This window comes from Flavobacterium sp. N3904 (genome assembly GCF_025947305.1).
In the GTDB taxonomy this organism is placed as follows: domain Bacteria; phylum Bacteroidota; class Bacteroidia; order Flavobacteriales; family Flavobacteriaceae; genus Flavobacterium.
Window position 1 is genome coordinate 2,354,049 of the sequence record NZ_CP110009.1, and the last position, 57,671, is coordinate 2,411,719.

Here is a 57,671-nt window from a genome sequence, read left to right on the forward strand (position 1 = left end):
TCTCGAATACCCACAAAGTACAATCCCTTTTTTGTTGGGTAAAGCAGTTGCGCCAGTAATTAACCCTTCTACATTTAGTGTTTGTTTATGTCGTGCAATATGGTTTCCAGGGTTTTTTGGCATGCAATACACACTGCTTTTTTTCGCTGTCCACTCTTTGGTAAACAAATAAATACTGTCTTGCAAAACCACAAATGCTTCGCAGTCAAAATCAGTAGTATTGGCTTTTTGAAGGGTAAGATCGGTTTGATCTGCGTACGAGAAAGCAATAGTATCTACAATGGGTTTGTTTAATAAAAATGACTTTTTTTCGATTCTCAAAACCCGTAAATCTGCCCTGTTTCCTTTGTAGTTATTGCCAAAATCGCCAATGTAGATATACGAATCGTCTTGCGAAATCTCTTCCCAGTCGTTGTTTTTTAATCCTTTAAGGTTAATTTTTTTCTGAATCTTTCCGTTCAAGTCGATTCCGTAAATAGTCGTATCATGATCATCATTGTGCGTCCATAACAAATGTTCAAAAGCAATCAGACCAGACATTTCTGAAATGCTATAACTCAATTTTTTCGAAAATATGGCTTTTATTTTTGCCGATGCATAGCTGCAGCTTCCATTATTTATTGTTGCTTTTGGATTATAGTTTTTTGAAAGCCGGTCTGTGCAACCCGAAATTTGCGAATACGAGACTGTCGTAAAGAGCAAGAAAAGTAAAAATGCTTTTTTCATTATTTGGAAAGATTGGTAACCAAAAGTAAGGTAGAAAACAAATCATTACCATCCTAGTCCATTAAAATAAAACGAAGCAGGAGCGAATGATTGGGGATTTGTTTGTAGGCATGGATTCCCGCTCTCATCCCAATCCCCGCCCAAAAGCGGGGGATTTTCCTTTCGATCGGGGCTAAAGAGGTTTTATTTTGTATATTTGGTTTCTAATTTTTTTGTCATGAGCAACAATAAAAAACAGATACCCAGCGATAAAAAAGAAAATGAAGTTCAGGAACCATCAGTAAAATATGGAGCTGAAAACAATTCAGTTTTAAACGATTCGGAAGAAATGCATCCCGTTTTGAAGCAATTAATTTTGAAAAGTATTCAAGATGCTAAAGAAGGTAAAGGAATTTCTCATGAAGAAATGATGAGAAGGGTAAAACTAAAATACCCATTTTTAAAATGAAATACATTTTTAAATGGCAGCCAAATTCAGGATACACCTATTTTGAAGAAGCTGATTTTATTTTACTGAAGTGGAATGCTGCTGAAGTTCAAAAATTTAAGGATTTAGTCGAAGAAAATCTATTGCGATTGTCTAAGAATCCGACACTAGGAATCTATAATGTTGAATTAAAAATATACTCCATTGTTATTTCAAAACAAACCACTTTGTATTATAATTTTAACGAAACAACTAAAATTATAGATTTGTATGTTTTTTGGAACAACTCAAAAAATCCGGCTGACTTAATTAAGTTGCTGTAATTATCTAAAAATGCAACTATCCGTCATCATTCTCAATTATAATGTGCGCTATTTTTTGGAACTCTGTGTGCTAAGTGTCGAAAGCGCTTTGCAAAACATAGATTCCGAAATAATTGTCGTTGACAATGATTCTTCGGATGGCAGTTGCCAAATGTTACAATCTCGTTTTCCAAACGTTAAACTCATTCAGAACAAGGAGAATTTGGGTTTTCCAAAAGGTAATAATATAGGAGTATCTCAAGCACAAGGAGAATACATTTGCATCCTAAATCCAGATACCGTTGTTGCCGAAGATACTTTTGAAAAAGTGTTGACTTTCGCTAAAAATCAAAAAGACTTAGGGATTATTGGAGTAAAACTTATTGACGGAACCGGTAATTTCCTGCCCGAAAGTAAAAGAGGAGTACCGACGCCCTGGGTGGCTTTCACAAAAGTTTCAGGTTTATACAAATTATTTCCAAAAACAAATAGTTTCAATAAATATTACGCCCAGCATTTAGCCGATAACGAGAATGGTAAAGTTGACATTCTCGTTGGAGCCTTTATGTTTCTTAAACGCGAATTGTACCAGGAGGCTGGCGGTTTTGACGAAAATTGTTTTATGTATTCAGATGATATTGATTTGTCATATAGAATACTGCAAAAAGGGAAATCGAATTATTATTTTCACCAAACCACAGTAATACATTATAAAGGGGAAAGTACCGTCAAGGATGGAACTTACATGAAACGATTTCAGGATGCAATGGAGTTTTTCTATAAAAAACACTTTAAGGTCTCTGTTTTCTTTTCTGCTTTTATGAAAATCGGAATTGTATTTTTTTCTTTAGCAAAAACAGTACAAGGAAAGTCCATGGTTAAAAGTATTTCGAAATCGTATTTGTTACTTTCTGCAACCTATGAATTAGCAAAAATAATAGCGCTTGTTGTACAAAAAAAGGTAGATTTTCTCGAGTGGAAAACAGAAAAAACGGTAAATTTGTCTTCGATTTCAATAGAAAAAAATACGCAGGTTATTTTGGATAATGAGTTTGTTTCGTTCAAAGATTGCATTTTTATTCTGGAAGTATATAGAAACAAGGGAATTACCTTTAGAATAATACCAAAAAATTCTGGTTTTATAATTGGAAGCGATTCTAATAGTGATAGGGGAGAAGTGGTAAAAATGATGTAAAAATTACATTTAGTGTAATTTATATTGAGAATATTTAGTAATTTCGCAAACAGAAAATCAAAATCACCTTTTAGATTAACAATATGGCAAGATTTGAATTAAAGCTTCCTAAGATGGGAGAAAGTGTTGCAGAAGCAACCATCACAAATTGGTTAAAAGAAGTTGGCGACAAAATAGAAGCGGATGAAGCGGTGCTGGAAATCGCTACTGATAAGGTAGATTCGGAAGTTCCATCGGAAGTTTCGGGTGTTCTTGTCGAAAAACGATTTGGTAAAGACGATTTGGTTCAAGTAGGACAAACTATTGCAATCATTGAGACGGAAGGTGAAAACAATGAAGCGCCAAGTATGGAAGTTACTCAGGCAGTTGCTGCTGAAATTGAGAAAACAATAGAAGTTGCCAAAGAAACAGTTTCAACTCCTGTCGATTTTTCTGAAAGTGATAAATTCTTTTCACCATTGGTAAAAAATATTGCCAAGGAAGAAGGAATTTCTTTGGGCGAATTAGTGAGCATCAAAGGATCAGGAAAAGAAGGACGTGTTACCAAAGAAGATATATTAAATTATGTAAAAAATAGAGGGAATCAACCTGCTGCTGTAACTGTTGAAACACCAGCAAAAAGTATTGAAACTCCAAAAGCTTCGGTAAGTATTCCATCACAAAAAGTTTCGCCAGTTTCCATAAGTGGGGGTGATGAGATTGTAGAAATGGATAGAATGACCAAGCTGATTGCTGGTTATATGGTAGCTTCTGTACAAACTTCGGCTCACGTACAGTCGTTTGTTGAAGTGGATGTGACAAATATTGTAAAATGGAGAGAGAAAAACAAAAATGCTTTTGAGAAACGTGAGGGAGAGAAATTGACTTACACGCCAATTTTTATGGAGGCAGTTGCCAAAGCATTGAAGGATTATCCAGACATGAATGTCTCTGTGGATGGAGAATTTATTATAAAAAAGAAAAATATTAATCTAGGAATGGCAGCTTCATTGCCAAATGGAAATCTAATTGTTCCGGTTATAAAAAATGCGGACCAGTTGAATTTGGTAGGAATGGCAAAAGCTGTAAATGACTTAGGAGGTCGTGCCAAAGCAGGAAAATTAAAACCAGATGATACTCAAGGAGGAACTTATACGGTTACAAATGTGGGTACTTTTGGAAGTGTTTTTGGAACGCCAATTTTGAACCAACCTCAAGTAGGAATTTTGGCACTAGGGGCGATACGCAAAATGCCTGCGGTTATCGAAACTCCAGAGGGAGATTTTATAGGGATTCGTCAAAAAATGTTCTTGTCGCATAGCTACGATCACAGAGTAGTTAATGGAGCACTCGGTGGGAACTTTGTGAAACGCGTAGCGGAATATCTTGAAGCATTTGATGTAGATAGAGATTTTTAATTTTATATGAATTATAGCAGTAGCCCTTTCAGACTTCAAAACTCTGAAAGGGTTTTGTTATTTAATGGAACTTTAAACGAAATTGAACGCAAATCTTTATATTTGTACCAATTCAAAAATAAAAAATGGAACTCAAACTCAATAAACCAATTTGCTTTTTCGACCTTGAAACTACTGGAATCGATATTGGAAAAGACAGAATTGTAGAAATATCAATATTTAAAGTTTTTCCAAACGGAAATAAAGAAAGTAAGACGTGGTTGGTCAATCCAACGATTCCAATTCCGCCACAATCTACCGCAATTCATGGTATCAGTGATGAAAAAGTAGCCAATGAGCCTACGTTTAATCAGCTGGCTTCTCAAGTGTATAATATGATTAAGGATAGCGATTTGGCTGGATTTAATTCAGACCGTTTTGATATTCCGTTATTGGCCGAAGAGTTATTGCGTGCCGGAGTCGATTTTGATATGAAGGGAAGAGTTTCAGTGGATGTGCAAACCGTTTTTCATAAAATGGAAGAACGAACGTTGAGTGCTGCTTTGAAATTTTATTGTGATAAAGGATTGGAAAATGCACATTCTGCAGAAGCGGATACCATGGCAACCTATGAAATCCTAAAAGCGCAATTAGATCGTTACCCAGAGTTGGAAAACGATATGAAGTTCCTTTCTGAATTTACTACCCGAAAAAAGATTGCAGACTTTGCTGGAATGATTGCTTTTGATGCCGATAACGAAGAAATTTTTACTTTCGGAAAGCACAAAGGTGCTAAAGTGGATAAAATTTTAGAAACGGAGCCCGGTTATTTTAGTTGGATTCAAAATGCTGATTTCCCTCTTTATACAAAAAAAGTTTTGACGGCAATAAAATTAAGGAAATTAAATACTAAATAAGAGTGTTCAGTGTTCAGCTTTTTAGTATTCAGTTGGAAAACGGCTCTGAAAATGAACTATTAATAATCTGAACACTGATCACTTTTTTTAAAACTGATCACTAGAAAAAACTGAACACTGAACACTTAAAAAGTATGAAGATCATTTGCATCGGTAGAAATTACGCCAACCATATTGAAGAATTAAAAAACGAAAGGCCTTCGGAACCTGTAGTTTTTATGAAACCGGATTCGGCTATTTTATTAAAACAACATCCTTTCGTGATTCCTGAATTTTCTGAGGACATTCATCATGAAATTGAGCTGATAGTTAAAATAAGTAAAGTTGGGAAATATATTGAACCTAAGTTTGCTCATAAATACTATGACGAAATAAGTGTTGGAATTGATTTTACGGCCAGAGATTTGCAAGAAAAGTTGAAACAAAAAGGTTTGCCTTGGGAAAAAGCCAAAGCATTTGATGGTTCTGCGGTTATTGGAGAATTTTTGAATAAAAGTCAGTTTGTTTCATTAGAAAATATTACATTTGAATTAACGAATAATAATATTACAGTGCAAAAAGGAAATTCCAATTGCATGTTATGGAATATTGATGAGCTTATTTCATTTGTTTCTCAATATTTTACATTAAAAATTGGTGATATTATTTTTACGGGAACACCAGCAGGAGTTGCGGCAGTAAAACCAGATGATGTTTTGGAAGGATTTTTAGAAGGACATAAACTATTTAGAATACAAATAAAATAATGGCTTTAAAATACAACTTAGCAAAAGTGTACGCACTTTCGGATAATGACCCAGAATTTGTAAACGAAATTCTGAATCTGTTTGTAACCGAAGTTCCAACTGATTTAATGGAAATAGGGGAAGGTATCAAAAACAAAGATCATAAACATACTTATGCATTTGCCCACAAATTGAAACCAACACTTGATTTATTAGGTTTAAATGTGGCATTTGAAGAAATTCTGCAAATTGAAGCCTGGACAAAAGTAGAAGGGAAAAAGAAAGAAATAATTGAAACCTACAAAAGTGTAAAAACTCAAGTAAAGGATGCTATTAAAGAATTAAAAAAAGACTTTGATCTATAAATCTTAGTTTTTAAGTTTTTTTAAGCTTCTAATAAATCATAAACAAATTATAAATTTTAATCTTTAGATGCGTTAATGAACGTATTTGAAAGGTTAAAATTTTTTTTATATAAAGGTTTGTGTTTTTAAATTAAGTAGTTAGTGTTTTTTAAAAGGCACATTAATTTTATATCAAAATAAAAAATCATACATGAAAGCAGCTATAATTACTATTGGAGATGAGATTTTAATTGGTCAAATTGTTGACACTAATTCTGCATTTATTGCCAAATCATTGGATAAAATTGGAGTTGAAATTACAGAAATGATCTCTATTAGTGACACCAAAGAGCATATTTTGGAAACTTTTTCCAATTTCCAAAACAAAGTTGATTTAGTAGTTATTACTGGCGGATTAGGTCCGACAAAGGACGATGTAACCAAAAAAACATTCTGTGATTATTTTGAAGATAAATTAGTAGTAAACGAAACTGTTTTGGCTCATGTAACACAGTTAATTGAGGGTTATTTTAAGCGAAAAATTACTCAGATAAACAGAGATCAAGCACTTGTTCCTTCCAAATGTACAGTGCTTCATAACCAGGTAGGAACCGCTCCGGGAATGTGGATGAAGAAAGAAAATACGGTTTTTGTATCACTGCCGGGAGTTCCTTTTGAAATGAAATATTTGGTAGAAAATGAGATTATTCCAAAAATTATTAAAGAATACAAACGACCTTATATTATTCATAAAACAATCCTAACCTACGGACAAGGGGAAAGCTTGGTTGCTGAACGCATAGAAAAGTGGGAAGACAGTTTGCCAGATTTTTTAAAACTTGCCTACTTGCCAAGTCCTGGAAAATTGCGTTTGCGTCTGTCTGCAAGAGGAACAGATAAAGAGAAACTAGAAAAGGCATTAGAAGAATATGTTGCCTCATTGGATGCAATTATTCATGATATAATTGTTGGTTTTGAGGAAGAGGATACGATAGAAGTTGTTTTGGGTAGATTGCTTACCAAACAAAATAGAACACTTTCAACGGCAGAGAGTTGTACGGGAGGCAAAATAGCGCAAATAGTAACTGCAGTTCCGGGTGCTTCCAATTATTTTAAAGGCGGCGTTGTTTCGTATGCGACTGAAGTCAAAATTGAGGTTTTGGGACTCCCTGAAAGCTTGATAAAAGAGCATACTGTGGTGAGTGCAGCTGTTGCAAAAGCGATGGCATTGAGTGTGCAAAAGCTAATGAAAACTGATTATGCAATTGCTACAACCGGTAATGCTGGGCCAAAAAAAGGAGAGACAAATGCAGAAGTAGGTACAGTATTTATTGCATTGGCTACGCCTGATGAAGTTATAGTTGAAGAGTTTAATTTTGGTCAACCCCGTGAAAAAGTGATAGATAGAGCTGTACTAAAGAGCCTTGAAATGTTGCAGAAAGAAATTTTAAAAAAAGAGCAATAATTTTTTTGGTTTATAGGTTTATTTTTCTTTTCTTTGCACCCTGATTTTAGATAACGATAAAAGATAAGTATAATGTCAAGAGTTTGTGACCTTACAGGTAAAAGAGCGATGGTAGGAAATAACGTTTCTCACGCTATGAACAAAACTAAGAGAAAATTTTCTGTGAACTTAGTGAAAAAGCGTTTTTATCTTCCAGAAGAAGATAGATGGATTACTCTTAGAGTAGCAGCATCTACGATAAAAACAATTAATAAAAATGGAATCGCTGCAGTTTTGAAAAAAGCGCAGTCAGAAGGATTTATTAAATAATCTTTTCCAAAATAAACAAATAGCAAGATGGCAAAGAAAGGGAATAGAATCCAGGTAATTTTAGAATGTACTGAACACAAAACATCAGGTGTTGCAGGGACTTCAAGATACATAACAACAAAGAACAAAAAAAATACTCCAGACAGATTAGAGATTAAAAAATTTAATCCAATCTTGAAAAGAGTAACTGTTCACAAAGAAATTAAATAATAATTAGAGATTTTAATAAAATCCCAAATAATTTTATTTGAAGATTTTATTGAATTTCAAATAACATTTGAATCATGGCAAAGAAAACCGTAGCATCGTTACAAACATCTTCTAAGAGATTATCAAAAGCCATCAAAATGGTGAAATCTCCAATAACTGGAGCATATACATTCGTTGAATCTATTATGGCTCCTGAAGCAGTTGATGAGTTCTTGAAAAAGAAATAATTAACTATTACATTTTATAGAAAAGCTACTTTCATTCGGAAGTAGCTTTTTTATTTTCTATATTTACAGCTCGAAAATAAAACTACTTTTTCGAGAATTTCTTTAGAGCCAAATCCTTTTGTTTTTAATTGATTTTTCTTGTTTAAGTTAACAAATGTAAATTACAAATTATAAAACTCCATGAGCTTTTTTAAAAAAATATTCTCTTCTGAGAAAAAAGACTCGAGCCTAAGTGAACAGGCAAAGCAATCATTAGACAAAAGTCTAGAAAAAACAAAAACTACTTTTTTTACGAAGTTAACCAAAGCGGTAGCGGGGAAATCAAAAGTAGATGATGATGTATTGGATAATTTAGAAGAAATCCTTGTTTCATCAGATGTTGGTGTTAATACAACTTTAAAAATAATTACCCGAATTGAAAAAAGGGTAGAAGCCGATAAGTATCTTGGAACAGAAGAACTCAATCTGATTTTAAGAGAGGAAATTGCAGGACTGTTATCTGAAACCAATACCGGTGAAGCAACAGAATTTGTCATTCCAGTAAATACCAAACCGTATGTTTTGATGGTGGTTGGTGTAAACGGTGTTGGAAAAACAACGACAATTGGGAAACTAGCTTATCAATTTAAAAAAGCTGGATATAATGTGGTTCTTGGTGCTGCCGATACTTTTCGTGCCGCTGCTATTGATCAACTGCAAATTTGGGCAGACAGGGTAGGCGTGCCTATCGTTCGTCAAGAAATGGGAAGCGATCCTGCTTCAGTTGCTTTTGATACTTTGCAATCGGCAGTGGCTCAAAATGCTGATATTGTTATTATTGATACTGCAGGTCGTTTGCACAATAAAATTAACCTGATGAACGAACTTTCAAAAGTAAAACGTGTAATGCAAAAGGTGGTTGGAGACGCTCCACACGATGTAATGTTGGTTTTGGACGGTTCTACAGGGCAAAACGCATTTGAACAAGCCAAACAATTTACTGCCGCAACAGAAGTTTCTTGCTTAGCCGTTACCAAATTGGACGGCACTGCCAAAGGTGGTGTTGTTATTGGTATTTCGGATCAATTTCAAATTCCGGTAAAATACATTGGTGTTGGAGAAGGAATTGAAGATTTGCAGGTTTTTAATAAATACGAGTTTGTAGATAGTTTTTTTAAATAATAGATATTCATGAATTTTTCTTCTTTAAAAAATGCTAGCCCTATATATTTTTATTTTATAAGTATTGCGGCTTTTGTGTTGGCAAACATCATTAGGACGACCAGCGCCAGTTTTTATTATGTATTACTGATTGTTGGTTTGGTTTTTTTCTTTTTTGGATTGATGAGAAGGATTAAGAAATAGGTAACTAAATTTCGATAGTTATCAAGAATAAAAAGTTTAGCGGTGTTTCGTAATTTCCTAATTACAAAACACCGCTAATTATTTAAGCACTTTTTTAAAAGTAAATTTTATTGCTATTGATACAAAGCACTTATTTTTGTCCAAAGCATTTCATCAAAATCGGATAGGGCAAGATTTACGTTGTCTGCAGCATCTCCCATTCGGATTACAATCATTTTTTTGCTGGGAATCACATAAATTTTCTGGTCGTTTTTGCCCAAAGCCATAAACATATCGTTTGGAGCTGTTGGGATGATGCTTCCTTGAAAAGTGAGTTGCGATTGTGGTAAATGATAATTGGCTTTACCATTGAGCCACCATAAATAACCGTAACCTAAGTTGATATTTTGTGAGGTGTTTGTCGCTTCGTTGAAGTAGGCTTCGTTTAAAATCACTTCATTTTCCCATTTTCCTTTATTGTACATTAATAATCCAAAACGGGCCATGCTTCTTGTGGTGCTGCTGTAAACAATATTGTTGCCAGAAGTAAACCAAGCGCCATTCATTCCGATTTTGTCTCTTAATTTGGCATTGAAATAGTTGCTCCAGGATTGCCCGCTGGCTTGTGCAATCACATCTTGTAATTTTACATATACGTTGTGGTACGCCCAGCGCGTGCCTGCATCGGCAGTGTAGGTTAGAGCTGAGGGCGAAACATCATCGGTGGTGTCGTCTAGGCCAGAAGTCATCGTCAATAGATTTTTACAGGTGATTAAGTTCTCTTTGACAAGAGGTGCGCTTGTCCAGCCCGTTCCTATATATTGCGATACTTTGTTGTTGATATTGATGAGGTTTTCCTGTTGTGCAATTCCAGTCATGGTTGATGTCAATGTTTTGCCTGCACTTGCCCAATACCAATTGGTTGCAGCATCATGACCATTGAAATAGTTCTCCATTACAATACGACCGTTGACAAGGATGATAAACCCTTTGGAATGTTTGAGCTCCAAATAATCCAACAGCGGTTGAACGGCAGATTGTTTCCAACCGAGGCTTTCTATAGATTTGGTTTCCCAGGTGGTGCCTGTAAGTGGAGGAAAATATAATGTTTCTGTAGGTGTAGGAGTAGGTGTTGGGTCGGTATTGTCGGAAGAGCAATTGATGCAGAAAAATGCAAAGACGAGTAATAATGCTGATTTTGACATAGTTGGTTTGGTTGGTTTTGGGTAAGACCAAAAATATAGAAAATAGTTTAATGAGAATGCGTTTTTTTATTTTCTTTGGTTTTTTAAAGTTTAACTTTGTGGTATATATAAAAGATATTGACAAAATGGATGCCTAGCCCTGATAGCAGTGAAAATCCTTATAAGCCGGGGTTCGGCTTATAAGATTGAAACGAATAGCAGGAATGGCTCCTTAAAAAAATAATTATTCTATGAAAAAAGTATTTGGTGTTTTGCTGGTTGCACTTTTATTTATTGGGTGTAAACAAAAAATAACTTCGGCAGATGTTGCCAAAATCAATGGGTATTGGGAGATTGAAAAAGTGATTTTTGAGGATGGAAAAGAGAAACAATACGGAATGAATGAATCGTTTGATTATTTCCGAATTGATAAGAATAATACGGGAATTCGTAAGAAAGTGATGCCACAATTGGATGGGACTTTTTTAGTAAATGATACGTTTGAAAATGTAAAAGTACGTTTTGCTGATGACCAGGTTTTTTTGGACTACAGCACTCCATATATGAAATGGAGCGAGGAAATATTGGCTTTGACAGCTACCGAATTCGTAGTTTTGAATGCAGAGAAAAAGGAATATCATTATAAAAAAACAGGGCCAATAAAGCTCGATGACTATGGCAAAAAGACTAAATAATCAGAGTTCGATAGCAGATGTTTTGAAGCAAATTATTGAGGTTAATAAATTGCAACCCGGAATGGATCAAATTGACGTGAAGGAAGCATGGCTTACTTTGATGGGAAATGGGGTAAACAGTTATACCAATAATGTGGTTCTGAAAGGTTCTACACTGTATGTCGAATTAACTTCTGCGGTGTTGCGCGAGGAATTAAGTCACGGTAAATCCAAAATCATAAAAATGATTAATGAGGAACTGAAAAGAGATGTGGTCAGAGATGTGGTTCTCAGGTAGCCGAAATTAGATGGCAGATTTCAGAACTCAGGAGGCAGAAGATAGATTACATTGGAAAGAAAGGAAACGAATTAATGTTTTGTCTTATATAAAAAATCCCATTCGCTCGCGAATGGGATTTTTTGTAAGTCTGCAATCTGCAATCTGCAATCTGCAATCTGCAATCTGCAATCTGCAATCTGCAATCTGCAATCTGCAATCTGCAATCTGCAATCTGCAATCTGCAATCTGCAATCTGCAATCTGCAATCTGCAATCTGCAATCTGCAATCTGCAATCTGTATACTAGAACTGCTCTCTTCCTGCAAAATGAAAAGCTCCTTCGATAGCAGCATTTTCGTCGCTATCAGAACCGTGAACTGCATTTTCTCCGATAGAAGTTGCGTATGCTTTACGGATAGTTCCTTCAGCAGCTTCAGCTGGGTTGGTTGCGCCAATTAAAGTTCTGAAATCTTCAACAGCATTGTCTTTTTCTAAAATAGCAGCAACGATCGGTCCTCTTGACATAAATTCTACCAATTCTCCGTAAAAAGGTCTTGCAGCGTGTACAGCATAAAATGCTTGAGCATCTGCAACTGTTAGTTGAGTCAATTTCAAAGAAACGATTTTGAAACCACCGTTTGTAATCATTGCCAATATGTTACCGATGTGTCCGTTTTGAACCGCATCGGGTTTAATCATTGTAAAAGTTCTATTAGTCGCCATTTTTTCTGTGTTTTAAAATTTTGTGCAAAAATATACTTTTTTTATCGAATGATTTTAGCAAATTGTCAATTTAATGGAGGAAATCTGTTATTATTGCTGTTTAAACTTTGAAATACATTTTCTTTTTGTAAAAATACGCCAAGAGAAGAGACCATAAACCCACATAAATAAGTGCAAATATCAATGAAGAAGTCATTGGATTATTGAAAAAGGGTTGTACGCCAAAAGCATACAAATAGTCCAAAAGATTGATTTGATTCGTTGGTATTTTCGGATTTGGAAAAGAAATCATCACCATGGCTTGCGGAATAATTTCGGATAGAAAGAAAACGATCATTGGATTCACTCCCCAAATAAGGAATAATTTGATTCCTTTTTTATAATCGGCAATGTCGATGCAATAGTATAAAATGGCCAAGACCAGTGTTGCTAAACCTGCTGTGTATAAAACATATGAACTGGTCCAAAGCGCTTTGTTTATTGGAAAAATTGTATTCCAAAGTCTTGCTAAGCTGATCAGGATGATTGCTATAATTGCCATTTTTTTTGCATTGTCCTTTTTTAATAATGGGCCATTGAGTAATTGTCCAATCAGTAATCCAATTATTCCTGTAGCAATCGCAGGAATCGTACTTAGAATTCCTTCGGGATCCCAAGTGTTGGTTGCTTCCCACATATGTCCTTTTAACAAAACACCATCCACCCAAGCGGCTAAGTTGGTTTCTTTTTCGAGATTTGTAATTTCAAATCCTGGTGCAGGAATAAGTGTCATGACGGTCCAATACCCAAGTAATATTCCAATAGCAACCAATAATTGTGTTCTTTGGGTGGTTTTTAGATATAAAAGAGAAGCAATGAAATAAACAATCCCAATGCGTTGCAACACGCCTGGAAGTCTCACGATTTTATACGCTTCGATACCGCTATAGGCTAAGATTAAATAAATGGCTAAAATTGAAACGGCTAGATAGGTTTTTAGTTTGGCATTGAAATTACCCATTAGTGCATAGCCTACTGCTGCAGTAATGAGTAAACGACCAATCACTAAGGGAATACCTTCTAATCCGAAGAGTTGTATTTTTCCAAAAAAGTTAAAGAAGATACCCAAACATACCATTCGTAACGAACGGGTGAATATTTTATTAAATGTAGTACTGTCATAAGTTTTGGTTGGCATTGCAAACGAGATTGCTACTCCCATGATGAAAATGAAGAACGGAAAAACCAAGTCGGTAGGAGTGCAACCATGCCATTCGGAGTGTAATAGAGGCGGATATACAGTTGCCCAACTCCCTGGGTTGTTGACAATAGTCATTAATAAAATAGTCAATCCTCTAAAAACATCAAGCGAAATAAGGCGGTCTTTGGTCATTGGTTTTGTGGTTAGTTTTGGGTATTTTATGGTTTTAATCTAAAGTTATTATATTAAAATTTTGCTCCAATGGTTTTAGATGGCTCATTATTTGTGGAATCAAGCGGTCTCCATTTTCTAGATAAAATTCCGAAAAATTAGCTTGGCGTTCCTGTAGACTTTGGTTAGGAAACAATTCATTTTGTAAATCAATGATGCGTTGCAATTCATCGTGAAATTTTCTTTTTTGAGCAATAAGCAACCTCTTTTCAAGCATTTCTAATCCTTTGGTTTGTTTTACTTCTTGTGCTTTTACCGCTCCCAAGAACGATTTGTCTGTATGATTTGTTAATTCTAACAGGGTTTCGAATTGTTTTTTTAGCGCTTCTTTTTGCTCTGTGAAATCAATCGGGAAATCGGATAGTTTTTGGGTTACTCGATTGACCAAAGATGCTTGTTTCGAAAATAAATCAGACCACGTAAGGTTTAATTTGTCTGCTTTTTTGTTTTGCTTTTCGGTTGCCAAAAGCACGGAGTTTCTCAATAGCAATATTGGGAAAGTCACTTTTGCAGAAGCGAAAAATGATTTTAATTCAAGCCAATACGCAATTTCCCCGCCTCCGCCAATGTAGCATAAGTTTGGTAAAATAACTTCTTGGTACAACGGACGCATAATTACATTGGGACTAAATTTCTCGGGATTGCTTTCTAATAATTTCAGGATTTCGGTTTCCGTAAATTCGATTTTGGTGTGATTGACTTTGTAAATTCCATTTTCTAGAATAATTCTCTCGCGTAAATTATCTTCGATATAAAATAAATTGATTTCACGCGGATTTACCTGAACGAAATAATCCTTCATTTTTGCAATAGTTTCGGTAACTGCCTTAAAAGAAGATTGGTGAAGCAATTCGTCTTTTATATATGGAATAAAAGAGCGTTTTAAATCCTGATTATCTGCATCCAGAATGACTAAACCTGCAGAACCAAAAAGTTCGTTGGCCAAATATCTCGTTGCATCAGCTAAGTTATCGTGTTTGATATACGAATCTTCAAACAGTTTTTTGATGGTTTTGGCATTGGTGCTGGAACCTATTTCTAATGAAAAAATTTCCAAAAAATCGGCTAATCCTTCGGTTGATAATCGTCCTACGGGTCCAGTGCTTTCTTTGTTCCATCTGAATTTTTTTCCTTTGAAATTGAAATAATTAATTTCTTCAAAATCATGGTCTTCTGTCGCCATCCAATAGACAGGAACAAAATTGTAGGTTGGGTATTTCGCTTTTAATTCTTTCGTTAAATTAATAGTAGAAATGATTTTATACAAAAAATACAACGGTCCGCTGAATAAATTGAGTTGGTGTCCGGTAGTAATAGTGAAAGTATTTGGATCGTTTAAAAGTTCAATATGGTTTAATGTTTCAGCAGAAACCGTTAATTTGGCATATTGATTTTTTAAAACGTTAACTAATGTTTGTCGTTTTAAATTGCCATTGCCGTTGCCATTGAAATTGTTTTTTTTCTCCTCAATCTGTTTTTCAAAGTTTTCGAGAGTAGGAAAGCGATGGTATAAAGAGTGTAATTCGTTTTTTTGATCTAAATAATCATTCATCAAAGGAGAGAAATACCCGGAATTTTGATAGCTGATACAGTCGGTTGGCATATTGTTTTTATTTGTTGCTAAAATACCAAAAAATAATGGAAGAACTATTTGGTAGATTAAAAAAGTATTTAGACATTTGTCTAAATATATAAATACTTTAAATTATGAACGACATATTTAAAGCATTGAATGATGCCACGAGAAGAGAAATATTAGAACTTTTGAAGACGAAAAATTTGTCAGCTGGTGAAATAGCCGATCAGTTTCATATGTCAAAGCCTAGTATTTCACATCATTTGGATATTTTGAAGCGTGCAGATTTGATTACTTCCGAAAAATCGGGACAATTTATTTTCTATTCCATCAACACCACCATAATGGAAGATGTGTTGCAATGGATTTTAACTTTTAAAAAATAATAACTATGAATTCAACTTTAAAGAAAGAACTTCCTATCATCGGAATTGTGTTAATGCCTTTTGCTTATTTGGCTTTTATTTGGAATACATTGCCTGAAAAAGTCCCAACACATTGGAATTACAAAGGCGAGGTAGATCATTGGGGAGATAAGTTTTCCTTGATTGGATTGCTGTTTATGTTACCTGTTTTAATGTATGTTTTATTGCTCGTTGCTCCAAAAATTGATCCCAAAAAAAGGATTGCCTTAATGGGAGGCAAGTTTTATCAATTGAAATTTTTTCTAGTTTTATGTATGTCTTTGTTGGCATTGTATATTATTTTTATTACCAAAAATCAGTCTTTTTCGAGTCCTAACTTTATCTATATTATAATTGGAATATTATTTTTAGTGTTGGGTAATTATTTCAAGGTTATTCAGCCCAATTATTTCATCGGAATACGCACTCCATGGACATTAGAGAATCAGGAAGTTTGGAAATTAACCCATGCTTTTGCCGGTAAACTTTGGGTAATTGGCGGCTTGGTAATTATGTTGGGCGGCTTGATTTTTGAAAATCATTTTTTCTCTATTATTTTTATTTCCATGGTTGTTATTTTGGCCATAGTTCCGATGGCGTATTCGTATGTAAAGTTTAAGGAACTAGAGAAACGAATGTAATTCTTAAAAGAATTTAATATAAATTTTTAATGGTCAATAAAAATAAAATGAAGAAAACAGTGTTTTTTATAATAGTAATTCTTGCTTCTTTTAGTATGTTCGGACAAGAAATTACAGGTCAATGGAATGGAGTATTGAAAGTTCCTGGAGCACAATTAAGAGTTGTATTTAATATTACTAAAACCGAAAAAGGGTATAGTTCGACGATGGATAGTCCCGATCAGGGAGCTAAAGGAATACCAGTAACGACAACCAGTTTTGAAAATGCTGTTTTGAAGTTGCAAATACCGGCAGCGGCCATTGCGTATGAGGGGATATTAAATAAGGACAACGTAATTGTTGGTAATTTTTCACAAGCAGGCCAATCTTTTGCAATGAATATGTCAAGAGAAACAATAGAAAAAAAGGTTTATCTGAGACCTCAAGAACCACAAAAGCCTTATCCGTATTATACTGAGGAAGTAGTATTTGAAAACAAAATCGATAAAAATGTTTTGGCAGGGACTTTAAGCTTTCCCCAAAAAGAAGGTCACTTTCCCGCAGTAATTTTGATAACCGGAAGCGGTCCAGAAAACAGAGATGAAGAATTATTTGGGCACAAACCTTTTCTGGTTTTAGCTGATTATTTGACTAAAATGGGCATTGCAGTTCTGCGATTTGATGATCGTGGCGTTGCCAAATCGACTGGTGATTTTAAAACGGCAACCACTCAGGATTTTGCTAAAGATGTTGAGGCAGCAGTCGATTATTTGCGAACCCGAAAAGAAGTTGATAAAAACAAGATCGGATTAATGGGACATAGCGAAGGCGGAGTAATTGCGCCTATTGTTGCCGGGAATTCGAAGGATATTGACTTCATTGTATTATTGGCAGGAACAGGAATTCGCGGTGATAAATTAATGCTTTTGCAAAAAGAGAAGATAGAACGTCAAATGGGTGTTCCTGAAAATGAAATTCAAAAAGGACAAGAAATTTTCAAGGGAGCTTATGAAATGATTTTGACTTCCCCAGAAAATGATTCTAATCTTAAATCTAAAATTAACAGCTATTTCAAAATACAATTTGGAGATAAAATGAATGAGCAACATATTAGCGGTTTAACTTTGCAAATTACGAGCCCGTGGATGGTTTATTTCCTGAAATTTGACCCTTCATCGGCTTTAGAAAAAGTGAAATGTCCCGTTTTGGTATTAAATGGCGATAAAGATTTACAAGTTCCCGCTGATGCAAATGTAGATGCGATTCAGAAGACGTTGGTAAAAGGAGGGAATAAAAAAGTAACTACGACAATAATTCCGAATTTGAATCATCTGTTTCAAGAATGCAAAACCGGTTTGCCAAATGAATATGAAACGATTGAGCAAACATTTTCTCCTATTGCATTAGAGGAAATTTCCAAATGGATTTTGGTTCAAGTTAAGTAATAGAGTTTATATTGTATGTAAAAAGCCCATTTTATTGGGCTTTTTACGTTTTACTCAGTTTAGAATTTCAAAGTTGTTAAATATCCTTATTTTTGCACAAAACAATCTCACTCTTGAAACCAAAAGGTTGAGTCATTACGCTCCCGTTTACCCAACTGAATACGCCTTATCCAGAGATGGCTTATATCAAAGGGTTTCTTGATATGAAATTTAATTAGTAAATTCGCTAAAATTACTTTTTTATGAAAATTAAAAATCTTTCTCTTAAAAATATAGGCCCCTTTTTGGATGCTCATCTTGATTTTATTACAGATGAAAATCAAAAACCTCCTGTTATTATCATTACAGGCGAGAATGGAACAGGGAAAACAATTGTTTTGGATGCTATTAGAGGAATTTTGCTAGGAACAAATGATGGACATAGGGGAAGTTTACAAAGGAATATTATTAGAGATGAAAATGATTTTCAAATTAAGTCAAATTTAGATTTCAATAATTTAAATTATACATTAATTAGTGAAGAAATAGATGATTTTAATAAATTTCAAATCAAATCTGATGAAATCAAATCATTTTATAATGTCTCTAATGGTTTTGGAGGGTATGAAGGAAACATTTGGGTAGCTAGTTATTGGACGTCAAAAACTGACAACTCAAAATTTAAATTAGATTCTTTAGTTTCTTGGAATTCTAAAGGTTATTTGAACGCTGCTTTTACTGGTGTTCAATCTAATGTTGAAGTATTGAAGTTGATAACCGCATTTGACTATTATAGATCTAGTGATAATCCAAAGGAAAAAGAAGAAGGAGAGTTTTTATATTCAATTATAAAAAAAATATTTAAACTTGGACTTTTTGATGGCGAGTTGAAATATGTGGAAAGAAAAACCAATATGCCAATTGTTTCTCAAAATGGCTTTGATGTTTCGTTTGATAAATTGAGTAGCGGAAATTTATATTTGATTCAAAGAATGATTTCTCTTTTAGGACAAATGTATTCTGTATATGAATTGAATCATTTAAAATTGGAAGAATTACTTTTGACTCCAGGGTTATTGTTAATTGATGAAGCTGAAAATCATTTGCATCCTAAATGGCAAAAAACGTTTTTAAATTCTATTTTAAATGTTTTTCCAAATCTACAAATTATTATAACCACACATTCTCCATTTATTGTTTCATCGGTTGAAAATTCAAAAGTTTTTGTGTGTAAATCAGAAAAAGACCATTCAATAATTGTTGATGAAACAGATGTTTATTCCAATAAGCCAATAGAAGAAATTTTACAATCGGAGGTCTTTAATACAAATCCTTTTAATGCCGAAATTTCAGAATTAATGAACAAGAGAAAAATTGCTATTGAAAGTAAAGATTTTGTTAAGAAAGAAGAGATAGAAGAAAAATTGAAAGCAATCAATCCTGAATATTTCTCCTATTTTGATATAGATAAACTCATTAAAAGTATTTCAAAATAGTTTTATGAGACATTTAATAAGACTACCAAAACCAGATAAACTTATTCAAAAAGAAAAAGAATGGACTAATACATTTATTGAATCTGGAAAACTACGTCCTGATAATAATAAATATGGTCACAAGGAAATTCTTGCTGATTTGAATTCTATAAGTTTTCATAAATGTTTTTATTCTGAACAAAAGTTAAAAGGAATTCCAAAAGAAATAGACCATCATATTGAAGTTGCTGAAAGAAAAGATTTAGCTTATGATTGGGATAATTTATATTTATCTTCAACAATATGTAATAATAAATTGCCAAATAAAACTATTTCTGTAAATGATGTGCTTAATCCATTTACAAATTCAGATGAAGAAATTGAAGAGCATTTAACTTTTGAAGATGAGTGTATAACTGCAAAAGATGGTTCTAAGTTAGGTTTTGACACTATTAAAAAATACCGTTTAAATTCTGAATTATTAGATAGTTTGAGAGGTAAACAACTTATTATGTTTTATAAGGTTTTAGACATTGTCAGACAAAATCAAGTTAAGGAACAGCGAGATGTGTTTTCGGAAGATGAGAAAGAAGCATTATGTCGCTTTGTTCAACCAGATTACTCTTTTTCTCTAATGTTTCGACTTTTACTCAAAAAAAACAATCTTTGAAAACTAAACTTTTCCTCATCACGCCACCGTTTACCCAACTGAATACGCCTTATCCAGCAACGGCTTATATAAAAGGGTTTCTGAATACCAAAAATATAGAATCGGTTCAGGCGGATTTGGGGATTGAAGTGATTTTGAAATTGTTTTCGAAAAATGGACTGATTTCGTTATTTCAAACTCTCAACCATCAACCATCAACCGACAACTCCAAACGAATTCTCGCTTTACAAGACGAATACATCAAAACCATCGATTCGGTTATTGCTTTTTTGCAGGGGAAGAATCCAACTTTGGCACTCCAGATTTGTCAGGAGGATTTCCTGCCCGAAGCTTCACGATTTGCACAATTGGAAGAACTCGATTGGGCTTTTGGATCGATGGGAACACAGGACAAAGCCAAGCATTTGGCGACTTTATACCTCGAAGATATCTCCGACTTTATTGTGGAATGTGTCGATGAAAATTTTGGTTTCAGCCGGTATGCAGAAAGACTGGGACGAAGCGCCAATTCTTTCGATGAATTGTATGATGCTTTGCAACAGGAATCTACCTATATCGATAACATTTTGCTGTCGATTTTAAAGGAAAGAATAGAAACCATTGAGCCGACACTATTTTTGATTTCGGTTCCGTTTCCTGGGAATTTATATTCGGCTTTTCGCTCTGCTCAATGGGTGAAAAAACATTATCCAAATATCAAGATTTCGATGGGTGGCGGTTTTCCAAATACCGAATTGCGTTCACTTTCGGATGCACGAGTTTTTGAGTTTTTTGATTATATTACTTTGGACGATGGTGAAACGCCAATTGAGGAACTTATAAATGCTGTCACCTCGAGCGTGTCATCCCGAGCGGAGTCGAGGGACGAGAAGCAGTACAAGCGAACTTTTCTGCTAGAAGACGAAAAAGTGGTTTATAAAAATAATTCCACTCAACACGATTACAAACAATCCCAAGTTGGAACACCTGATTATTCGGATTTGCTTTTGGATAAATACATTTCGGTTATCGAAATCGTGAATCCAATGCACCGTTTGTGGAGTGATGGACGCTGGAATAAACTCACAATGGCGCATGGTTGTTATTGGGGGAAATGTACGTTTTGTGATATTTCTTTAGATTATATAAAGGTGTACGAACCCGTTGCGGCGAGTTTGTTGTGTGACAGAATGGAGGAATTGATTGCCCAAACGGGAGAAAATGGGTTTCATTATGTTGATGAAGCCGCGCCACCGGCTTTGATGCGTGCTTTGGCACTCGAAATTCTTCGGCGAAAACTAGTGGTAACGTGGTGGACAAACATTCGATTCGAAAAAAGTTTTACACAAGATTTGTGTTTGTTGCTCAAAGCGTCGGGCTGTATTGCAGTTTCGGGAGGGCTTGAAGTCGCTTCGGACAGATTGTTAAAATTGATTGACAAAGGGGTAACCGTAGAGCAAGTGGCCAAAGTTACTCGTAATTTTACTGAAGCTGGCGTAATGGTTCATGCCTATTTGATGTACGGTTACCCGACGCAAACGGTTCAAGAAACGGTGGACAGCCTCGAAATGGTGCGTCAACTATTTGAAGCAGGCGTTTTGCAATCAGGGTTTTGGCATCAGTTCGCGATGACGGCACACAGTCCGGTAGGAATGTTTCCGGAGCAATTTGGAGCCGTAAAAGAAACAGAAGTCATTGGAACTTTTGCCAATAACGATATTAATTTTGTTGATTCAACGGGAATCGATCACGATAAATTTAGTTTTGGACTCAAGAAATCTTTGTTCAACTTTATGCACGGCATTTGTTTTGACTATGAGTTGCAGGATTGGTTCGATTTCAAAATTCCGAAGACGAAAATTGGTGCTGATTTTATTTTTGATGCGCTGCAGGAAGAAACCAATTTCAATATCAAACCTACTGCCAAAATTGTTTGGCTGGGAGGAAAGCCATCCATTGAAACCTTTACCAAATCCAAAAAAGGAAATTCTTGGGAGATGATGATGCTTACTTTTCACGACAAAAAGGAAAGTTTCAGTATTCAGACCAATAAAATTGAAGGCGAATGGCTGGTTGAAATGCTTAAGAAGATCTCGGTTTCAAATACTAAAACCTATTCTTTTCAGCAAGTAAAAACCGATTTTGAACTGCAACTGGAAGATTTTGAGTTGTTTTGGTATTCAAAACCTGTGAATACTTTGAGAGAATTTGGGTTGTTGGTATTGTAGATTTTTTTCTCTTTTATGTTTGTCATTCCGAACGAAGGAGGAATCACATCAAGTAATTCAGGTAACGTGATTTCTCTTCTGTCGAAATGACAAAGTTTCAATAAAACATAACTTTTGCCACTTAATATCTAGTTTAGTGGGTTTGTGTGAGGGGTTACTTCACGATGCATTTATTTTCATCGGAGTTCAGTGAATTTTATTTGAAGCAAGTTACCGAAGTAACACGGATAGCCAGACTCCATTAGAGAAAGAGCCGTATGGTCGCAAAATAAATTTGGCTTTTTTTCTAATGGAGGCACGCCCAAATTTGTAATTTCGGATGATTTTATCTTGAATATAAATTTTTGTTTACGAAAACGATTTCTTTTTGTAACTTTACTACCCTAAAAATTGTAAAGAATGAGTGCTAGCTATAGTGTAAAAGTAAATGATGCTTTTTTATTTGATTTGGATGAAGAAAATATCTCACAACTGGATGCCGTGAGTGTGGGATTGGATAAATTTCACGTTTTGCATCAAAATACTCCCTATAAAGCGGAAGTAATCGCTTCCGATTTCCTTAATAAAAAATATGCGGTCAAAGTAAATAACAACACTTATGTGATTGCAATTTCGAATCCATTGGATCTTTTAATTAAAGATATGGGATTTGAAGTAGGCAAAGTGAAGCAAGTGAATTTTATAAAAGCACCTATGCCTGGATTAATTTTGGAAATTGGGGTTGAAGTAGGTCAAATCGTTAAAGAAAATGACTGTTTGTTGATTCTAACAGCAATGAAAATGGAAAATAGTTTTCTTTCTCCCAGAGATGGTGTAATTAAATCGATTTCGGTCTCAGTAGGTGATTCGGTTGTAAAAGGTGATTTGTTAATTGAATTTGAGTAATTTATGAAAAAAATATTAGTTGCCAATAGAGGAGAAATTGCCATTAGAGTAATGAAAACGGCTAAAAAAATGGGCATAAAAACAGTTGCGGTGTATTCGACAATTGATAGAAATGCACCTCATGTAAAATTCGCCGATGAAGCAGTTTGGATAGGAGAATCTCCATCAAATCAATCGTATTTGTTAGGAAGTAAAATTATTGAGGTTGCCAAAGCCTTGAATGTAGATGCCATTCATCCCGGTTATGGTTTTTTGAGTGAAAACGCCGATTTTGCTCAAGAAGCAGAGCGAAATGGAATCATATTTATTGGCCCAAAAGCAAAGGCTATTGAAATTATGGGAAGTAAACTTGCTGCGAAAGATGCAGTAATGAAATACAATATCCCGATGGTTCCAGGAGTAGATCACGCGATTATTGATATAGATGAGGCCAAAAGAACGGCAACAACAATTGGTTTTCCTATTTTGATAAAAGCATCAGCAGGTGGAGGCGGAAAAGGAATGCGTGTGGTCGAAAAAGAAAGTGATTTTGAATCCCAAATGAATCGTGCCATAAGTGAAGCAATTGCTGCTTTTGGTGACGGATCTGTTTTTATTGAAAAATATGTGGCCTCTTCCAGACATATCGAAATTCAGATTATGGCAGACAGTCACGGAAATGTATTATACTTGTTTGAAAGAGAATGTAGTATTCAGCGGCGTCATCAAAAAGTAATTGAAGAAGCTCCTTCTTGTGTATTAAGTCCTGAAACCCGAAAAAAAATGGGAGAAGCAGCGGTTTTGGTTGCTAAATCTTGTGATTATTTAGGGGCTGGAACAGTGGAATTTTTATACGATGAAAATGACAATTTTTATTTCCTGGAGATGAATACCCGTTTGCAAGTAGAGCACCCTGTTACCGAATTGATTTCGGGTGTTGACTTGGTCGAAATGCAAATTCGTGTAGCTCGAGGAGAAGCATTAGCCATCAAACAAGAAGATCTCGAAATAAAAGGCCATGCTGTAGAATTGCGTGTGTATGCAGAGGATCCGATGAACGATTTTTTGCCAAGTGTTGGGCATTTGGATGTGTATCAGTTACCAGTTGGCGAAGGGATTCGAGTAGATAATGGTTTTGAACAAGGAATGGATATTCCCATTTATTACGACCCGATGTTGGCTAAACTAATAACATACGGAGAAACCCGTGAAGAAGCTATTCAGTTGATGGTAAAAGCCATTGATGGATATAAAATTGAAGGAGTGCAAACCACTTTACCTTTTGGGAAATTTGTTTTTGAGCATGAAGCGTTCCTGTCTGGTCATTTTGACACCAATTTTGTAAAGAAATTTTACAATGCAGATATGTTGAAAAATGTAATGGAACAAGAAGCAGAAATCGCTGCTTTGGTGGCTATGAAACAGTATTTTGAAGATCAAAAAGTATTGCGTTTGCCAAATTAAAAATAGTTGAATCATTAAGGAACTAAGATTGATTATAAAAAAACGAAACTTAATTTTCCTTAATCTCTTAATGGTTTTAAAAATGTTTTCAGTTGTTTCATTGGTTACTAAAAATTAGTTGTTAAAAAAGAAAGTATGCAAGAAAAAATAGAAATCTTAAACGAAAAAATAGCACAAGCCTATCTAGGTGGAGGAAAACAACGTATTGCTAAGCAACACGAAAAGAAAAAATTAACCGCAAGAGAACGTATTGATTATTTGATGGATGAAGGTTCTTTTGAAGAAATCGGAATGTTGGTAACACACCGTACTACCGATTTTGGAATGGAAAAAGAACTCTATTATGGAGATGGAGTAGTTACGGGTTATGGATCCATCAACGGCAGATTGGTTTATATTTTTGCTCAAGACTTTACTGTTTTTGGAGGTGCTTTGTCCGAAACCCACGCCGAGAAAATATGCAAAATCATGGATATGGCGGTCAAAATGGGAGCACCCATGATTGGTCTTAATGACTCAGGGGGTGCTCGTATTCAAGAAGGTGTTCGTTCCCTTGGCGGATATGCTGATATTTTTTACAGAAATGTTCAGGCTAGTGGAGTAATTCCACAAATCTCTGCAATTATGGGTCCATGCGCTGGAGGAGCGGTATATTCTCCGGCGATGACCGATTTTACTATGATGGTCGAAGGCACCAGCTATATGTTCGTTACAGGTCCAAATGTGGTGAAAACAGTGACTAATGAAACGGTAACTTCCGAAGAATTGGGTGGAGCTTTGGCGCATTCGACCAAATCGGGGGTGGCACATATCACTTCGGGAAATGATATAGAATGTCTGGAAGATTTAAAAAGTTTGTTGAGCTATTTGCCACAAAGCAATAAGGAAACACCTAAAAGTTTACCGTATGAATTGGGAGATGAAATCCGAATGCAATTAGCGACTGTAATTCCGGACAGTACCAATAAACCCTATGACATGCATGAAGTGATAAAAGGTATAATTGATGAAGATTCTTTTTATGAAATTCATAAAAATTATGCCGAAAATATCATCGTGGGATTTGCCCGTTTAGCAGGAAGAAGTATTGGAATTATTGCCAATCAGCCCAACTTTTTGGCAGGAGTATTGGGTGTAAAAAGCTCCAAAAAAGCGGCTCGTTTTACTCGTTTTTGTGATTGTTTTAATATTCCATTATTAGTATTGGTAGATGTACCCGGTTTTTTACCCGGAACAGATCAAGAGTGGGAGGGAATTATTGTACATGGTGCCAAATTACTATACGCATTGAGCGAAGCGACAGTCCCTAGAGTGACCGTGATTACGCGTAAAGCTTATGGTGGTGCTTATGATGTAATGAACTCCAAACACATTGGTGCCGATATGAATTTTGCTTGGCCAACTGCCGAAATAGCCGTTATGGGGGCTAAAGGCGCTTCGGAAATTATTTTTAAAAATGAAATCAATCAAGCTGACGACCCTGAAGCTAAACTTCTAGAAAAAGAAACTGAATACTCCGACTTGTTCGCAAATCCTTACACAGCTGCTCAACGTGGTTTTGTTGATGAGGTTATCTTGCCACAAGACACAAGACGTAAATTGATAAAAGCTTTTAGTATGCTCGAAAATAAAGTAAGCGTAACTCCAAATAGAAAACACGGGAATATTCCTTTGTAGCTTTATTATAAGAAATGCAAAACCACCTGATGAGGGTGGTTTTTTGTTTTCAATAAACTCACAAATTACCTCAGTTGAAAATTTTTGATTATAGTTTGAGAAAATAGTATCTAAACCTAAACTGCAATCAATTTATATTTGTTGTCTATTGCTAAAATAAGCCCCAAAATATTATGAATTGCCCAAAAAAATACCTTTTAATTTTATTGATTTTCATTTCGTGCGTTTCTATTGCCCAAAAAAAGGTTGAAACACAATCGCTTTTTGAATATCAAGGAAGAGTAGAAAAAATGCAAGACAATAAAGTAATGCTCATAGGTTCTGCTTCGTCTGTTTCATTTGATTTTAAAGGAAATTCCTGTACCATTTCCTTGCAAAGCATCGATTCTTGGGAACATCAAAACTATGTTTCCCTTGAACTCGATGGTAAATATATCGGGAGGGTTCGAATTGAAAAAGGAGCTGTACAATCTTTTCCGATTATGGTTCCAAAAAGCAAAAAAACACATCATCTTTCTATTTATAAAGCGACAGAAGCGGCTAACGGCGGTGTTTTATTTGTAGGAACTACAGCGAAATTGATTGCAAATTCTGCTCCCCAAAAAAAGAAAAAAATAGAACTTATAGGTGATTCAATTACTTGTGGTTATGGTAACGACGCATCGTCAATTCCTTGCGGTAGCGGCGAATGGTTTGACCAGCACAATGCCTATTGGGCTTATGGGCCAGTGCTTGCAAGAGATTTAGATGCTGATTTTGTATTGAGTTCCGTTTCGGGATACGGGATGTATCGCAACTGGAACGATGAGCATCTAGACGAGCCTATTATTCCCGATGTGTATGAAAATTTATACCTGAATAAAGACAGCTCAAAACCATACAATTTTGCTTTTCAGCCCGATTTGGTGAGTATTTGTTTGGGTACCAATGACCTTTCGGATGGGGATGGCAAAAAAGCGAGATTGCCGTTTAATGAAGAAAAATATGTTTCGAATTATATTGATTTTATCAAAACGGTTTACAAACACGCACCCAATGCCCGAATTGTGTTGTTGAATAGTCCGATGGTTTCGGGAGAGCGGAATATAACTTTGGTGAAATGCTTAAAAAAAGTGATTCTGGCTTTCGAAAACGATAAAAAACATAAACCCATTGCCTTGTTCGAATTCCAACCAATGAGCCCAAAAGGGTGTGGCTATCATCCCGATATTGCTGATGATAAAGTGATGGCCGATCAATTAATTCCTTTCTTTAAAAAATTATTAAATGAAAAATAATGCAATTGCTTTTATTCTTTTCCTAATACTTTCCAATAGCGCTTTCGCAAATGTTACACTTCCGAATATCTTTTCGGATAATATGGTTTTGCAACGCAATAGTGAAGTTACCATTTGGGGATGGGCAAATCCGCAGGAAGAAGTGGTAATTACGCCAAGCTGGAATAATGAAACGTATAAAATCAAAGCCAGTAATCAGGCTATGTGGGAGATTAATATTCCAACTCCAAAAGAAGGTGGACCTTATTCTATAACTATAAAAGGATACAACGAAATCGTGTTGAAAAACATTTTGATTGGTGAGGTTTGGATTTGCTCCGGACAATCCAATATGGAAATGAACGCCAGTTGGGGAATTGAGAATGGCGATGAAGAAGTGAAAAATGCAACAAACCCAAACATTCGATTTTTTTTGGTACCCAAATTAACGGCTACGACTCCTCAAAATAATCTGTCGGGAACTTGGACAGCATGTACACCCGAAACGATGAAATATTTCAGTGCGGTGGGTTATTTTTTTGGAAAACGTTTGCAAGAAGAATTAAAAAATGTACCCATCGGTTTGATTTCGTCCAATTGGGGTGGAACGCCAGCGGAGATTTGGATTCCAGAAGAAGTGATTCAAAACGATCCCGTTTTATCGGAAGCAGCCAAAACCCGAAAAGAGGAAAGCTATGGCCCGAACCAGCCAGCTCGTGCTTTTAACGCAATGATTTATCCTTTGACTAAATTCAAAATTGCAGGCGTATTGTGGTATCAGGGAGAAAGTAATGTGGGGTCAGCGGTTTATGACAAAACGCTTTCAGCTCTAATCACTTCTTGGAGAAAATTGTGGGGGTATGATTTTCCGTTTTATTTTGTTCAGATTGCACCTTATAAATATGGAGAAGATCATTTTGGAGGTTCAATCATTCGCGATGCACAAAGAAAAGTGTTGAGTGAAGTTCCAAATACAGGGATGGTACTGACCAGCGACATTTCTACCCCTGAGGAGATTCATCCAAAAGACAAAAAAACAGTTGGAACTCGTTTGGCTAATTTGGCTTTGGCTAATACTTACAAAACCAATTCGTCAATGGTAAATGGCCCGCTTTATAATGGAGTTAAAGTTGAAAAAAGTAAAATAACAGTCATTTTTGATTATTCAGAAGGTCTGTATTTTAAGGATAAGAAGGCCGATTTGTTTGAAATTGCAGGAGCTGATAATGTATTCTATAAAGCGACTGCTGTTATCAAAAACAATGCAGTAGTAGTGCAATCGGATAAAGTAAAAATACCTGTGAAAGTGCGTTACGCTTGGAAGAATATGGATCAGTCGACTCTTTTCAATAAAGCTAATTTACCGACTTCGAGTTTTATTTCGGAATGATACTATTGCGATGATTTGAATTTTCTTCGAAAAACAAAATGTTATCGTTTACTCTGAATTGCGTGAGGGATAGCAGGCGGTATCCTCGTAGTGTAACGGAGAGATAAAGCCGTATAGCCCGACTCTTGTCCTGATTTTTCTTTAGGACAAGAGGCACGCCCAAAAAGAAATTACAAATTATGAAAAAGAATATATTAATTATTGCAGGGATTTTTGCCCTGATTAGCACAGGAAATATGATTGCACAAAAATTACCACATTCGGACAAAACAAAACCGATTGAAGAACGTGTTGATTTGTTGATGAAACAAATGACATTGGAAGAGAAAGTCGGACAAATGAACCAATATAACGGTTTTTGGGAAGTAACCGGCCCAGCACCAAAAGGCGGAAATGCCGAGTTGAAATACAAACATTTGCGTGATGGTTGGGTAGGTTCGATGTTATCGGTTCGTGGAGTGAAAGAGGTAAAAGCGGTTCAGAAAATTGCCGTTGAGGAAACTCGATTGGGAATTCCGTTAATCATTGGTTTTGACGTAATCCATGGATACAAAACGTTGAGTCCGATTCCATTGGCAGAAGCGGCGAGCTGGGATATGGAAGCGATTAAGAAATCGGCTCAGGTGGCGGCAGATGAAGCATCTGCATCTGGAATCAACTGGACTTTTGGACCCAATGTGGATATTTCGAATGATGCCCGCTGGGGGCGTGTGATGGAAGGTGCAGGGGAAGATCCGTATTTGGGAAGTAAAATTGCCACTGCTAGAATCACCGGTTTTCAAGGGGACACCAAAGCAGATTTGCTTAAGGTGAATACGATAGCAGCTTGTGCCAAACATTTTGCGGCTTATGGTTTTGCCGAATCGGGAAGGGACTATAATACAGTAGACATTAGTAATTCTAAATTGTACAATACGGTTTTGCCACCCTTTAAAGCGGCGACAGATGCTGGTGTTCGTACGATGATGAATTCGTTCAATATTTTGAATGGAGTTCCTGCAACCGGAAACAGTTTTTTGCAAAGAGATATTCTAAAGGGCAAATGGAAATTTGATGGATTTGTCGTTTCGGACTGGGCTTCGGTTCGGGAAATGATTGCTCACGGTTTTGCCAAAGATGGTGCGGACGCGACCGCCAAAGCGGTGATTGCAGGTTCGGATATGGATATGGAGTCGCATTTGTATGTAGAAGAGTTGGTGAAATTGGTTAAGGATGGAAAAGTAAAGGAAGCCTTGGTTGACGATGCCGTTCGCAGAATTTTACGTGTGAAATTTGAATTGGGATTGTTTGATGATCCATACAAATATTGTGATGAGAAAAGAGAAAAAGCAACGATAGGAAACAAAGCCAATAATGATGCAGTTTTGGATATGGCCAAGAAATCGATTGTGTTGTTGAAAAACGAAAAGGGATTGCTTCCGCTAAAAAAATCCGGACAGAAAATTGCATTGATTGGGGCATTGGCAGATGACAAAAACAGTCCATTGGGAAGTTGGAGAATTGCTTCGGATGACGATACTGCAGTTTCGGTTTTGGAAGGGATGCAACAATACAAAGACAATCAATTGACGTTTGAAAAAGGAGCCGATTTGATTACGGAAAAAGCCACTTTTACATCAGAATTGATTTTTAATACTACAGGTAAAAGTGGATTTGAAGCGGCCAAAAAAGTAGCGGCAAACGCTGATGTTGTGGTAATGGTTTTGGGAGAGCACGGTTTTCAGTCGGGAGAAGGACGCAGTAGAACCAATCTTGATTTGCCAGGAGTCCAACAGGAATTGTTGGAAGAAATATACAAAGTGAATCCAAATATTGTTTTGGTTTTAAATAACGGAAGACCATTAGCCTTGCCTTGGGCAGCAGAACATATTCCAACTATTGTTGAGGCTTGGCATCTGGGAACACAAACAGGTAATGCCGTCGCTCAGGTGTTGTACGGAGATTACAACCCAAGCGGAAAATTGCCAATGTCTTTCCCTAGAAATGTAGGTCAAGTTCCGATTTACTATAACAATTACAATACAGGAAGACCTGAAAATAGTGATAAAAATGTATTTTGGTCGCATTATACCGATGTAGAGAAAACGCCTTTGTATCCTTTCGGATTTGGGTTGAGTTATACTACTTTCGATTATAAAAATTTGAAAATCAATAAAACCGCTTTCGCAAAAGGGGAGCCGGTTGTGGTTTCGGTGGATATTACCAATACAGGTAATTATGACGGTAAAGAGGTCGCGCAATTGTATATCCAAGATGTTGCTGCGAGTTTGGCAAGACCCGTAAAAGAATTAAAAGGTTTTGAATTGGTAACTCTGAAAAAGGGTGAAACCAAAACCGTAACGTTTACTTTGACTGACAAGGAATTAGGTTTCTTTGATAATGAAGGCAATTATTTGGTAGAATTAGGAGCTTTCAAAATTAGGATTGGAGGAAGCTCAGACACAGGTTTGGAAAGCGGTTTTGAATTGGAATAATTAATAAATTTCCAAAATCATTAATTCATTATTCAAAATAAAAGATTCAATAGTTGCCTTTTTGTCTATTAATGTTTGGGCAAGCTGTTTAGTACTTTGATTGAAAGTTTTTAAAACTATTACTTTTGGAGGAACACCGTTCAAAAGTAATAGTTTTTCAAAATCTTCATCGTGTGTGAGTATGGTGAAATTGTTCTTTTTGGCAAATTTCCAAATCTCACTATCCTTTACAGGTTGTGCAATATCTATGTCTTTGGAATGTAAACAATTTGGGAATGCATTTTCAATGATTTTTATAATTCTCCAAGAAATATTGGCATCAAGAAGTAGTTTCATTAAGCTGCAATTATTTTGGTAATATTTTCCCTGTTAGCCGCAAAAGCTAAGGCTGCAAGAATATCTTGTTTTTTTAGTTCTGGAAAGTCCAAAAGAATTTCTTCTATAGACATACCCTGAGAAAGCCAGGATAAAATGTCAGATACACAAATTCTAGTCCCAGTTATTGTGGGTTTGCCAAATCGAATATTGGAGTCTATTGAAATTGAATTTTGCCAATTATTATTCATATTTTTATCGTTTGATACAAATTTACAAAAAAAGTACGTAGGTATTTTTAAAATAAATTATGAGTTAAAATAAAAAAAAATAAAAAATGAAATACAATAGATGTGGAAAAAGCGGTTTGTTATTACCGCAAATTTCTTTGGGATTATGGCACAACTTCGGTTCGGTAGATAGTTTTGAAAATGCGGAAAGCATTGCCAAAGCTGCTTTTGACAAAGGAATCACGCATTTTGATTTGGCCAACAATTACGGACCGGTTCCGGGTTCGGCAGAGACTAATTTTGGTACTATTCTTAAAAACAACTTTAAAGGAAACCTTAGGGACGAAATCGTAATTTCGACAAAAGCAGGGTATACAATGTGGAACGGACCATATGGTGATTGGGGTTCCCGCAAGTATTTGATATCAAGTTTAGATCAAAGTTTGAAACGCATGAATATAGAATACGTGGATATATTTTATTCCCATCGTTTTGATCCCGAAACGCCTTTGGAAGAAACAATGATGGCATTGGATTATGCCGTTCGCAGCGGAAAAGCCTTATATGCCGGAATTTCCAATTACAATCCAGAGCAAACGAGAGAAGCTACTGAAATTCTGAAACGATTGGGAACACCTTGTTTGATTCACCAAGTAAAATATTCAATGTTTGTAAGAACTCCCGAGGAAGGATTGCTTGATGTTCTTGAAGAAAAAGGGGTGGGTTGTATTGCTTTTTCACCTTTGGCACAAGGACTTTTGACTGATAAATACCTAAAAGGAATTCCCGAAAATTCTCGTGCTCACAATCCAAACGGACATTTAAAAGAAGAAGAGGTTTCGGAGGAAAGAATTCAGAAAATCATTCAATTGAATGACATTGCTAAAGAAAGAAATCAGTCTTTGGCACAAATGGCTTTGGCATGGTTGCTCAAAGACAATAGAGTTACTTCGGTGTTGATTGGTGCAAGTTCTGTAGGACAATTAAATAATAATATTGATAGTTTACAAAATCTGGAATTCTCCAAAGAAGAATTAGTTGCAATGGAAAAAATTTTAGGATAATAAAAAAGGGAGCAAATTTATACTTGCTCCCCTTTTTTTATTTCAATAGTAAATTATACTTTTTCACCAATTCCAAAGTCGATTTATCTGTAGAAAAAACACTGTTCAACCCCTGCGGTTCCTGTGGTGGATCTGTTGTCAAAGGATCTCCAGGTTTCCATTTACCATCTTTGTTAACCGCTTTTCCTTCGCCACCAAATCCCCAAAAATTGGCAGCTTGTAATGGTCCATTGTTTTGATGGCTTTCCAGAATTCTCGTAAAGATATAATTATAGAAAATATCTCTATTGACTACGGAAGCTGTTGAAACCAATCCTTCATTCTCTCTTGGCAAACCAAATTCTTCAATGATAATGGGTTTTTTTAAATCATTGGCTACTTTAACATGCAAATCAATATAGTTTCCGGCATTTTCTAATGTAATTGGCAATGTTTTTTCGGCATCATCGGCTTTGAACCAATTCCAGTTTTTGGGCCAAATGTGCATCGTCAAATAATCTATGTTTGGATTTTGATGCGTTCTTTCAAAAATGTCCATGCTGTCATTCGAGCTGTTTCTTCCCTCAGAACCAGTAGAAATCAAATGATTTTTGTCTAAACGATCCATCAAATTCACGATATTGTTAAGCCAAGTGGTAAATTTTGCTTCGTTTTCGACAGTAAAAAGCCTTGGTTCATTCCCTACTTGCCAAGCCATGATTGTATTATCCTCAGTATACTTTTTGTTAGTATACTTATTAGTTCTCCCTAAAATAAATTTCACGTGATTGTCAAGTGCTTCCATGCATGGTTCACAACTATGAAATTGTTCCGTATACGACATAAACTGTGGCCAAGTATTTGGTGGAATAGCGGGAACTGGAATAGCTCCTTTGCCATTCCATTCTAAATATTGCGACATTCCGCCTGACCATTCCCAGTTATTTGTCAGGTACAAAACCGCATACATATTGCGTTTACCCATTTCGGCAATCAAGAAATCCAAACCATCGAGTAAGTCCTGGTCGTATTTTCCTTGCTCGTATTGTAAAGCGGGACGAACGGTATAATCGTATTTTCCGCCATCTCCACCCACCAAAATGCGCAGGTTATCAATGCCATATTTCTGCATTAAATCCAGTTCCCGAATCAGTCTTTTTCGGTCACCCACTTTCTTCGAAGCCAACAAACTGCCATACCAATAATTGGTTCCAATATAAGAATACGGTTTGTTGCCTTTGTAGAATTGAGTTCCTTTCAGGGTGATTCTAGCCTGTTGTTTTTGGGCTTCACAAGAGATAGTTGCCAAACAAAAAAGAGCCAAAACTATTTTTAATACTGATTTATTCATAAGTGATTTTTATTTGATCAGGAGCTATTTCCTGCTGTCATTCCAATCTTTTTGGCCTCTTCTCGTCCTTTGGGACGAGAAGAAGCCAAAAAGGATTTTCTCTTCCATCAGGGCTAAGGCATTCCGTTTATGATCTTATTACTGCGAATTCTGAAATCTGTTGCTTGACTTATATGTTTAAAAAAACTTAATTCGGTAGAACATACATGCTCTGTAATGTATTTGCCAAAGCCGATTTGGATTTTTTTGCAAAAGTCGTAAAATCAGCTGCATTAGTTGCTGTAGGCGTTGGAACGTAATAGCCGTCTTGGTTATTGTTCCAAAACATAACATAACTGATCTGAATGCTATTGGCGGTCAAAGTGCTGTACAAATAAGTCGAAAACCAATTGGTAACAGGAGAAATAGTTGCTGTAACGCGATAACCAGTCTCGGTCATTGCGGCAATTTTTACTTTGTTGATTGCCAAATCAGAAATTATTTTCAGTTTGGCATTGGCTTTGTCGGCACCCGTTTGTCCTTGGTTATTCAAGTCACCATAATTGTCCATGCCTAAAACATCAACATAAGTATCTCCGGGATAACGGCTCAAATAATTGGCTGATGTTGAATAAGAATTGTCAGGAGAAAAAGCATATAAAATGTTGTGAACCCCTTTGGTATCTCTTAAATATTCAACGGTAAATTGATAAGCCGCTTTGTAATCATCAGCTGAACAGTAATTGGCTCCCCACCAAAACCAGCTTCCGTCAAATTCATGAAAAGGTCTGAAAATAATCGGAATCAATTCTCCTTTGGAACCTTTTAAATTCGAAATTACGCTGGCTACTTTATCCAGTTTTGTTTTGTACCAAGCATTATTTGCGCCACCTGGCAAAATGCTTTTGAAGGCCGTTGCTTTTTGATCTGCGGTCATATCTGCGGCATAAAAACTATCTTCTTTATTGGGTTCTCTGATGTGCCAACAAAAAGTATTAATCATACCTGCAGCATAGGCTTTTTTTACATCACTTATCGTTTTAAGTTCTTGTTGGTAAAACCAATTGTCTGCTTGATTGTTGTTGCTTTTGTCAGTTATAAATAAAAAATCGGAACCCAAAAGAGCGGGATCAAAACCAGTTGTTTTCTTGATATCGGATTCGGATGTAGAACCATTATTGTAAAACCCATTAAAGGCATCTTGCTGACCTATGGCAAATTTGGTTTTTGCCAATTTTTTTAAATTGTAAAATAAAGCAACTGTTTCGGCAGTGGCATTTTTGTCAACCAAATATTCTTTGGCATTTTGGGTTGTAAGCGCATCCGAAGGTGTTGTCACAGGCGGTACTACAACAACAGGCGGCGTTACAGGATCTGGAGCGGGATCATCTTTAGAACAGCTACAGATTAATGTTAAAAAACTGATTATCAAAATTTTTGAGATGGGGTTTTTCATTTTTTTTCATTTTTTAAATTCTGTTTATCAATTCAATACAGGCCCTACTATTGTGATACGGACATTTCCAAAAACCGGCTTTGTCTTTTTTCATTTTAGAGTAATCACCATTTATTCCCCAAAACCATTCGCCTTTTTCCTTGTCAATGATGTGTTTTTGTATAAAATCCCAGTTTTTGAAAACAATGTTCAAGTACTCTTCTTTTCCGGAAAGTTGCCATGCGTTAAAGTAGCCAATCATCAGTTCGGCTTGTGGCCAAGAATGTTTTTCGGTCATTAATTCTTTGGTTTCTGGATCGTATTCGTACCATAATCCGCCATCAGTGTCAATTCCTTCTTTGGTTGCTTCGGCAATTTGAATAGCATATTTTTTATAACTTTCGATTAAGGTTGAATCTCCCGAAATTTCTGCGCATTGCAATAAAAGCCAAGCTGCTTCGATGTCGTGACCATACGAAATAACGTCTTTCTTTTCTACCCAATTCTCATCAAAAAACAATCGTAAATGTCCAGTTTCAATATTGATAAAATACTTTTCGATAGTTTTCAATAAGTCAACAATGACTTTACGCAACGATTCGTCTTTCCATACTTTATATAAATTGGCATACCCTTCAACGATATGCAAATGGGTGTTCATCGTTTTTTTTTCGTTGGCATCTTTTTCGCTCAGGCGCAAGTCCTCAATGGGCTGCCAGTCACGGGTAAATGCTTCCAGATATCCACCTTTCGAGGCATCGTAACTGTACTTTTGAATTTTTTGATACAAAGCAATGGCCATATCCAATGCTTTTTTGTCTAGTGAAACCGAATAATATTCACTCAATCCATAAATAGTAAAACCTAAAGCATAAATTTGATTTTTGGTGTCTTTTGGTGTTCCGTCAGGATTGAGGCTCCAAAAGATTCCGCCAAATTGGGAGTCATAAAAATGGGTTGAAATATAGTCAAAAGCTCGTTTTGCGGTATCTAGGTGTTCTTCGTTATTTGAGATTTTATAAGCCGCTGAAAAGGCCCATAGTAATCTTGCATTTAATACAGACCCTTTCTCAGCTTCGAAGTTTTTTACATCATTATAATCTATTTGGCCGATGAATCCCCAGTTTTTTGTGTCAATAGTGTTTTCCATCCAATAGGAAAGAATACTTTGAAGCTCCAATTTTAGTTCTATTTTTAGATTTTTTAGATTGTTTTGCACAACTATAAAATTTCTTTGTTTTTATTCACTTGTTCGATAATTGTGTTCACAGAACCTGCCGAAGTAAAGGTGTCTTCCGGAGAATTCATCACATAGTCCACTAACTTTTCGACAGTCGAAACGGCCACGTGCATTCTGGTATCTGAAGAGGCATAATAGATAAAAACGGTTCCGTCTTCATCTTCAATCCAGCCATTAGAAAACAAAACATTCGAAACGTCTCCTATTCTTTCTTTACCTTCTGGTGCCATAAAATGTCCAGCCGGAACATGAATTACTTTGGCAATGTCATTCAAATCAGTCATGAACATATACAGCGTATAACGCAAGCCAGCAGCGGTGTTACGCACACCGTGAGCCAAATGCAACCATCCTTTTTTGGTTTTGATAGGTGCTGGGCCAAGACCATTTTTCAATTCGTAAACCGTATGATATTGCTTTCCGTAAATGATTTTTTCGTCTTTTACGATTGGATTGGTCATGTCTTCTACAAAACCAAGTCCGATTCCACCACCGTTTCCTACATCTATAAAACCATCTTGAGGACGTGTGTATAAAGCATATTTTTCGTTTACAAATTCTGGATGCAAAACCACATTGCGTTGTTGTCCTGTATTCGAAATCAAATCGGGTAATCTTTCCCAATTAATTAAATCTTTGGTACGTACTATTCCGGCATTTGCAATAGCGGTACTAGTGTCGCCTTTTGGTGCTTTTGGATCTTTTCTTTCGGTACAAAAAATACCATAAATCCAGCCATCTTCATGGTTGATTAAACGCATGTCGTACACATTGGTATCGGGTTCCTCGGTTTGAGGAATCACACAAGGCTTATCCCAAAACTTGAAATTGTCAACACCATTTGGGCTTTCGGCAACGGCAAAGAATGATTTTCTGTCGGCTCCTTCTACACGGGCCACAAGAATGTATTTGTCATTCCATTTTATGGCTCCCGCATTGAATGTTGCGTTGATGGCAATTCTTTCCAAAAACAATGGATTTGTGTTTGGATTAAAATCAAATCTCCATTCCAACGGCGTGTGTGCGGCTGTTAAAATAGGATTTTTATAGCGAGTATATATTCCGTTGCCAATTCCGTCTTTTGGTTCGTTTTTTCTTCCAATTAAAGCATTGAATTGCTTATCGAGTTCGATTTTAATTTGTTTTAAACTGGTATTTATTTCTGATGTGTTCATAATTGAATGTTGTAAAATCAAGTATTATTTGTTTAAATTTCTTTTGTCATTGAGTTCGTCTTCGATAGTTTGTAGCTTTTCTTCAGACAATGGGTAGAATAAGATGAAAAGTACTGATAATGCCGCTGCAATCGCTGGAAGGATGCTTAGCATTAGTAGTATTCCGTTTTGTGTAGTGAGAGTTTGTACTACATTGGCTTGGAAACCAAAATACCCTAAAAGCCATCCTGTTGCAGCGCCACCTATTGTCCAACCAAATTTTTGAGACATCGAAGAAGCTGAAAAGATCAGGCCAGTGGCTCTTCTGCCTTGTTTCCACTCCGAGTAATCGGCGCTATCGGCATACATAGACCAGATTAAAGGGAAGATACAACCTGCACAAATGCTAATTAAAACTTGGAAAACCATGATAAGCACCACATTTTCTTTTCCGATATAATAGAAAAAGACACTCAAAATAGCCGCAAGTGCCATAGCGCCAAAAAAGGTTTTCTTTTTACCAATTTTGTTGGCAATCGGAGTCGCTGCAATCACACCGATGATGTTGGCAGCTTGTCCAAGCACCAAATAAAGTGTGGTTGGAGTCATTGCAAAATTTTCTCCCAAAATGTTGAAACTATAACTTACGGTACTGCTTACATAATATTTGAAATAGTAAACCGCCGCTCCGTCACGAATTGAATTGAATACCAAAGCGCCAATTCCTGCGCCCAATAAAATCCACCATGGCCTGTTTTTGAGAAGGTCATTTAGGTCTTCTTTTAAATTTGGTTTTTCATCATTTATAGGTTGCACTCTTTCTTTGGTAAGAAAAAAACAAGACCAAAAGAAAATAGTTGTAATGATTCCAAAAACGATAATGGTGTACAACCAGCCTGTTTTAGAATTCAAGCTTCCTCCAAAGTGATTTACCAAAGGTTCAATTAACCAAAGGGCCAGTAAGCTTCCGCCAAAGGCAAAAACCATGCGGTAGGAGGAAAGTGTGGTACGTTCTTTTCGGTCACCCGACATGACGCCAAGTAAAGAAGCGTACGGAACATTAATGATAGAATACACCATCATCATTAAGGAATAAGCAACGTAGGCATATATTATTTTTCCTTTTTCGTCAAAGTCTGGAGTGTAGAACGTTAATATCCCTATAATAGCAAAAGGAATAGCTGTCCATAATAAATACGGCCTGAATTTTCCCCAACGGCTTTTGGTACGGTCTGCAATAATTCCCACCAAAGGATCAAAACAGGAATCCCAAATACGGGTGATCAAGAACATAGTTCCTACCATAGCGGGAGCTATTCCAAAAACATCGGTGTAAAAAAACATGAGATACATACTGAAAATTTTCCAAAACATGGAGGAAGCAGCATCTCCTAATCCGTAACCAACTTTTTCTTTTAGGCTAATTTTATTATTCATTTTATTGAGGTTTATGGTCTTTGGGGTTATTTTTTATAAAAATTTAATTTTGCGGCGTCTTTTTCAAAGAAGATGTTGTCCAAATTGTAAAATTGGATAAAATCTTTCTCGCTTACTTGTCCTTTGAATGGGACATAATAGTGCATTTTCTGTTCTTTTTCCTGCCAGCCGTGATTTCTCCAAACGAGAACATAGGATATTTTATAGTCACTCATGGCTTTCATCAAAGTGTCTGTCCACCATTTGTCATAAGGAATGGCCTCATAACCCGTTTCGGCAAAAGCGATGATTTTATGTTGTTCTTTGGCAATTTGGTCTATTATAGAAAATTGTCTTTGACAGTTTTCTATAAAGGAATTGTCTTTCAATGGGTCATTGTAAATATACTTATCAAAACTTAAAATATCTGCATAGTCAGAACCTGGATAATATTCTAAGAAATCTTCTTTCGAGTTGAAATCGGCGGTATTGTACACATAGATTAAATTATGAATCCCTTTTTTTTGGAGATAGTCAATAGTAAATTTCCAAAGGGTTTTGAATTCTTCTGGACTTCCATTATTCTTGCACCACCAAAACCAATTTCCGGTAAGTTCATGAAACGGGCGATACAGCATTGGAATTAGATTTCCTTTTTCATCCTTTAAAGTTAAGATGTATTTTGCAGCTTCATCCAGCCAAGCTTTATATTTTTCATGACTTTCCCCTCCAGGCAAGGCCGAAGCCAATGATTTTGGGGTGGTGTCCCAGGCAGCTCCGCCTGTCAAAGGATTGTTGAAATGCCAACTGAGAGTGATAATTCCACCTCTATTATATCCGTCAATGATATATTGTCTCATTTTGTCAAAAGGAATACCGTCTATGTTTTTATCAGATTTGGTTTCCAAACCACCTAAATCCCAACCGTAAACAGCTGGATAATCACCAACAACATCTTTTACATCGCTTCTGCCTGCTTCATATTTCCAGTTTACACCATATGCTAAATCGTCTTGATGGCCAAAAAGGATGCCTTTATTAGCATTTTTTTGTAAATTATAATATAAAATACGAGTATTAGCTGTAGATTTTTTGTCGGATAATGATAATTTAGTATTATTAGACTGGGAATAAGAGATCAACATCGAATTAAAAACGAGTGCGAATAGAAATATTTGTTTGGTTTTTATCATGTTTTTATTTTTTGTTTTCAATTATATAAAAAATTTTTAAAAGATAATTGATTTGAATGTCAGATGATTGAGTAATTAAAATTTTTGAATATAAAGTTTTGTATGCTTTTTTATCAAAATATCAAAAATAATGCTCCATTATAATGATATGTATATTTTAAATATATTTTTATATCTAAATATAGAATTTCATTTTTCAAAGATATATTAATAACATGTTTTGAATTAATATTATTTTATCAATTTTATATCTTATTATTGCAAATTAAAAATAGAATTATGAGTGCTTTTAAAAATTTTCATAGAGAAATAGTTCCGCTCGCGTCACAAGATAGTTTTTTGGTATTTGATAGAGTCAAAGACGAATTTGATTATCCGATACATTATCACCCCGAATTTGAAATCAATTTTATATTGAATGGTAAAGGCGTAAAACGTGTCGTAGGTGACAATATTGAAGAGATTGATGATATTGAATTGGTGCTTGTTGGTCCTAATTTATATCACGGTTGGGAATTGAATAAATGTAGAAACAAAGAAATTCACGAAATAACAATTCAATTTCATAATGATCTTTTTCATGAATTTTTGTTGTCCAGACGCATTATGACACCTATAAAGGAGATGTTTAACCGATCTGTGCATGGTATTTTATTTTCAAATCAGGTAGCCGAAATGCTCACTCCACGGTTGATAAAGATATCCAAACTGGATGGAATGGATTATTTTTTGGAAATTATATCCATACTCTATGATCTTGCCAACTCCCGAAATCAAAGACTTCTATCGACATTTACAGTAGAAAATGACACTTTTGAAGAGTATGACAAAATGAAATTGATTTATGATTATATTCAAAAGAATTTTGCCGAAAAACTATCTCTGGAAGAAGTAGCAGGTGTTGCAAATATGACGACGATATCTTTTAATCGTTTTATAAAAAAGCGTACTGGTAAAACGTTTGTCAATTATATTAATGACATCCGTATTGGGTATGCGGCCAGATGGTTGGTTGAGAAAGACCTGAGTATATCTGAGGTTGCGTTCAAGTCGGGGTTCAATAATATAGCCAATTTCAACAGAAGTTTCAAAGCCTTCAAGAAATGTACGCCCAGTCAGTACCGTGATGATTTTTCTGGATTAAAACGGATTTTGTAATTTGTGTCTATTTATCTATAAAAATGCTCCTTGCGAACTTTTTCAAGGAGCATTTCTATTTTAATAATTAACTATATGATATATAATACAGGCATTAAATACAAATAATTTAAAAAATTCTATTTATAATTTTGTAATATGTAATTTAATTTTTCATTTTGAAAATATATTATCATGAAATGATATAATAATATTAACTTGATGTTAACTACTGTTATAAATTTGTTAATTATAAAACATATTAATTAATACCTATAATAATATCAGAATTCCCTTTTGAAATTATTAAACTTAACTAACAAATTTTTATTATGAAAAAATTATTATCCGACTTAATTCATTGGAAAGTAAACCACAGAAAGGTTCCATTGATGTTCTTATTATTGGCATGTGGTTTTATTAATGCACAAAATAAAGTGCAAGGAACCGTTACAGATGTAAATGGTCTTGGTTTGCCAGGGGTTAATATTTCGGTTGTGGGCGCCTCAAAAGGTGTTTCTTCTGATTTTGATGGGAAATATTCTATAGATGTACCTGCAAATGCAACTTTGTCTTTCTCATTTATTGGGTTTCAAACTCAAAAAATGCCTGTAAAAGGGAATAGTAAAATTAATATTACTTTGGTTGCTACTTCTGAAACTTTGAAAGAAATCGTTGTAATTGGTTATGGAACTCAAAGAAGAAAAGATGTAAATAGTGCCATTTCGTCTATTAAAGGAAAAGATCTTGACGATGTGAAATTGTCTTCAGTAGATCAAATGCTTCAAGGTAGAGTGTCTGGAGTATCTATTTCAAACAACTCAGGAACGCCAGGTGGTGCAGCTTCTGTACGAGTTAGGGGAACAACTTCTCTTAACGGTACCAATGAACCTTTGTATATTATTGATGGTGTGCCAGTCTCTGGGGATGCAACGAATAAAGCATCAAGCGGAAGACCAATTGCAGGAACAGATTTTACCTCTATGGGTAACATTGCGGTTAGTCCGTTGTCGATGATTAATCCAAATGATATTGAATCTATTGATGTATTAAAAGATGCTTCTGCAACTTCTATATATGGAGCTAGAGGGGCAAATGGGGTAATTATTATTACAACAAAATCGGGTAAAAAAGGAACAGGTAAAATATCTTTTGATACTTATACATCTGCTCAAACTAATACCAAAAAGTTGGACGTAATGAATTTGCAACAATATGCAAGACAACAAAATGCTCTGGGAACCGCTTTTGGAAATCAAACTCTTCGTCCAGAATTTTCACATCCAGAATTGTTGGGGCCAGGCACCGATTGGCAAGACGAAGTTTTTAGAACGGGAATTGCAAATAGTTATCAGTTGTCTTTCTCTAAATCGAAAGACGATACAAGCTATTATTTATCTGGAGGCTATTTGAGCAATCAATCTACTATTATTGGTACTTATTATCACAAATACAATGTAAGATTGAACGTGGATTCTAAAGTTAAATCCTGGATGAAAGTGGGTGCAAATGTGAATGGCAGTTTTTCTGACGAAAATGTAACTGTTAACTCTAATTATAATGGTATCATAAGCAATACATTATTGCAAGCGCCAGATATTGCTGTTAGTAATACCGATGGTACCTATGCTGGCCCACCAGACTCGAGTCAAAATGTTGCTTACTTTAACCCAGTTGCCGAAGCTTTGACAACTACAAATACATTAACTAGAAAAAACTTTCTTGGAAATGCGTATGCTGAAATTAGTTTCACAGATCACTTAAGATACCGTGCAGAAATAGGGGGAAATACAGAGTATTCTCAAAATGATTTGTATAATCCAGAACACCACTGGGGAGCTTATAATAAAGATGAAGCGAATTTGGATATTAGAAGACAAAGTTGGTATTCTGTCAATATAAAAAACATGTTGACTTATGACAATCAATTTGGTAAAAGCAAATTGAATGTATTATTGGCTCAAGAGTCAAATGATAGTCACTGGGAAGGAACCATTGCTTCTGCAAAAGGATTTTTGGCAAATGATCCTCATACGATTAACCTAGCTAATCCAAAAAATTCAACTGTTACTGGTTATCAAGGTAGCCAAGCTCTTTTGTCTTATTTTGCTCGTGCAATATATGAATTTGACAATAGATACAGTATGACAGCTTCTTACAGAGCGGATGGATCTTCAAAATTTGACCCAACAACCAAAAATCAATGGGGTTATTTCCCTTCTATTGCTGTGGGTTGGAAGTTATCTAATGAAGCTTTTATGGAGACCACTAAAAAATACATAGACGATATCAAATTCAGAATAGGATATGGAGAAACAGGAAATCAACAAATTCCGAATAACAGATATTCTGCGATGCTTACTACACAAAATTCAGGATTAGGTTCAGGATTTTTGGTTGCCAATAGCCCAAATCCAGATTTGAAATGGGAATCGCTTCAACAAACGGATTTAGGTCTTGATTTTACAATGTTTGATGCAAAATTAAATTTCACTATAGATTTATATCAGAAAAAATCAAAAGATTTCTTATTTCAGGTGCCGTTACCGCTTTATTTAACAGGAGGTGGATACCAATATGGTGGAATTGATGCTCCTTATTCAAATTTAGGAAGCATGCAAAATAGAGGGTATGATCTTACATTGGGTTATAATTTAGTTTCAGGAGATAGCTTCTCATGGAATACTGCTGTCAATGTTTCTCAATACAAAAACGAAATATTAGAAATTCAAGATGGTTTAATTGTAACAGCCGAAGTAAATACAAATGGATATATCCCTTACACAGTAACAAATTCTGTTGTTGGTCATCCAATGGGAATGTTTTGGGGATACAAAACGGATGGACTTTTTCAAACGCAAGCTCAACTTGATTCAGCTCCATTGCAATTTGGTCAGGCTGTAGGAACTGCTCCAGGAGAAACAGGATTAGGAGATGTTAAATATGTGGATGTAAATGGTGATGGAGTTGTAAACGCAGATGATAAAACATTCATCGGAAATCCACACCCAACAGTAACTTATGGATTTACGAATACTTTCAAATACAAAAATTTCGATTGTTCTTTGTTTTTGCAAGGAGTATATGGAAATGATGTTTTGAATTTGACTAGAAGAAATGGTATTATGAATTCAAATTTATATACCAACCAATTGGTCGAAGCGGCTAATTTTTGGACACCAACAAACACTAATACCAATATTCCAAGACCAGAAGGAAACTCAAATAGTAACAACCTTCAAATTTCTGATCGTTTCATTGAGAGTGGTTCTTATTTAAGAGTTCAAAATTTCACTTTTGGCTACACATTGCCTTCAGATGTGATGTCTAAATTAACAATATCTAAATTGAGATTGTATCTTACAGGACAAAACTTATTTACGTTTACCAATTATTCAGGTTATGATCCAGAGGTAGGTTCAATCAATCAAAATACATTGTTGTCAGGAATAGACAATGGTAGATTCCCTTCTGCAAGAACGGTATTGATGGGTGTAAATGTTGAATTTTAATAAAAACAAATCATGAAAAACTTTTTTAATATATACAAATTGTCAATACTAGCAATTGCACTTTTTGTTTCAGGTTCGTGTTCGAACGACTTCTTAGATCGTCCCTCAGAGGATGGTATAAGTTTAGACTCTTATTATTCTAGTGACGCTCAAGTCGCGGCTGCCACAAATGGTATGTATAGTAGAACTTGGTTTCAATTTGGCAATAAATTTTTCTGGGCCATATCCGAAGTGGGTTCCGGAAATATGTGTACATTTTCATCCGATGTAAATGCCATGAGAAATTTCTCTTTGACAGGAACTGATGGTGAACTTGCCAATGGATGGCAGTCTTTATGGGCAAATGTTGCTCAAGCCAATTCAATTATTAATTTTTTACCAGAAAGAGTGGGTTCGGGAGTAAGTCAAAAAGTATTAGACAATACTGTTGGGGAAGCTTATTTTATGCGAGCAACCGCTTATTTCTATTTAGTAAGATTGTGGGGGCCAGTGCCAATAATCGAAAACAATTTAGATTATGCCAATACTCCACAAATTAATACTAATAATGTTGATGACATTTACAAATTAATTATCAGTGATTATAAAAATGCAATCGATAGAGTAGAAGCAAAAATTAGAACATCTAATTATGCTTCTAATGGGCATATTTCTAAAGGTTCAGCCAAAGCAATGTTGGCCAAAGTATATTTGTATCAAAAAGATTATGCAAATGCAAAATTATTAGCAGGAGAAGTAATTGCCAGCAATGAGTTTAAATTGTATGGTGGAGATCAATTGCCAGGGAAAACATTTGGAGATTTGTTTTTAACAGGAAACAATAATAATGAAGAATCTGTTTTTGCATTACAATGGAAAGGTGATGGGAATTATGGTTCAGCCAATAATTGTAATACTCAATTTGGAACTTCAGATACTTCTAATGCCAGTTATGGTGGTGTTTTTGGTCCTTCTCAGGATATTTTATCTGCCTATAGTGCAGGTGATAAAAGAAAGAGAGAAACTTTTATGGTACCTGGAGATACTTATGCTATTAAATCGACTCAAGGTGCAACATTTACACTTCCAGTTGGGGAGAATGCACAAGGTTCTGGAGCAGCGATTAAAAAATATTGTATTGGTAAAGTTACAGAATCAACAGGTCCAGCAGACACTTGGAATATGATGAACAATAATACATACATCATGCGTTATTCTGAAGTTTTATTGATATATGCTGAAGCAGTTTTGGCTGGTGGTGCTAGCACAACAGACGCCTCTGCTTTGAGTGCTGTTAACGCAGTTCGCAAAAGAGCTGGTTTAACAGATTTGACTACAATCACTTTCGATGCTATTTTTAAAGAAAGAAGATTAGAACTTTGTTTTGAAGGAGATTATTGGTATGATTTGGGTAGAATTGACAGAGCTAAGGCTATTGCAATTATGTCTGCTCAAAATAGAGGAAGTAAAGCTAATGCCGAATATTATACTCCAACCGAAGCGGATTTTTTAATCCCTTATCCTGATGTTGACGTGGCCAAAAATCCTAAGTTATTGGAGCCACCAGTTCCTTATACTTTTAAATAATTATTTTAATATAAAAGACTATGAAAAAATTAAAAATAAAATATGTATTGAGCTTCTTTATGATGGCTTCAATATTTATAAGTCTATTGTCTTCATGTTCGAATGATGATAGTAATAATACGGTAGGACCTCTGGCAATAAAAAGCGTAAGCAAAGCTGTTGAGGGAACATTAACTCCTACGGATATTGGTTATCCAGCCAATATGTATATCATTCAAGGAAGTGGATTTATAGGAGTACAAAAAATTTATTTTAATGATGTTGATACCTATTTCAATCCTACTCTGGTTACGGATAGTGCTATTTTTGTGACTATTGATATAGATACGCCTTATGAAAATGCATCTAGTGAATTAAAAGTGGTAACCCAAAATGGGACAGTAACCTATCATTTTGTAATTGCACCGCCAGCCCCAATACTTAAAAGTTATAATCCAATCAATGCTGCTGCTGGAGATGTTGTTACTATTTATGGTTCTTTCTTTTTAGATCCTATAGTTACTTTTGGAACAACACCCGCTACTATTGTATCTCATACTATAGAGCAAATACAGGTAAAAGTGCCAGCTGGAGCAAACGATACTTACCCAACAGTAACAACTATTTCTGGTTCTGCTACCGGTAACGTTGCTGTAGGTACCGCAATTTATGATGATATATTTTATGGTATAGATGGTGTAGGTGGATGGGGAATATCAAATACCAATATTGAAAATACTGTGGCTTCAGAAGTAGCACAAGGTGTAAAAGCAATAAAAGTTGATATCACTTCTTGGTCTGGTTTCCAGATCGATATGTGGGCCAATGGAGGACATCCAGTTCCTGCAAATGCTACAGGTATTAGATTTCAAATGAAACTTAAAGCAGATGCAAAAGTTAGAGTTATAGTAGGTGGAGATTGGGGACATCAAGTTTGGTTTGATATTACTACGGAATATGCTACTTATGTTGTAAAATGGTCTGATTTAGGGTTGACAGGACCTCCTGCAACAATTGGTTCAATAGTATATGGTAGTGATGGTACAGATACTACGTTCTACATTGACAATATTGGTTTTGCTTTATAATAATTGGTTTTGTTTATTGAGTTAGTTTAAGATATCCCCTAATTTTTTAATTAGGGGATTCTTTTCTTTTATAAATAGTATAAATACATAAAAATGAAAAAATTACTCCTCTCTATACTTTTAAGCAGTATAACCATCCAGGGATTCTCTCAAGGAAATGTTTACAAACAAGGTTCTGGAAAATTTGAAGGTCTAGCGATGACACCGCCTATGGGTTGGAATTCTTGGAATACTTTCGAAACCAATATCGATGAAAAACTAGTCAAAGAAACTGCCGATATTATGGTTTCTTCAGGAATGCTAGCTGCGGGTTACAATTATATTGTCCTCGATGATGGCTGGATGTCAAAAAATCGTGATATAGAAGGCAATTTAGTGCCAGACACAATTAAATTTCCAAGCGGAATGAAATCCTTAATCGAATATGTACACTCCAAAGGATTAAAATTTGGTTTGTACAATTGCGCCGGAACGCACACTTGCGCCGGATACCCTGGCACACGAGGATATGAATATCAAGATGCTCGCTTTTATGCTAATTTGGGTATTGATTTCTTAAAATACGATTGGTGCAACACCGCCGGAATCAACGCTCCAGAAGCCTATGCTACGATGAGCAATGCCCTAAAAACTGCTGGAAGACCTATCGTTTTCAGCCTTTGCGAATGGGGTGATAACAAGGTTTGGGAATGGGGTAAACCAATAGGAAACCTTTGGAGAATCTCGGGGGATATTTACCCATGTTTTGATTGCGAGTTTCACCACGAAGAGGGAAATTGGTCTTCATGGGGATTCATGAAAATTGCCGAAATGCGCAAAGATATTCGTAAATATTCAGGTCCAGATCATTGGAACGATTTTGATATGATGGAAGTGGGAGACGGAATGACCAATACCGAAGACAAAACCCATTTTGCAATGTGGTGTATGTTGTCGTCTCCATTAATCGCTGGAAATGATTTAAGGAAAATGTCCAAAGAAACCTTGGCTGTTTTGACCAATAAGGAACTCATCTCGATAGATCAGGATAAATTAGGAATTCAGGGATTCAAACTTTCTGCCGAAGAGGGACTGGAAGTTTGGGTAAAACCGTTATCTGATGGAGCTTGGGCAATTACCTTTTTGAACAGAACCGATGCTCCTAAAAAAATCAATTTCGATTGGAAAAAGAACCCAATAAAGGATACTGATTTTGGTTTTGAAGCCGATTTCAATAAAATAACCTTCAAAATTAAAGACCTTTGGAAAAACAAGGAAGCAGGTACGACCAAAAAGAATTTTACTGCCGATATTGCTTCTCATGATGTTATTACACTTATACTAATTCCTTAAATTTAGAAAATGAACTTTAAATCTAAAATCATTCTTCTTTTGCTTGCGTTGAGTTGCAGCTTGGTAAACGCACAATTCGTTAAAAAACACGGACAACTTAGTGTAAAAGGAACGCAGTTAGTAGATAAAAACCAAAACCCAATTGTTTTAAGAGGGGTGAGTTTGGGCTGGCATAGTATCTGGCCAAGATTTTATACTGAAAAAACGGTAGCTTGGTTAAAAAAAGATTTTGATTGCACCATCGTTCGCGCTGCTATGGGTATCGAAATAGGGGAGCATCCGTATATGAAGGAGCCGGATTTTTCTAAAGATAAAATAGAATCCGTAATAAAAGGAGCCATCAAATCCGATATTTATGTTATCATCGATTGGCACAGTCACAATATTAATTTAAAGGAAGCCAAGGAGTATTTTGAAGAGATTTCGAAGAAATATGGAAAATATCCAAATGTAATCTACGAGGTATTTAACGAACCGGATTACGAAACTTGGCCAGAGGTAAAAGCCTATTCCGAAGAAGTAATCAAAGTAATTCGAGCCAATGATCCTGACAATATTATTTTGGTAGGAAGCCCAAAATGGGATCAGGATGTAAATTTACCAGCGGCAGATCCTATAAAGGGATATGATAACTTAATGTACACGATGCATTTTTATGCGGCTACCCATCAAAAAGAACTTAGAGATAGAACAGATGAAGCGATAAAAAGCGGTTTGCCTATTTTTATCTCCGAATCGGCTGGTATGGAAGCTACCGGTGATGGGTCAATGAATTACAAAGCGTGGCAGGAATACATCGATTGGATGGAAGCTAGAAAGCTAAGTTGGATTGTTTGGTCTGTTTCAGATAAAGATGAAACCTGTTCAATGTTAAAAAAATCAGCAGATTCAGAAGGCAATTGGAAAGACGAAGACCTTAAAGAATCCGGTCTGAAGACACGGGAATTTTTAAAAAAATATAACAAAACGAATTAGTTTGTTAAAACCAAAATCCAGCCTCAAAAGAGCTGGATTTTTTTGTATTATAAAAAAAACAGTATATTGCAACATTATTTCCGATGTAATTTATATAACTGAATGAAATTAACACTAAAACTAACGACTTATTCCAAATTGGTTTTGTTAATCATTGGGGTCTGCTCGCTCTTTTTATTGCTTTTTCTTTCTTTATACCTTTACACAATCCAGCAAGAAACAGATGTTTTTAGATCCAATTCAGATCAGTATAAAACTGAAGTCAATCGATTGTTTGATTTTAATTCAAAGACCCAAATTGTTACAATAAATGACCTAACCTATTGGGATGCATTGGTCAATTTCACAAAAACAAAAGATACAATTTGGTATAATAATTATATATCAAATGAATTTCCCACCTACGAAGTCGATTACATAGCGGTTTATGATTTGAGTAAAAAGTTTATTGTTAAAACCTCAAAACCTAATTTCAAGAGCGAAAATTTCATACCTGTGCAAGCGATGATGCATCTGTATAAAACTAAATTTTCTAGATTTTATATGCGTGTCCCCGAAGGTGTAGTAGAAGTTTTTGGTGGAACCATTCATACTTCAGATGATCCGGGAAAGACAAAAACAAAGCCTTTTGGTTATTTTTTTATGGCACGGCTTTTAGATCAAAAATATTTCAAAAATCTAGAAGAAATTACAACTTCAAAAATTCAGCTTTTAAATAAAGTTGATACCGATACAATTGATAATAACAAAGTTACTTCGGTTATAAAATTAAGGGATAGTGACAATCTTGTGGTAGCCAAATTGTTATTTGAAAGACCTTCATATCTCAACTTTGAAAGAACAAAAGAATTGTTGTTAATCATTGTTATTGCTACTTTATTAACTCTTATCGCATGTATTTATTATGCTAATAAATGGATTTACAAGCCATTACGATTAATCACTACTATTCTCGAAACCAATCAAGAAATTGCAATAAGCCATCTTAAAAAAGAGCCTGGTGAGTTTGGCTACATAGGTAATCTATTTGACGACCATAGGAGAAATCGGTTTCAATTGGAGAAATCGAAAGAAAAAGCAGAGGAAAGTGACAAACTTAAATCTACCTTTTTGGCCAATTTATCGCATGAGATCCGTACACCAATGAATGCTATTATTGGTTTTGCCGATTTATTGTTGGATGAAAGTTTAAGCGAAGATTTCAAAAAAAAATACCTTAAAATCATTAAGAACAGCGGAAAAAGTTTGGTATCCATTATTGAAGATTTGATCGAAATGTCAAAAATTGATGCCAAGCAAATTACTCCAAATCTCAAAGGATTAAATATAGAAAAGTGTTTAAATGAATTGTATAATACACTCAAAGTTACCATCCCCGAGGACAAAAATTTCAGTTTTCATTTAATTAAAAATAATGATAAACTTGGGAAACACATTTTGACCGATGAAGTAAAATTGAAACAAGTCATTGTTAATTTATTGACAAATGCCATAAAATTTACAGAAAAGGGTCATGTATCTTTCGGATTTAGTGTTAATCATGAGAAACAATTATTGGAATTTAGAGTAGAAGATACCGGTTTAGGAATAAGCGAAAAAGATTTAAAAGTTATTTTTGATCGTTTTAGAAGAATTGAAGATGATTATAGCATATCACTTAGCGGTTTAGGACTGGGCTTGTCCATTTCGAAAGCCTACATAGAAATGCTCGGTGGCGAGATCGGAGTAACATCGGTTTATGGTAAAGGTTCTGTTTTTAAATTTACTATTCCTTTGGTTTATGATGAATCAACAAAAGAAAAATCAGTTTTGAATGGTGAGCATTCGAATGTAAATTTTGAACCAAAAGTGATACTCATCGCAGAAGATGATAATATAAATTACCTATTGTTGAAAACCATATTAGAACGAAAAAAACACATTATTTTGCGAGCCAGAAATGGTCAGGAAGTGGTAGATATTTGTGCCAAAAATCTGGAACTTGATTTGATTTTTATGGATATAAAAATGCCAGTTCTAGATGGGTATGAAGCTTTTGAAATTATAAAAAAGAAACGACCAGAACTTCTTGTTATTGCTCAAACTGCTCATTCTTCTGCGGAAGTAAAAGATCGAATTTTAAAAGCGGGTTTCTCAGGTTATATTACAAAGCCATTGGATAAAGAAAAAATTTATGAGGCTATTGATGAAGTATTTCAAAATAAAATAATTTCATAAAAAAATAAAATCCAAAAAAAAGAGGCTTTTTACATTAAAAAAGCCTCTTTTTTGATTTTGTTTTAAACCAAATGCTCATCGGCAATTGATAATGCTTGTGAAATAATAGCTAAACCTTCATCTATTTCTGCTTCGGTAATGCATAAAGGGGGTGCTATAAAAATATATCCCCAGCGTACAAAAGTGTATAATCCCAGTGCTCTTACTTTGGCAGCAATTAAATTGGTGACTTTCAATTCATCACCGCTGGCGTTGTAGGGTGCAATCAATTCGCCTGTGGTTTTATTTTTCAATATATCCAGACAACCCAATAGACCAGTGTTTCTAAAAGCGCCCATACTTGGGTGTTTTGGTCGCATTTCGGCTATTTTAGATTCTAAATAAGCACCCATTTTTCGAGTATTTTCAATTAAATGATCGCTTTCGTAAATATTTATTACTGCCAATGCCGCTGCCAAAGCAACTGGATGTGCATTGTAAGTAAGACCAATCATCATAGGGGTATTGTCGAATTTTGCGGCAATTTTGTCAGAAACCATTAAACAACCCAAAGGAATATACGATGAGGTCAGTCCTTTGGCCATACAAATCATATCTGGGATAATATCATGGTTTTCAAAACCAAACCATTTTCCAGTTCTCCCAAATCCGCTCATGACTTCATCGGCAATAAATAAGATATCATATTTTTCGCAAAGAGCTTTTACGCCTTTTAAATACCCTTGTGGGTAATGCAAACAGCCCGAAGAGCCGCTTTCTCCTTCAAAAATAAAGGCTGCAATATTGGTTTTTCCTTCAAACTGGATCACTCTTTCTACATATTCTAAGCTTAAACTCAATTTAGTCGCTTCATCCAAATCTTTCATGCCGAAGAAATAGTAAGGATCATCTAGCAATACTGCATTGGGCATTTGTTGCGAATCATTGGCCAGTTTTCTCGGATCACCACCTACAGACATTCCGCCGATAGACCCGCCATGAAAAGCGCGATATCTACCAATAATTTTGTGTCTTCCTGTATACAATCGCGCTAGTTTGATTGCATTGTCTACCGAAGAAGTACCACATAATGTAAAGAAGGCTTTGTTCAAATCACCGGGACATATTTCAGAAAGTTTTCTGGCCAGTTTTGCTCTTATTTCGGTGGTGCAAGTTGGGGTTACAAAGCTCACTTTTTGCATTTGTTCTACCACCGCTGCTGTAACTCTTTGGTCGCCATGACCAATATTCACCGACATTAAACCAGACGAAAAATCGATTATTTTGTTGCCATCACAGTCGTATAAATAAACCCCTTCGGCTCTTTCTATAGCTATTGGATTTACACTGGCTTGCGCCGACCATGAAAACAAGCTAAATTCTTTACTGTCATTTATGATTTGTTCTTTACTTAACATTATGTGTTTAATTTATTATTTGATTATTATTAGTTGACAGTGAGGTCGTAACTGTATAGAAAGTCCTCTCTCACAAAGCCCATTTTATGGTATAATCCTTGAGCAACGGTATTGTTTTTTGCTGTTCGTAATCGAATGTCATTAGCACCTAACTCTTTTGCCAATTCAACAGTTTGTAAAATTAATTTTTCACCAATTCCATTTTTTCGAATAGAAGAATCGACAAATAAGTCGTTTAAAATCAGTATTTTACTCAGTGCCAATGAAGAGAAAGTAACATATATAAGCGCGAAACCAATTGCTTTTTCCAAATTTGAATCTTCAAATGCTAAAAATACAATCGCCTCATTATTTTCTATTCTTTCTTTCAAATACGCTTTGTGTCTTTCATAATTGGAAGGTTTTTTGTAGAAAATAGCATATTGATCGAACAAGTTTGTCAATTGGTCTAAATCTTGAATAGTGGCTTTTCGTATCATAATTGGTTATTTTTAAGTGGTTTAAAAACTAAAGTTACAAAAAAAACTTTACTTTCAGAATAAAGGTTTAGATTCTAAATCCAAAAGACAATAGTAAAAGTTCTAAATCCTAAATTTTAAATTCCAAAATCTAAATCCGCAATTATCAACTCATCCAGTTGGTTCCCGCTTCCGGATTCCATTTGGTTGTGGTTTTCTTTTCTTTGGTAAAAAATCCAATCGAACTTTTACCTGTAATATCACCAGTTCCAAAACGAGATTCATTCCATCCACCAAAACCAAAAGGCTCTCTGGGAACAGGGACTCCAATATTTACACCACACATTCCTGCCGAAGCATTTTCGGTTACATAATTGGCCAATCCTCCGCTTTGGGTAAAGACAGAGCACGCATTTCCATACGGATTTGCATTTTCTATAGCCAATGCTTCATCAATTGTGTTGACACGAACAATGGCCAAAACGGGGCCAAATACTTCTTCTCTAGCAATTTTCATATCGGCAGTGGCGTAGTCAATGAGTGTTGGGCCAACATAAAAACCATTTTCTTTTCCGGGAACAATTGTGTTACGGCCATCCAAAATGATTTTGGCACCTTGTTGTTCTGCTTCTGTAATATAGGCTTCTATTCTGTCTTTGGCAGCTTTAGAAATTACGGCACCAAGCGTAGTTCCACATTGAATTTTTTGGGCATCTGCAATCAATCGATCCAATATTGTATCACAGTTTCCTACTGCAATTAAGGTTGCCGCTGCCATGCATCTTTGACCGGCACAGCCACTCATTGAGGCTACAATATTGGACGAAGCCATTTCTGGATGTGCATCTGGTAATAATAGGATGTGATTTTTGGCGCCTCCAAGTGCTAGTACTTGTTTTAAATTGTTGCTGGCTCTTTGGTACACAATTTTGGCTACTTTGGTAGAACCTACAAAAGTAACGGCTTGAATTCCCGGATGATCACAAATATTTTCTACAGTGGTTTGTGTTCCGTTTATAATGTTGAATAATCCATCAGGCAATCCCGCTTCTTTGAGGAGTTTGGCAGTATATTGACTACTGATAGGCACTGCTTCCGAAGGTTTTAAAATAAAAGCATTACCGAGAGCAATAGCATTTACAATGGTCCAATGGGGAACCATGGTAGGAAAATTAAAAGGAACAATAGAAGCTACAATTCCCAAAGGAACTCTGGTCGAAGAGCAAAATACCCCTTTGCTTACTTCCATGTTTTCTCCATTTACAAATTGAGGTAACGAGCAGGCAAACTCGGTTAGTTCAATTGCTTTGTCGATTTCTGCTTTGGCTTCACTGTGAATTTTTCCGTTTTCTCTATAAATAATCTCAGTCAATTCCTCGCTGTTTTTTTCTAGTAATTGTTTGTATTTATAAAAGACTTGAGCCCTTTCTTTCAGGGTGACTTTTTGCCAAGCTTTTTGTGCTTTTTGAGCAGCGGTAATGATTTCATTCAAATCATCCATGGTGGATTCTTTGAAAGTAGTCAATTCCTTACCGTCTAAAGGCGAAATAACGGAATGGATTTTTGTTGAACTTCCGGATTTAAACTCCCCGTTTATAAAGTTTTTTACTTCGTTAAATGACATTTTTTTAGGTTTTAATTTTTTCAAATATACAAAAAATAGTAAAAAAACAATAAATTTTTTTGCGTGTATTAAAAATATTGTTAGATTTACAAAATAATCACTTGCATATTGATTTATTTACAATAAGAAATATTATTAGAAATAAGCCTTTATACCTGTATTATTAATTTAAAGCATTAACCACTTTAGATTATTGAATTAACCAAAACCAAAAACTAAATCCATTAAATTTATGAAATCAGTATCTACTATTATCGGTGTTGCATTATTATTTCTGGCTACACTTTGTTTTTTTGTCCATTGGCACGCACTTGTTCCTGCCTTTACCGTTTTGGGTATTGCCATGATTACGAGAAAAGCTTTGGAGCCTTTAATTATAGGTTGCGCAATAGGATTTGCATTGTTGGCGCAACATGGAGGTTCTGAGGAATATTTTCCAGAAGGGAAAGGAATGATTTTTCCGTTGAATATGTTTGACGGTATGTTTACTTCTATTGCGAGAGATGCTCATGATCAAGGACTAATTTGGGTTATACTCGTGTGTATACTTTATGGTGCATTTGTGCAATTGTTGAATGCGTCTGGAGGTATCAAAGCTGTGGCAAGATATTCTGAAAATCATGTTACCAATAAAAAGCAATCGTTGATAATGACTTATTTTCTAAGCTTTTTCTTTTTTCTTGATGATTATTTGAGTGCTTTATCTGTCGGTAATACCATGAGACCAATTACAGATAAATTTGGTGTTTCTAGAGAAAAACTGGCTTTAGTGCTTACAATGGTTTGCGTACCGATTACCATTATTTTTCCGATTTCTACCTGGACTATATTTTACGGAACTCAGATTGTTGCTATTGATGGAGGTGTTTTGGATGCAGCTGGAGTAGCAATTACCAATCCGATTCAGGCTTTTTTGGGAACTATTCCGTATAATTTTTCGGCTTGGATTTCTTTGATTATGGGTGGTTTAATTGTTTTTCAATTAATTCCAGACACAAAAGCAATTAAAGAGGCCGAAGCCAATGTAAAACCAATAGAACCAGCAGCAATTAAAATAGTAAAACCAAATGCTAAGCCGGGTAAATTAGTATATTTTATTCTTCCGATTTTGGTTTTAATTTGGTGTACGGTTTTTCCTTACCCATTTGATATGGATTATTGGGGAAGTTTTACCTTCTCTTCAGAATATATATTTGGTAGCATCGATGCGTTGCGTGGTATCGTTACAGCAGTGGTGTTTACCTACATGTATTTTTTACTTTTCAAAGTAATTAAATTCAATAAAATATCGAAACATTTTGTATTGGGATTGGAAACAATCACATTCGTATTAACCGTTTTGGGCTTCACTTATTTACTGAAAGATGTACAAAATGCATTAGGTTTTAACGAATTTGTTGTTGCAAATTTACAAGGAATCAGCTGGTTGAATAGTGCTACTTTACCTTTTATTGTTTTTGCTTTGGTTGCTTGGATTTGTTGGGCAACGGGATCAAACTGGGGAATATATGCCATTCTTGTGCCTACTACAGCATTGTTGTCGCACACATTGGGAGCTAATTTTTGGTTGAGCCAAGGAGCATTAGCATCAGGAACAGTTTGGGGAGCCGCTGCCTGTTTCTTCTCAGACAATCGAGTATTAACGGCACAATCTTGTAAAGTCAATATGATGCAACATGGAATTTCACAATTCCCTTATCAGTTAACAATAT

At 35.4% G+C, this 57,671-nt stretch carries 51 protein-coding genes (2 of these 51 cut by a window edge); 35 read left to right on the top strand and 16 right to left on the bottom strand.

The features are described from left to right. A protein-coding gene (locus OLM57_RS09920; protein ID WP_264563537.1) for a T9SS C-terminal target domain-containing protein crosses the window boundary here: on the bottom strand, window positions 1–726 show its 5' portion. It extends 228 nt beyond the left edge of the window; the window shows 726 of its 954 coding nt (coding positions 1–726); it begins with the start codon at window positions 724–726; the stop codon falls past the left edge of the window. Between the two features lie 217 nt (window positions 727–943). Between OLM57_RS09920 and OLM57_RS09925 the strand changes: the two genes are divergently transcribed. The 12 genes from OLM57_RS09925 to ftsY all read left to right on the top strand — a co-directional run bounded on the left by OLM57_RS09925 (window position 944) and on the right by ftsY (window position 9,384). After that, window positions 944–1,174: a hypothetical protein gene (locus tag OLM57_RS09925; protein ID WP_264563538.1), complete on the top strand. Its 231-nt coding sequence runs from the start codon at window positions 944–946 to the stop codon at window positions 1,172–1,174. Continuing rightward, window positions 1,171–1,476 carry a hypothetical protein gene (locus tag OLM57_RS09930; protein ID WP_264563539.1) on the top strand — a complete coding sequence of 102 codons (306 nt, stop codon included), beginning with the start codon at window positions 1,171–1,173 and terminating at the stop codon, window positions 1,474–1,476. The genes OLM57_RS09925 and OLM57_RS09930 overlap by 4 nt, the downstream gene beginning before the upstream one ends. A gap of 10 nt (window positions 1,477–1,486) precedes the next feature. Continuing rightward, on the top strand, window positions 1,487–2,650 hold the full coding sequence (locus tag OLM57_RS09935; protein ID WP_264563540.1) for a glycosyltransferase family 2 protein: 1,164 nt from the start codon (window positions 1,487–1,489) through the stop codon (window positions 2,648–2,650). Window positions 2,651–2,733: 83 nt separating this feature from the next. After that, entirely contained in the window at window positions 2,734–4,047 is a 1,314-nt protein-coding gene (locus tag OLM57_RS09940) for a dihydrolipoamide acetyltransferase family protein (RefSeq protein WP_264563541.1), read from the top strand. Window positions 4,048–4,172: 125 nt separating this feature from the next. Then, window positions 4,173–4,943, top strand: coding sequence for a 3'-5' exonuclease (locus OLM57_RS09945; RefSeq protein ID WP_264563542.1), 771 nt, complete (start codon window positions 4,173–4,175; stop codon window positions 4,941–4,943). A gap of 134 nt (window positions 4,944–5,077) precedes the next feature. After that, entirely contained in the window at window positions 5,078–5,689 is a 612-nt protein-coding gene (locus OLM57_RS09950) for a fumarylacetoacetate hydrolase family protein (protein ID WP_264563543.1), read from the top strand. Further along, complete coding sequence (locus OLM57_RS09955) at window positions 5,689–6,033, top strand: Hpt domain-containing protein (RefSeq protein ID WP_264563544.1); 345 nt, start codon at window positions 5,689–5,691, stop codon at window positions 6,031–6,033. The genes OLM57_RS09950 and OLM57_RS09955 overlap by 1 nt, the downstream gene beginning before the upstream one ends. Before the next feature lie 190 nt (window positions 6,034–6,223). Then, window positions 6,224–7,477, top strand: coding sequence for a competence/damage-inducible protein A (locus tag OLM57_RS09960; protein WP_264563545.1), 1,254 nt, complete (start codon window positions 6,224–6,226; stop codon window positions 7,475–7,477). A gap of 72 nt (window positions 7,478–7,549) precedes the next feature. Further along, a complete protein-coding gene (gene rpmB, locus OLM57_RS09965; protein WP_024980263.1) occupies window positions 7,550–7,786 on the top strand; it encodes a 50S ribosomal protein L28 in 237 nt (78 codons plus the stop codon). Between the two features lie 27 nt (window positions 7,787–7,813). Continuing rightward, on the top strand, window positions 7,814–7,996 hold the full coding sequence (gene rpmG, locus OLM57_RS09970; RefSeq protein ID WP_017495179.1) for a 50S ribosomal protein L33: 183 nt from the start codon (window positions 7,814–7,816) through the stop codon (window positions 7,994–7,996). 74 nt (window positions 7,997–8,070) lie between these two features. Continuing rightward, on the top strand, window positions 8,071–8,223 hold the full coding sequence (locus OLM57_RS09975; protein ID WP_264563546.1) for a DUF4295 domain-containing protein: 153 nt from the start codon (window positions 8,071–8,073) through the stop codon (window positions 8,221–8,223). A gap of 180 nt (window positions 8,224–8,403) precedes the next feature. Then, window positions 8,404–9,384 carry a signal recognition particle-docking protein FtsY gene (ftsY, locus tag OLM57_RS09980; protein WP_264563547.1) on the top strand — a complete coding sequence of 327 codons (981 nt, stop codon included), beginning with the start codon at window positions 8,404–8,406 and terminating at the stop codon, window positions 9,382–9,384. A 296-nt stretch (window positions 9,385–9,680) separates the two neighbouring features. Here ftsY and OLM57_RS09985 read toward each other — a convergent pair whose 3' ends face one another. Further along, window positions 9,681–10,751: a serine hydrolase domain-containing protein gene (locus OLM57_RS09985; RefSeq protein ID WP_264563548.1), complete on the bottom strand. Its 1,071-nt coding sequence runs from the start codon at window positions 10,749–10,751 to the stop codon at window positions 9,681–9,683. Between the two features lie 230 nt (window positions 10,752–10,981). On the opposite strand from OLM57_RS09985, the gene OLM57_RS09990 reads away from it, so the two are divergent. Together OLM57_RS09990 and OLM57_RS09995 are read left to right on the top strand one after the other, a co-directional pair. Next, window positions 10,982–11,425, top strand: coding sequence for a hypothetical protein (locus OLM57_RS09990; protein WP_264563549.1), 444 nt, complete (start codon window positions 10,982–10,984; stop codon window positions 11,423–11,425). Beyond that, a complete protein-coding gene (locus OLM57_RS09995; protein WP_264563550.1) occupies window positions 11,406–11,702 on the top strand; it encodes a DUF721 domain-containing protein in 297 nt (98 codons plus the stop codon). Before OLM57_RS09990 ends, OLM57_RS09995 begins: the two co-directional genes overlap by 20 nt. A gap of 284 nt (window positions 11,703–11,986) precedes the next feature. On the opposite strand, the gene OLM57_RS10000 is transcribed toward OLM57_RS09995, so the two are convergent. From OLM57_RS10000 to bshC, 3 genes are all read right to left on the bottom strand, one after another. After that, on the bottom strand, window positions 11,987–12,406 hold the full coding sequence (locus tag OLM57_RS10000) for a nucleoside-diphosphate kinase (RefSeq protein ID WP_035625955.1): 420 nt from the start codon (window positions 12,404–12,406) through the stop codon (window positions 11,987–11,989). 100 nt (window positions 12,407–12,506) lie between these two features. After that, on the bottom strand, window positions 12,507–13,778 hold the full coding sequence (locus OLM57_RS10005; RefSeq protein WP_264563551.1) for an acyltransferase family protein: 1,272 nt from the start codon (window positions 13,776–13,778) through the stop codon (window positions 12,507–12,509). A gap of 34 nt (window positions 13,779–13,812) precedes the next feature. Further along, complete coding sequence (gene bshC, locus OLM57_RS10010) at window positions 13,813–15,420, bottom strand: bacillithiol biosynthesis cysteine-adding enzyme BshC (protein ID WP_264563552.1); 1,608 nt, start codon at window positions 15,418–15,420, stop codon at window positions 13,813–13,815. Between the two features lie 104 nt (window positions 15,421–15,524). On the opposite strand from bshC, the gene OLM57_RS10015 reads away from it, so the two are divergent. From OLM57_RS10015 to bglX, 12 genes are all read left to right on the top strand, one after another. Next, window positions 15,525–15,779, top strand: coding sequence for an autorepressor SdpR family transcription factor (locus OLM57_RS10015; protein WP_264563553.1), 255 nt, complete (start codon window positions 15,525–15,527; stop codon window positions 15,777–15,779). A gap of 5 nt (window positions 15,780–15,784) precedes the next feature. Beyond that, complete coding sequence (locus OLM57_RS10020; protein WP_264563554.1) at window positions 15,785–16,438, top strand: SdpI family protein; 654 nt, start codon at window positions 15,785–15,787, stop codon at window positions 16,436–16,438. A 47-nt stretch (window positions 16,439–16,485) separates the two neighbouring features. Then, window positions 16,486–17,862: an alpha/beta hydrolase family protein gene (locus tag OLM57_RS10025; protein WP_264563555.1), complete on the top strand. Its 1,377-nt coding sequence runs from the start codon at window positions 16,486–16,488 to the stop codon at window positions 17,860–17,862. 242 nt (window positions 17,863–18,104) lie between these two features. After that, the gene (locus OLM57_RS10030) at window positions 18,105–19,337 is read left to right on the top strand and encodes an AAA family ATPase (protein WP_264563556.1); all 1,233 of its coding nucleotides are present in this window, start codon (window positions 18,105–18,107) and stop codon (window positions 19,335–19,337) included. Between the two features lie 4 nt (window positions 19,338–19,341). Continuing rightward, entirely contained in the window at window positions 19,342–19,986 is a 645-nt protein-coding gene (locus OLM57_RS10035; RefSeq protein WP_264563557.1) for a hypothetical protein, read from the top strand. Beyond that, a complete protein-coding gene (locus OLM57_RS10040; RefSeq protein ID WP_264563558.1) occupies window positions 19,983–22,193 on the top strand; it encodes a B12-binding domain-containing radical SAM protein in 2,211 nt (736 codons plus the stop codon). Before OLM57_RS10035 ends, OLM57_RS10040 begins: the two co-directional genes overlap by 4 nt. A 399-nt stretch (window positions 22,194–22,592) precedes the next feature. Further along, window positions 22,593–23,078, top strand: a complete 486-nt coding sequence (locus OLM57_RS10045) for an acetyl-CoA carboxylase biotin carboxyl carrier protein subunit (protein WP_264563559.1) — start codon at window positions 22,593–22,595, stop codon at window positions 23,076–23,078. A gap of 3 nt (window positions 23,079–23,081) precedes the next feature. Continuing rightward, entirely contained in the window at window positions 23,082–24,521 is a 1,440-nt protein-coding gene (locus OLM57_RS10050) for an acetyl/propionyl/methylcrotonyl-CoA carboxylase subunit alpha (protein ID WP_264563560.1), read from the top strand. Window positions 24,522–24,656: 135 nt separating this feature from the next. Beyond that, a complete protein-coding gene (locus tag OLM57_RS10055; RefSeq protein ID WP_264563561.1) occupies window positions 24,657–26,198 on the top strand; it encodes an acyl-CoA carboxylase subunit beta in 1,542 nt (513 codons plus the stop codon). A gap of 173 nt (window positions 26,199–26,371) precedes the next feature. Then, entirely contained in the window at window positions 26,372–27,475 is a 1,104-nt protein-coding gene (locus OLM57_RS10060; RefSeq protein ID WP_264563562.1) for an SGNH/GDSL hydrolase family protein, read from the top strand. Next, window positions 27,465–28,844 carry a sialate O-acetylesterase gene (locus OLM57_RS10065; RefSeq protein ID WP_264563563.1) on the top strand — a complete coding sequence of 460 codons (1,380 nt, stop codon included), beginning with the start codon at window positions 27,465–27,467 and terminating at the stop codon, window positions 28,842–28,844. Before OLM57_RS10060 ends, OLM57_RS10065 begins: the two co-directional genes overlap by 11 nt. A 179-nt stretch (window positions 28,845–29,023) precedes the next feature. Continuing rightward, complete coding sequence (bglX, locus tag OLM57_RS10070; RefSeq protein WP_264563564.1) at window positions 29,024–31,318, top strand: beta-glucosidase BglX; 2,295 nt, start codon at window positions 29,024–29,026, stop codon at window positions 31,316–31,318. Here the strand turns inward: bglX and OLM57_RS10075 are convergent, their stop codons facing one another. Then, a complete protein-coding gene (locus OLM57_RS10075; RefSeq protein WP_264563565.1) occupies window positions 31,319–31,654 on the bottom strand; it encodes a DUF5615 family PIN-like protein in 336 nt (111 codons plus the stop codon). Beyond that, window positions 31,654–31,884 carry a DUF433 domain-containing protein gene (locus OLM57_RS10080; protein ID WP_264563566.1) on the bottom strand — a complete coding sequence of 77 codons (231 nt, stop codon included), beginning with the start codon at window positions 31,882–31,884 and terminating at the stop codon, window positions 31,654–31,656. The genes OLM57_RS10075 and OLM57_RS10080 overlap by 1 nt, the downstream gene beginning before the upstream one ends. An 86-nt stretch (window positions 31,885–31,970) precedes the next feature. On the opposite strand from OLM57_RS10080, the gene OLM57_RS10085 reads away from it, so the two are divergent. After that, window positions 31,971–32,927, top strand: a complete 957-nt coding sequence (locus OLM57_RS10085; protein ID WP_264563567.1) for an aldo/keto reductase — start codon at window positions 31,971–31,973, stop codon at window positions 32,925–32,927. Between the two features lie 37 nt (window positions 32,928–32,964). On the opposite strand, the gene OLM57_RS10090 is transcribed toward OLM57_RS10085, so the two are convergent. The 6 genes from OLM57_RS10090 to OLM57_RS10115 all read right to left on the bottom strand — a co-directional run bounded on the left by OLM57_RS10090 (window position 32,965) and on the right by OLM57_RS10115 (window position 40,674). Beyond that, window positions 32,965–34,257, bottom strand: coding sequence for a glycoside hydrolase 5 family protein (locus OLM57_RS10090; RefSeq protein ID WP_264563568.1), 1,293 nt, complete (start codon window positions 34,255–34,257; stop codon window positions 32,965–32,967). Between the two features lie 187 nt (window positions 34,258–34,444). After that, on the bottom strand, window positions 34,445–35,692 hold the full coding sequence (locus OLM57_RS10095; protein ID WP_264563569.1) for a glycoside hydrolase family 26 protein: 1,248 nt from the start codon (window positions 35,690–35,692) through the stop codon (window positions 34,445–34,447). 13 nt (window positions 35,693–35,705) lie between these two features. Beyond that, the gene (locus tag OLM57_RS10100; protein ID WP_264563570.1) at window positions 35,706–36,890 is read right to left on the bottom strand and encodes an AGE family epimerase/isomerase; all 1,185 of its coding nucleotides are present in this window, start codon (window positions 36,888–36,890) and stop codon (window positions 35,706–35,708) included. 2 nt (window positions 36,891–36,892) lie between these two features. Next, the gene (locus OLM57_RS10105) at window positions 36,893–38,086 is read right to left on the bottom strand and encodes a glycosidase (protein ID WP_264563571.1); all 1,194 of its coding nucleotides are present in this window, start codon (window positions 38,084–38,086) and stop codon (window positions 36,893–36,895) included. Window positions 38,087–38,110: 24 nt separating this feature from the next. Beyond that, a complete protein-coding gene (locus OLM57_RS10110; protein WP_264563572.1) occupies window positions 38,111–39,502 on the bottom strand; it encodes an MFS transporter in 1,392 nt (463 codons plus the stop codon). A 26-nt stretch (window positions 39,503–39,528) separates the two neighbouring features. Beyond that, window positions 39,529–40,674 carry a glycoside hydrolase family 26 protein gene (locus OLM57_RS10115; RefSeq protein ID WP_264563573.1) on the bottom strand — a complete coding sequence of 382 codons (1,146 nt, stop codon included), beginning with the start codon at window positions 40,672–40,674 and terminating at the stop codon, window positions 39,529–39,531. Window positions 40,675–40,953: 279 nt separating this feature from the next. Between OLM57_RS10115 and OLM57_RS10120 the strand changes: the two genes are divergently transcribed. The 7 genes from OLM57_RS10120 (at window position 40,954) to OLM57_RS10150 (ending at window position 52,480) form a co-directional block, all read left to right on the top strand. Next, window positions 40,954–41,832 carry a helix-turn-helix domain-containing protein gene (locus tag OLM57_RS10120; RefSeq protein ID WP_264563574.1) on the top strand — a complete coding sequence of 293 codons (879 nt, stop codon included), beginning with the start codon at window positions 40,954–40,956 and terminating at the stop codon, window positions 41,830–41,832. Window positions 41,833–42,143: 311 nt separating this feature from the next. Beyond that, window positions 42,144–45,323 (top strand): SusC/RagA family TonB-linked outer membrane protein, encoded by a 3,180-nt coding sequence (locus OLM57_RS10125; RefSeq protein WP_264563575.1) that lies wholly within the window; start codon window positions 42,144–42,146, stop codon window positions 45,321–45,323. Between the two features lie 12 nt (window positions 45,324–45,335). Continuing rightward, on the top strand, window positions 45,336–46,889 hold the full coding sequence (locus OLM57_RS10130; protein WP_264563576.1) for a RagB/SusD family nutrient uptake outer membrane protein: 1,554 nt from the start codon (window positions 45,336–45,338) through the stop codon (window positions 46,887–46,889). A 20-nt stretch (window positions 46,890–46,909) separates the two neighbouring features. Further along, entirely contained in the window at window positions 46,910–47,956 is a 1,047-nt protein-coding gene (locus tag OLM57_RS10135) for an IPT/TIG domain-containing protein (protein WP_264563577.1), read from the top strand. A 93-nt stretch (window positions 47,957–48,049) separates the two neighbouring features. After that, complete coding sequence (locus OLM57_RS10140) at window positions 48,050–49,288, top strand: glycoside hydrolase family 27 protein (protein ID WP_264563578.1); 1,239 nt, start codon at window positions 48,050–48,052, stop codon at window positions 49,286–49,288. A 9-nt stretch (window positions 49,289–49,297) separates the two neighbouring features. Beyond that, window positions 49,298–50,263, top strand: a complete 966-nt coding sequence (locus OLM57_RS10145; RefSeq protein WP_264563579.1) for a glycoside hydrolase family 5 protein — start codon at window positions 49,298–49,300, stop codon at window positions 50,261–50,263. Between the two features lie 102 nt (window positions 50,264–50,365). Further along, window positions 50,366–52,480, top strand: coding sequence for an ATP-binding protein (locus tag OLM57_RS10150; protein ID WP_264563580.1), 2,115 nt, complete (start codon window positions 50,366–50,368; stop codon window positions 52,478–52,480). A 62-nt stretch (window positions 52,481–52,542) separates the two neighbouring features. Here OLM57_RS10150 and OLM57_RS10155 read toward each other — a convergent pair whose 3' ends face one another. The 3 genes from OLM57_RS10155 to OLM57_RS10165 all read right to left on the bottom strand — a co-directional run bounded on the left by OLM57_RS10155 (window position 52,543) and on the right by OLM57_RS10165 (window position 55,959). Next, entirely contained in the window at window positions 52,543–53,877 is a 1,335-nt protein-coding gene (locus OLM57_RS10155; protein ID WP_264563581.1) for an aminotransferase class III-fold pyridoxal phosphate-dependent enzyme, read from the bottom strand. 29 nt (window positions 53,878–53,906) lie between these two features. Next, window positions 53,907–54,356 (bottom strand): GNAT family N-acetyltransferase, encoded by a 450-nt coding sequence (locus OLM57_RS10160; RefSeq protein WP_264563582.1) that lies wholly within the window; start codon window positions 54,354–54,356, stop codon window positions 53,907–53,909. Window positions 54,357–54,501: 145 nt separating this feature from the next. Beyond that, on the bottom strand, window positions 54,502–55,959 hold the full coding sequence (locus OLM57_RS10165) for a CoA-acylating methylmalonate-semialdehyde dehydrogenase (protein WP_264563583.1): 1,458 nt from the start codon (window positions 55,957–55,959) through the stop codon (window positions 54,502–54,504). Between the two features lie 232 nt (window positions 55,960–56,191). Between OLM57_RS10165 and OLM57_RS10170 the strand changes: the two genes are divergently transcribed. Next, window positions 56,192–57,671, top strand: the 5' portion of a protein-coding gene (locus OLM57_RS10170) for a Na+/H+ antiporter NhaC family protein (RefSeq protein WP_264563584.1). Its footprint extends 47 nt past the window's final position; only the first 1,480 of its 1,527 coding nucleotides appear in the window; the start codon lies at window positions 56,192–56,194; its stop codon lies beyond the right edge, outside the window.

Excerpts from the sequence above, each read along its gene's own strand:
- OLM57_RS09925 (WP_264563538.1), top strand. The coding sequence starts at position 944 with ATGAGCAACAATAAAAAACAGATACCCAGCGATAAAAAAGAAAATGAA.
- OLM57_RS09930 (WP_264563539.1), top strand. The coding sequence starts at position 1,171 with ATGAAATACATTTTTAAATGGCAGCCAAATTCAGGATACACCTATTTT.
- OLM57_RS09935 (WP_264563540.1), top strand. The coding sequence starts at position 1,487 with ATGCAACTATCCGTCATCATTCTCAATTATAATGTGCGCTATTTTTTG.
- OLM57_RS09940 (WP_264563541.1), top strand. The coding sequence starts at position 2,734 with ATGGCAAGATTTGAATTAAAGCTTCCTAAGATGGGAGAAAGTGTTGCA.
- OLM57_RS09945 (WP_264563542.1), top strand. The coding sequence starts at position 4,173 with ATGGAACTCAAACTCAATAAACCAATTTGCTTTTTCGACCTTGAAACT.
- OLM57_RS09950 (WP_264563543.1), top strand. The coding sequence starts at position 5,078 with ATGAAGATCATTTGCATCGGTAGAAATTACGCCAACCATATTGAAGAA.
- OLM57_RS09955 (WP_264563544.1), top strand. The coding sequence starts at position 5,689 with ATGGCTTTAAAATACAACTTAGCAAAAGTGTACGCACTTTCGGATAAT.
- OLM57_RS09960 (WP_264563545.1), top strand. The coding sequence starts at position 6,224 with ATGAAAGCAGCTATAATTACTATTGGAGATGAGATTTTAATTGGTCAA.
- rpmB (WP_024980263.1), top strand. The coding sequence starts at position 7,550 with ATGTCAAGAGTTTGTGACCTTACAGGTAAAAGAGCGATGGTAGGAAAT.
- rpmG (WP_017495179.1), top strand. The coding sequence starts at position 7,814 with ATGGCAAAGAAAGGGAATAGAATCCAGGTAATTTTAGAATGTACTGAA.
- OLM57_RS09975 (WP_264563546.1), top strand. The coding sequence starts at position 8,071 with ATGGCAAAGAAAACCGTAGCATCGTTACAAACATCTTCTAAGAGATTA.
- ftsY (WP_264563547.1), top strand. The coding sequence starts at position 8,404 with ATGAGCTTTTTTAAAAAAATATTCTCTTCTGAGAAAAAAGACTCGAGC.
- OLM57_RS09985 (WP_264563548.1), bottom strand. The coding sequence starts at position 10,751 with ATGTCAAAATCAGCATTATTACTCGTCTTTGCATTTTTCTGCATCAAT.
- OLM57_RS09990 (WP_264563549.1), top strand. The coding sequence starts at position 10,982 with ATGAAAAAAGTATTTGGTGTTTTGCTGGTTGCACTTTTATTTATTGGG.
- OLM57_RS09995 (WP_264563550.1), top strand. The coding sequence starts at position 11,406 with ATGGCAAAAAGACTAAATAATCAGAGTTCGATAGCAGATGTTTTGAAG.
- OLM57_RS10000 (WP_035625955.1), bottom strand. The coding sequence starts at position 12,406 with ATGGCGACTAATAGAACTTTTACAATGATTAAACCCGATGCGGTTCAA.
- OLM57_RS10005 (WP_264563551.1), bottom strand. The coding sequence starts at position 13,778 with ATGACCAAAGACCGCCTTATTTCGCTTGATGTTTTTAGAGGATTGACT.
- bshC (WP_264563552.1), bottom strand. The coding sequence starts at position 15,420 with ATGCCAACCGACTGTATCAGCTATCAAAATTCCGGGTATTTCTCTCCT.
- OLM57_RS10015 (WP_264563553.1), top strand. The coding sequence starts at position 15,525 with ATGAACGACATATTTAAAGCATTGAATGATGCCACGAGAAGAGAAATA.
- OLM57_RS10020 (WP_264563554.1), top strand. The coding sequence starts at position 15,785 with ATGAATTCAACTTTAAAGAAAGAACTTCCTATCATCGGAATTGTGTTA.
- OLM57_RS10025 (WP_264563555.1), top strand. The coding sequence starts at position 16,486 with ATGAAGAAAACAGTGTTTTTTATAATAGTAATTCTTGCTTCTTTTAGT.
- OLM57_RS10030 (WP_264563556.1), top strand. The coding sequence starts at position 18,105 with ATGAAAATTAAAAATCTTTCTCTTAAAAATATAGGCCCCTTTTTGGAT.
- OLM57_RS10035 (WP_264563557.1), top strand. The coding sequence starts at position 19,342 with ATGAGACATTTAATAAGACTACCAAAACCAGATAAACTTATTCAAAAA.
- OLM57_RS10045 (WP_264563559.1), top strand. The coding sequence starts at position 22,593 with ATGAGTGCTAGCTATAGTGTAAAAGTAAATGATGCTTTTTTATTTGAT.
- OLM57_RS10050 (WP_264563560.1), top strand. The coding sequence starts at position 23,082 with ATGAAAAAAATATTAGTTGCCAATAGAGGAGAAATTGCCATTAGAGTA.
- OLM57_RS10055 (WP_264563561.1), top strand. The coding sequence starts at position 24,657 with ATGCAAGAAAAAATAGAAATCTTAAACGAAAAAATAGCACAAGCCTAT.
- OLM57_RS10060 (WP_264563562.1), top strand. The coding sequence starts at position 26,372 with ATGAATTGCCCAAAAAAATACCTTTTAATTTTATTGATTTTCATTTCG.
- OLM57_RS10065 (WP_264563563.1), top strand. The coding sequence starts at position 27,465 with ATGAAAAATAATGCAATTGCTTTTATTCTTTTCCTAATACTTTCCAAT.
- bglX (WP_264563564.1), top strand. The coding sequence starts at position 29,024 with ATGAAAAAGAATATATTAATTATTGCAGGGATTTTTGCCCTGATTAGC.
- OLM57_RS10075 (WP_264563565.1), bottom strand. The coding sequence starts at position 31,654 with ATGAAACTACTTCTTGATGCCAATATTTCTTGGAGAATTATAAAAATC.
- OLM57_RS10080 (WP_264563566.1), bottom strand. The coding sequence starts at position 31,884 with ATGAATAATAATTGGCAAAATTCAATTTCAATAGACTCCAATATTCGA.
- OLM57_RS10085 (WP_264563567.1), top strand. The coding sequence starts at position 31,971 with ATGAAATACAATAGATGTGGAAAAAGCGGTTTGTTATTACCGCAAATT.
- OLM57_RS10090 (WP_264563568.1), bottom strand. The coding sequence starts at position 34,257 with ATGAATAAATCAGTATTAAAAATAGTTTTGGCTCTTTTTTGTTTGGCA.
- OLM57_RS10095 (WP_264563569.1), bottom strand. The coding sequence starts at position 35,692 with ATGAAAAACCCCATCTCAAAAATTTTGATAATCAGTTTTTTAACATTA.
- OLM57_RS10105 (WP_264563571.1), bottom strand. The coding sequence starts at position 38,086 with ATGAACACATCAGAAATAAATACCAGTTTAAAACAAATTAAAATCGAA.
- OLM57_RS10110 (WP_264563572.1), bottom strand. The coding sequence starts at position 39,502 with ATGAATAATAAAATTAGCCTAAAAGAAAAAGTTGGTTACGGATTAGGA.
- OLM57_RS10115 (WP_264563573.1), bottom strand. The coding sequence starts at position 40,674 with ATGATAAAAACCAAACAAATATTTCTATTCGCACTCGTTTTTAATTCG.
- OLM57_RS10120 (WP_264563574.1), top strand. The coding sequence starts at position 40,954 with ATGAGTGCTTTTAAAAATTTTCATAGAGAAATAGTTCCGCTCGCGTCA.
- OLM57_RS10125 (WP_264563575.1), top strand. The coding sequence starts at position 42,144 with ATGAAAAAATTATTATCCGACTTAATTCATTGGAAAGTAAACCACAGA.
- OLM57_RS10130 (WP_264563576.1), top strand. The coding sequence starts at position 45,336 with ATGAAAAACTTTTTTAATATATACAAATTGTCAATACTAGCAATTGCA.
- OLM57_RS10135 (WP_264563577.1), top strand. The coding sequence starts at position 46,910 with ATGAAAAAATTAAAAATAAAATATGTATTGAGCTTCTTTATGATGGCT.
- OLM57_RS10140 (WP_264563578.1), top strand. The coding sequence starts at position 48,050 with ATGAAAAAATTACTCCTCTCTATACTTTTAAGCAGTATAACCATCCAG.
- OLM57_RS10145 (WP_264563579.1), top strand. The coding sequence starts at position 49,298 with ATGAACTTTAAATCTAAAATCATTCTTCTTTTGCTTGCGTTGAGTTGC.
- OLM57_RS10150 (WP_264563580.1), top strand. The coding sequence starts at position 50,366 with ATGAAATTAACACTAAAACTAACGACTTATTCCAAATTGGTTTTGTTA.
- OLM57_RS10155 (WP_264563581.1), bottom strand. The coding sequence starts at position 53,877 with ATGTTAAGTAAAGAACAAATCATAAATGACAGTAAAGAATTTAGCTTG.
- OLM57_RS10160 (WP_264563582.1), bottom strand. The coding sequence starts at position 54,356 with ATGATACGAAAAGCCACTATTCAAGATTTAGACCAATTGACAAACTTG.
- OLM57_RS10165 (WP_264563583.1), bottom strand. The coding sequence starts at position 55,959 with ATGTCATTTAACGAAGTAAAAAACTTTATAAACGGGGAGTTTAAATCC.